Source organism: Pseudomonas sp. FW215-R2 (genome assembly GCF_058789255.1).
Genome location: NZ_JBYTBO010000031.1, coordinates 1 through 57,671, shown reverse-complemented (window position 1 = coordinate 57,671; position 57,671 = coordinate 1). Strand labels below are relative to the sequence as shown.

Sequence of the window (57,671 nt, the reverse complement as noted above, 5' to 3'; positions counted from 1 at the left end):
GCTCGCCACTGACCGGGTCGAGGTAGAACACCTGATTACGCTCATCGAACGGTTTGCCCGTCGCCGGATCATTACGTGGAACCGCCGCCAGCAAGGCTGTGTGACCTGCCTCATTCGGATACTCCATGTACCAGACCAGCAGCCTCGGATGTGCAGATTGCACCGCATCGACCAGCTCACCTGGCGGTAGACGCTGCCCCTCGGCCGACGCCGTGTAAAACCCAGGATTCAGCCACTCATCCAGCTCATGGTTGAACGCCAGAATGCTCCCGGTGATTCCCGCCAGCAGCAGAAACACAGCCGTGGCCAACCCGATGTACCGGTGCAGTAAAACCAGAAACGAACGCATGAAATTTTCCCCACGAATACGACAAAGCCAGTCCCTGAATCTCAGGGACTGGCTTTTTTATGCACAAGACAAAGGCTTAGAACTGGTAGCTGACCGTGGCGGCGACGTTGCGCTCCTCGCCCATGTAGCAAAAGTTCAGACTGGCGCAGGAGGCCACGTAGGATTCGTTGGTCAGGTTGTTCGCATTCAGGCGTACGTCCACACCCTTCAAGCCAACTTTGCCCAGGTCATAACCGATCGACGCGTCGAACAACGTGTAGGACGGCACCTTCATGGTGTTCTCTGCATCCGCCCAGCTGTAGCCGACGTAACGCACACCGCCGCCCACTCGCACGCCATCAAGCGCCGCACTGTCGAACTTGTAGTCCGCCCACAGCGATGCCATGTGACGCGGTGCCTGGGTTGGCGAGTTGCCTTTGTTCTCGATCACGTTTGTCGGGGTGCTCAGGGTGCTGACCATCGACTTCGAGTACTCGATGTCAGTGAAGGTGTAGCTACCGAGCACTTTCAGGTTATCGGTCAACTGCATGTGCGCTTCCAGTTCCAGACCCTGAGAGCGGACAGCGCCTACAGCGCGATAGAAGTTTTCCTGTGGCAGTTTGGTCGCCAGATTTTCCTGGTCGATGCGGAACAGCGAGGCCGTGAACAGATTGTCGGTGCCGGGTGGCTGGTATTTCAGACCCGCTTCCCACTGCGTGCCATCCGTTGGAGCCAGCGGATTACCGGCGCTGTCGGCATAGGAGTTCGGGTTGAACGACTCCGAGTAGCTGATGTACGGCGCCAGGCCGTTATCGAACAGGTACAGCGCCCCGACACGGCCCGTCAGTTTGGTGCGCTTGTCGCTGATCTCGGTGCCGACCGGACGGCCCGCCTCGGCAATCCGGTTCTCCTCGGACGTCTCTACCCAGTCCTGCCGCAGACCGAGGGAGAAGCGCCATTTGTCCATCTCAATCAGGTCTTGCAGGTAAACCCCGGTCTGCTCCAGGCGCCGCAGGTAACTGGTCTCACCGTACGGCGTAATAGCGGAATTGCCGTACACCGGGTTGAACGCATTGATCGGCGCCAGGCCACCGCTGGTCCAGTCGACCACGGTTTTGCGTCGCTGGTAATCCGCTCCCATCAGCACCGTGTGCTTGGTCGCACCGGTGAAGAATTCGGCCTGGAGCATGTTGTCGACGATGAACGCATGCAGTCGCTCGTCACCGCCGGTGTAGTAGCGATTCAGCTCGTTGCTGGTCGGCGACGTCCAGCCATAGGCGTACACCTGATCCATGTTCACTTTGGAGTCGAGGTAGCGGAAGTTCTGCCGTGCGGTGAAGACGTCGTTGAAGCGATGTTCGAACTGATAGCCGAACGACTGCTGATCGCGGGAGTAACCATCGACTCCCGGTTCGCCTTCGAAGAAGTGCGGTGAGATCCGGTTGCCGTTGCGCTGATGAATCGTGCCGTCGGCCGGCACGCCACCGTGATAGCCGCCATCCGGGTCATGTTGCAGATACGCCTGCAGGGTCAGTGAAGTGTCTTCGTTGAAATCGATGCTGACCGTCGGCGCGAGGGCGAAGCGTTTTTCCTTGTTGTGGTCGAATTGCGTGTCGGACTGATCCGTCAAACCGATCAGACGATAGGCGATGCGCTTGTCGTCATCGACCGGGCCGCTGAAGTCAAAACCAACACCGCGCTGGCCCTGAGTGCCAACGGTGGCCTGAACCTGATGATAGGCCTCGTACAACGGTTTCTTGCTGGTCAACGCCACCAGCCCGCCCGGTGAACTGCGGCCGTACAACACCGACGACGGGCCTTTGAGAATGTCCACGCGCTCGAGGAAATAAGGATCGACCTGCATGGTGCTGTAGGTGCCGCTGTCGCCCATGGACTTGAGGCCGTCGAGGTAGATGTTATCCACCGAGCCATCGTTGAAGCCGCGCATCGCCACGTAGTCGTAACGGTGCGTGGCGCCATAGGGGTTGGTCAGCACACCGGGGGTGTAGCGCATGGCCTGGGACACGGTTTGCGAGCCCTGATCGTCCATTTGCTCGCGGGTGACCACGGACACGCTTTGCGAAGTTTCCAGCAGCGCGGTACTGGTTTTGGTGGCGATCTGACTGTGCGTTGCGTTGTAGCCGTCCATGCTGCCCAGTGCGTTGCCGAGGGCAAAACCTTTGATGTCAGTGGTCGGCAGGGCCAGGGCTTCGGTTTCTGCGACGGAGCGCAACACGTAGCTGCTGCTGTCCTGGCTGACCGCCTCCAGACCCGAGCCACCGAGCAGATGACTCAGTGCCTGATCGGTCGAATACTCGCCCTGTACGCCGGGTGATTGCCGGCCTTGAGTCTGTTGTGGGGTCATCGACAACGTGATGCCGGCCTGGCGCGCGAACTGATTCAGCGCCTCGCCCAGTGGCCCCGCGGCGATGTTGTAGCGATGGCTGCTGACCTCACTGCCGCTCGCCGCGACGCTCAGGTTCGGCAGCAGGCCGACGCCCAGTGCCGTGGAGAACAACGCGGCCCGAACGGCGTGGCGCAGAAGGCCCGATTCGGCAGTGAAATTCAGAGGGTTCTTACAGATAACGCGCGCAGTCATTGTAGGTTTCCGTGGCAAGTCGCGAAGGCTGAATTGAAGTGCTTACTGACTAAGCCGGCCTTGCCACGAAAACCCGCCAAAAAATTTCAGACTGCTCGTTCCAGCGTGACCCACCAGCGGGTGCGATAGCGCAATTGCACCGGCAGCGTCTGCGGCAAAATTGCCAGCAACTTGTCGGTGTCATCGAGGCGGAACACGCCGGACAAGCGCAGATCCGCCACCTGCGGGGCGCAATTCAGGAAGCCCTGGCGATAGCGACCAACCTCTTTGAGGAAGTCACCCAGGCGCATATTGCGCGTCACGATAAGCCCGTCGATCCAGGCGCCGGCATCCATGTCCAGCGGCGGAGCGGGACGCGCCTGATGGTGATCGATCAAGTAACTCTGACCGGCAAGCACCTCGGTGGAAGCGCCATCGCTCGTCCGCGGCGAATGAATCGCGACCCGGCCACTGGTGACGCTCAGGCGCGTGCAATCACCTTCCTGACGCAGGATGAACCGCGCGTTGAACGGCTCATAACTGCCATGACGATTTTGCACTCGCAGCGGTCGATCAATCCCCGAACCTTCGTCGGCGCCGCCGCAGGTCACGATGATCTCGCCCCGGGTCAGTTTGATCAGCCGCTGTTGCGCGGTGTAATCGAGGTCCACGGCGCTGGCCGTGTTCAGTTCGATCCGCGTACCGTCGGGCAACTGGAATCCGCGGCGCTCGCCGGTGGCGGTAGCGTAATCGGCGCTCCACTGCTGCCAGGCTGACGTGTCTTTGGCCAGCCACGCGGCGGAGCCCATCAACAACGCACCGGACAGCAGCTTCAATGCCTGACGGCGACCCAGGCTCTGCGCACTGTTTTCCAGTGTGTTGAATGCCACTTGCGCACCCGGAACGGCGCGCAGATTTTGGGTCAGCTCACTTTGCAACGACTGCACCCGCTGCCAGGCCAGTTCGTGATCGTGGTGCTCGGCGCGCCATTGTTCACATTGGTGGTTCAGGCGCGGATTTCCGTGGTTATTACGCAGGCGCAGCAGCCAGTGGATCGCCTGTTTGACCACTTGTTGCGGTGGCTCGGCGCGGCGGGCGAGTGACACATTATCCACCGGCATCAGCTTTCGTACCGCAGCACGTAGCAGTGATACAGCGCATCGGCGACGTAGCGCTCCACCGAGCGCAAGGACAGGCCCATCTGCTCGGCGATCTGCTTGTGGGTCAAACCTTCGCACTGCGCCAGCAGAAACGCCTGACGTACTTTTGGCTTCAGTCCTTCAAGCATGCGGGCAATGCTTTCCAACAGCTCGATCACCAGTGCGCGGGATTCGGCGCTGGGTGTTTCGGCTTCCGGCAAGTGGGCGATGGTTTTCAGATACGCGCGTTCGATTTCCTCACGACGCCAATGGTCGATCACCAATCCACGAGCGATGGTGCGCAGAAACGCGCGGGGCGCCTTGAGCTCGAGACGTTCGGTGCGTTGCAGCAGACGCACGAAGGTGTCCTGGGCCAGATCCGCCGCATCGGCCGCATTGCCCAGCCGCGCGCGCAACCAGCCGTTGAGCCAGCTGTGATGACGACTGTAAAGCGCCTGTACTGCAAACTCAGGTGAGGACATGAACGCGACAGCCCGAACGTCACAAATGATAATTAGTCGCATTGTCATCAAGGGTTACAGAATTTGCAACCGGCGCTGCAAAACAGTCATCAAAAAATGACAGGCGAACGCTCTGGCACGCCGTTCGGCGGGAATCTGGCAGAAATGCCGCCCATTTCCTACAAAACGCTAAGTTTTCTCCGAAGCGTGCCGACAGACTGGTGAGACATGCGTGCACCAAAGTAGAGCGGCCATCAGAACGCTGCCTGCGCTGTACATGGAATGTTGCATCCGGAACGCATCCCCACTTTTGGCATAAGAAGTCCCATGAAATGAATCTCAAGTTCAGCCATAAAATCCTGTTGGCCGCCTCGGGCGTCGTGGTCCTGGCGTTCGCGCTGTTCACTCTGTACAACGACTATCTGCAGCGAAACACCATTCGCCAGAACCTCCAGTCCTCCGTCCAGCAGGCCGGCGACCTGACCGCCAGCAGTGTGCAGAACTGGATGAGCGGGCGCATTCTGGTGCTGGAAAACCTCGCGCAGAACGTCGCCCATCAAGGCAAGAATGCCGACTTCCCTGGGCTGGTCGATCAACCGGCTTTCACCTCGAACTTCCAGTTCACCTACGTCGGCCAGGCTAACGGTGTGTTCACCCAGCGCCCTGACGCGAAGATGCCGGACGGTTACGACCCGCGTCAGCGCCCTTGGTACAAGCAGGCCGTGGCCGCTGACCAGACCATGCTGACCCCGCCATACATGGCCGCCGTCGGCGGTCTGGTGGTGACCATCGCCATGCCGGTGAAAAAGAACGGCGAGCTGCTCGGCGTAGTGGGCGGTGACCTGAGCCTGGAAACCCTGGTGAAGATCATCAACTCGGTGGACTTCGGTGGCCTGGGCCACGCGTTCCTGGTCAGCGGTGACGGTCAGGTGATCGTCAGCCCGGACAAAGACCAGGTGATGAAGAACCTCAAGGACATCTACCCGAACGCCGATGTGCGCATCCAGAAGGGCAACCAGAATGTGATGCTCAACGGCCAGGAACGCATCCTGTCGTTCACCCCGGTCACGGGTCTGCCGAATGCCGAGTGGTACATCGGTCTGTCGATCGACCGCGACAAGGCCTACGCCGCACTCAGCCAGTTCCGTACTTCGGCACTGATCGCGATGTTCGTCGCAGTGGGCGCGATTGCGGTCTTCCTGAGCCTGTTGATCACCGTGCTGATGCGTCCGCTGATCACCATGGGCCGTGCGATGCAGGACATCGCCCAGGGCGAAGGCGATCTGACCCGTCGTCTGGTAGTGGAAAGCAAAGACGAGTTCGGCGAGCTGGGCAGTTCGTTCAACCAGTTCGTGGAGCGGATTCACGCGTCCATTTCCGAAGTGTCTTCCGCGACTCGCCACGTACACGACCTGTCGCAACGGGTGATGGCATCGTCCAACGCCTCGATCATCGGTTCCGACGAGCAAAGCGCGCGCACCAACAGCGTGGCTGCGGCGATCAATCAATTGGGTGCCGCCACCCAGGAAATCGCCCGCAACGCCGCCGATGCTTCGCAACACGCCAGCGGCGCGAGCGAGCAGGCCGATGACGGTCGTCAGGTGGTCGAGCAGACGATTCAGGCGATGACTGAGCTGTCGCAAAAGATCAGCCTGTCGTGCACCCAGATCGAAACCCTGAATGCGAGCACCGACAACATCGGCCACATTCTCGATGTGATCAAAGGCATCTCCCAGCAGACCAACCTGCTGGCGCTCAACGCAGCCATCGAAGCGGCCCGTGCCGGTGAAGCCGGACGCGGTTTCGCGGTGGTGGCGGACGAGGTGCGCAACCTCGCTCACCGCACCCAGGAATCGGCGGAAGAGATCCACAAGATGATCACCTCGCTGCAGGTCGGCTCGCGCGAAGCGGTGACCACCATGAACGCCAGTCAGGCGTCCAGCGAAGAGAGCGTTGAAGTGGCGAACCAGGCCGGTCTGCGTCTGGTCAGCGTGACCCAGCGCATCGGCGAAATCGACGGCATGAACCAGTCGGTGGCAGCGGCTACCGAAGAACAGACTGCGGTGGTGGAAACCCTCAACGTCGACGTCAACCAGATCAACCTGCTGAACCAGCAGAGCGTGGCCAACCTCAATGAAACGTTGAAGGATTGCGATGCGTTGTCGCAGCAGGCCAACCGTTTGAAACAACTGGTCGACAGCTTCAAGATCTGATCGCTTGCGGTCAAAAAACAGCCCGCTGCGGAGTGATCCGCAGCGGGCTTTTTCATGCCTTACACAAACAGCTTCAGCACATTGCCCATCGCATCATCGGCGAACCCCTGCACGAAATCCTTGAACCCCGGCAGCGCCTCAGGGCCGCCGGAAGCCGGCTCGGCAATGATCGTCCAGGTCGCCCGCGACTTGCCCGCGCCCAGCGATTCCACATTCATCGCCGCCCACAGATTGGCCACGCCCAGGGTGTTGTAGATCGTGGTCCAGGTCATGTTCAGCGCCTGGTCATCCCGGGAGTTGAGTTGCTCGACCACCACGTTGCCATCCTTGAAGAACTTCTTGCGCAGCGAAGACACGCCTTCGCCGGTCATCTCGATGTGCGACAGCGCCGGAATGAAACGGTCGAAGCCGTCGAATTTGCCGACCACCGCCCACACTTGCTTGGCGTCCACCGGCACTTCCACCGAAGACACGACGTGGCAGCCGTGAGGGTTTTTGATCAGGGTGTCGGGTTGAAGATTGCTCATGGTGTTGCTCCTTGGTGGTTGATTCAGATGAAGTTGATTTCTTTCAGGTAATCGCAGCCGCGGCGCAGCAGCGCCGGGGATTTTTCCGGGTAGTGCGCGCCCATCTGCTGCACGCCGGCCTGGGCGTTGGCATGGCCGATCAGGGAGATGTCGCCGATGTCTTCCTCGAAGCCGTTGAGGTAGAAACCGAGCACGCCGAACAGCGCGTTGTCGGCATCGACCCGGCCCAGTTGCTGCTGCCAGTCGGCGACGCTGACCAGCGAAAACTCGCTGCCGGTTTCGCGGAATGACGCGACGTAGGCATCCCAGCTCAGAGGCTCTGGGTTATGCAGGTTGAACACCGCCCGTTCGGCCGAATAACGGCTGGCGTGGAAGGCGATGAAACGGGCGAGAAAGTCCACCGGCATCAGGTCGAAGTTCAGCGCGAAGGCCGGCACCTGCCCGAGCTGGATCGAGCCCTTGAGCATCAGCATCAAACGGTTCTTGTGCGGCTGGCAGACGCCGCTGAGGCTGTTGAAACTGATGTTGCCGGGCCGATACAGATTGACCCGCACCCCGCGTTCCCGCGCCCGTTCGAGGATGCGTTCACCGACCCATTTCGACAGGTTGTAGCCGTTGCGGATGTAGATCGGCGGCGTCGGTGCGGCGGGCAATTCCAGCACCCGGCCTGCGTCGTCGACAGTGCTGGAGGCCGACAGCGTCGAGACGAAGTTGAAGACCTTCTTGCTGCGCCCTTCGCACAGCCTGAGCAGTTCGAAAATCGGCTCGACGTTGTCCGCCGCCAGCGACTCGTAGTCGAGGACGTGATTGACGTTGGCGGCGTTGTGCACCAGCGCGCCGAACTCCCGATCCAGTCGTTCGAAATCGCTATCGGCCAGGCCCAGTTGCGGCCGGGTGATGTCGGCCGAATAGACCCGCACCCGGCTCAGGTCCAGATGTTCCAGCCGGTTCTCTCGCAACGAATGGGCAAAGCGCTGCGCCGCGGTTTGCCCGCCGCCGTCGCGCACCAGGCACGCCACCTCGCTGGCGCCCCAACCCAACAACGCCTCGACGATGTGCACGCCGACAAAACTGTTGGCGCCGGTGACGATCACCTTGTGCACATCGCCCATGCGGCTGATCGGCAACGGCTCGATTGCCAGCGGTCGCTCGGCGTCGGCCATCGCCTGGGCGCTGAGTACCGCGATGTCATCGGTGCCGCGCACCAGTGTGGCGAGCTTGGCGATGGTCGGCAGTTCGATGAAGCGGTTGATGGAGATGCTGCGGCCGAATTCTTCCCGCAGACGCAGGAGCATGCGCGACAGCAGAATCGAGTGACCACCGAGATTGAAGAAGCTTTCGTCGGTGGAAATGTCGCTGGTCGGCAGCTCCAGCAACTCGCCCCAGATCTCCAGCAGCAGCGCTTCGTCGGCGTTGGCCGGCAGGCATTTGGGGCCGCTGTCCTGCACGCTGACCGGCAGCTCCAGCAAGGCCTTACGGTCGACTTTACCGTTGGCGGCGAACGGCATGTTCGGCAGTTCCGTCCACGCTACCGGTTGCATGTAGTCGGGCAAAAACTGCTGGGCGTGTGCCTTCAGCGCATCACGGGCGGCGCCTGATTGCGGCTGGGCGAGGAATGCCAGAATTCGTCGCTGACTGTCGATCACCACGGCGATCTGCCGATACAGCTGGCTCTCGCGCAGGCACCGTTCGATCTCTTCCGGCTCGACCCGGAAGCCGCGGATCTTCACCTGATTGTCGCGGCGTCCGCACAGCTCGATGCCATCCTCGCCCCACTTGGCCATGTCGCCGCTGCGGTAAGCGCGCAGACGCTGACCGTCCGGCAACTCCAGGTCCAGATAGCGCTCCGCCGTCTGCTGTGGATTGTTCAGGTAACCCAGGCATACACCCGGGCCGACGATGAACAGTTCGCCTACCGTTTGCTCGGCCACCGGTTGTAGATCGTCATCGAGGATCAGCACCTGGCTGTTGGCAATCGGCCCGCCGAGGGTTCGATTGCTGTCGCCCGGTTGCAGTTGCCGCGCGGTGATCAACACCGTGGCTTCGGTGGGGCCGTAGAGGTTGTGCAGCTTGCCCTGGCGCGTCAGCTGTTCAATCACGAACGGCTCGCAGACATCGCCGCCGGTCATGATTTGCCCGACGCTTTGCAGTTGCTCCAGCGGCAGGATGCTCAACAGCGCCGGCGGAAGGAACGCATGGGTCAGCTGCCGGCGGCGAATCAGCGCCACCAGTTGCAGCGGATCGCGGCGCTGGTTGTCGTCGGGCACCACCAGTTCCGCGCCTTCGAGCAGGGTCGGGAAGATGTCGATCAGCGACGAGTCAAAACTCAGCGACGAGAACTGCAACACCCGACTCTCGGCGTGCAACTGCACGTAATCGGCGTACCACGCGGTGAAGTGCGCAAGGTTCGCCTGGCTGAGCAGCACACCCTTCGGATGCCCGGTGGTGCCAGAGGTGTAGAGCGCCATGCACGGCGCATCGAGCTCAGGCCGACGACGCATCAACGGCAATGACAGATCGGCGTCAGTGCTGTCGATGCGGCTGACATCCAGCCCCGGCATCGAAGCGCTCAGCGGATGTTCGCCGTCGTGCAGCAGCAACACCGCCCCGGCGTTTTCCAGAATGTACTGCTGGCGCTGAAGCGGATGGCTCGGCTCCAGCGGCAGGTACACCGCGCCGCTGCCGAGAACCGCCAGGATCGAAGCAAACAGCGCATCGCATTTCGGCAGGCAAATCCCCACCACCCACGGTTGCGGTTGTGTCTCCAGCATTGCCAGCAACCGTTGCTGGATCGCCCGGCTGTGATCATGCAACTGGCGATAGCTGATCGACTGCTCGGCGAGGTGCAGCGCCGGGCGCTCCGCATGCTCGATCAGACTCTGTTGCAGCCGCTCGATCACCGGAGTCTGTGCCTGTTGCAGCAACGGCGGGTTGGCCGTGGCGTTGAAGCGATGCACATAGGCCAGGCTGTCGAGAAACAGCAGGTTTTCCACCTGCTCGAAGTCCGGCGCACGGGCCGTCTCTGCGTGCTGGAAATACTCGGCATCGCGGGAGAAACGACTGACCAGCAGCGCCACTTCATCCACCACTAGCGCCAGTGTTCGCTGGCGCAGGGCCTGACCGTTGCCGGAGGACTCGTCGGCAATCGGCACGCGGCTCAGCAGTGTCGAGTTGCAGACGCAAAGGAGATCGAGCACCGGCAGTCCGCCGACGCCTGTTGCTCCAATTCCCAGACGCAAGGTCAGGTGCGGTGTCGCGCCGTGATCCTGTGGCGCAAGGCTACCGTCATCGATTACCAGATCCACCGACGGAACAGCGTCTGTCAGCAATGCATGACCGTGTTGTTCGAGCTCCTGCGCCAGGTCGGTCAAGGCCTGGCTGCGGCCCATCAGCAAAATGTCGAGACGTCTCATGTCAGCCTCCTTGTCAAACCAGGTAGTCGCGCAGGGCGTGCTGTACGCACGGTGTATCGAGCAGTGAACTGTTGTGGAAAAACCGCACGATGTTGCCCACCAGCGGGTGGTGGCGATTGATCGGGAAGGCCAGCCCGGCCATCTCGTCTTTCAGTGCGCGGCGGGTTGCGTCGTTGACCGGCAAGGCATCGATCAGGCGCAGGTCGAATGCCTTCTGGATGTCGTTGGTCAGGTAGTGGCCGATGAACACCGGCAGGATCTGCGCGATGCATTCGCGATCCGCGTCGCTTGCGGTGTGCCAGTAGATGCGCACCATCCGCGCCCAGAAACTCGAATGGCGACCCTCGTCGAGCAAGTGGTCGGCCATCAGCCCCTTGATCGACGGCTTGACCGTGTCGTCCCGGGCGAACGCCGCGACATCGCCAGTCACAGTGTTCTCGGCGATGGCCACGCAGATCAGCTCCACGGCGCTGCGCAGATGCTCCGGGGCCAGTTCGACGGCGGCCGGAATCGCCCGGCTCAGTTCGATTTCATTCGGCAACTCGATGGGCTCGATGCCGGTCATGGCCACGGTCTGCTGCATGAAATCCATCGCCACCAGCGCGTGGTAATCCTCGTCCACCACCACGGTCATGGCGTCGTAGCGACAGGCGAACGGGAAGGCCACGGCGAAGCGGTTCTTGGCGATGCTGCGGGCGGTCTTGTCGACGATCTCAGTCTCGAAAATCACCACGTCGTTGATGAATTTGTACAGCGTCTGCACCAGCGCAAAGTCCCGTTGCTCGGGGCATTCGCGCAGGAAGGTTTCACTGAGCACCAACGGCTGGCGACTGAGCGGGTAGATCAGCCGCGCGTCGTCCTCCAGCACGCGGCGCGGCCGGGTGCGGATGGTGGCGCGGCTTTCCCAGGCGTCGGCGAAGGATTGGTAGTCGGCGGCGTTCATTCAGCCACCTCCGCCAACGGCTCGCGCATGCTCAGGCGCAGGCCGTCCCACAGGGCGATGCGGCTTTCCACGGCGGCGACGGCGCTGGCGTAGACCTCGGCTTCACGCTGCGGATCGCCATCGACCAGTCGCTCCAACAGTTGCTCCGCTGCCGGGCCGTGGTCTTCGGAGTCGACCTCGATGTGTCGTTCCAGGTAGTAACGGAAGGTCGGCGCCTGTTCGACACCGATGCCCCAGGCATCGAGCATGCGCTGGAACATGGTCGGGATCACGCTCTCGCGGCCATGCAGGAAGGCGGCGGCGACGCTGTGCCCTGGCGCATGCAGCGCGGTGTGCAAGGTGTCGCGGACGAACTGCGCGGCGGCCGGGTCGACGTCGACGCTTTGCAACGCGACGTCATAGCTCACGCCTTCCTGTTGCAGCGCGACGAAACGCTCCACCGCCGAGGTGCTCGCACCGACTTCGCGCATCGCATCCAGGTACAACTCGAAGTGACTGTAATGCCCGTGTGACAGCCGATCGTCCGACTCTTCGCCGAGCACGATTTCATTGATCAGTCGCGCGGCGTGCGGATCGCGCGGCGGCAGCCACGGCAGGCGGGTGCACGTCAGTTCCTGTTGCAGTCGTTTGGTCAGCGACATGAAGTCCCACACGGCAAATACGTGGGACTCCATGAAGCGTCGCAACACCGACAGCGAATCGATTTCGGAGAAGATCGGGTGAACGCTGAGTTCGGCTTTCTTTTGGGCGAGTTGTTCTTTAGTTGGCATGATGCGAGCCTCTGGCTTATAGGGATATAGGGACTTCTCAATCAATGGCTAACAACGTTGGATATAGTTTCCAGGCGAGCGATAGCCTCATTCGTTTCGATGAAAGTTAAAGTTTCATTGAAAGCCCAGGTACAACGGCATATCGCTGAAGGCGGCTGTGAACTGGGCCATATTGTTGGGTCTCGCCGGTTTGTCGGTTCGCTACAAAACCCGGCGTAGAAAAACTAATACATCGCAAAACAACTTAACAAGTATATTTTCAATTAATTTAAGTTGGCCATTTTTCAAGTATGAGCGAGGCTGATAAAACTTTTAAGTTGAGTTTTATTTGGGCGTAGTTGCTCCTTTCGGCGTTTAAAGGCCAAAATTGAATAACAAGAGTGAATGCCTCACTCGAAGCAACTTTCTAATGAAGTAATTGAAATGATCTGAGGGGATGAAGTTGGCCTGATACGGCGGCGAATCTTCCTTTTCCCGTGACAAGGCTCCTTCCGTAGGTTCCTGGTGCGGAGACTGCTGCCGGGGCGGCGCGTCCCCGTTCTATAGTGGGTTGGCGATTCAAGGGTGCGCGTAAATCGGCGCCGCGGCTATCGTCGAAAATGACTTCCTTGCGGTGCAAATTCCGGGCTGTTCGAAGCAGGGGGGAGGTTAGAGCGCAGGCGCCGAAGTGCCACGGCAATTGAGCGTGACCGGCGTGGGGATTTGTAAGCGGGTTATTCGCCGGGGGAGCGGGGGCTCACCCGGGAGGGGACTTTCAGAGTGCCGCCTGGCGGCTTTTGGAGGCGGAGCTGGCCAGATAGCGAGTGATCACCTCGACACCCCGATTGAGGTGCTGCTCCAGAAGCATCACCGCCTGTTGGGTGTCGCGTTCTTTAACGGCCTGCAGCAGCGCCCGGTGATCGTCCTGGGACAGTTTGCCCAGGCCCATGGCCTCGAGGTTGAAACGCAGGAAGCGCTCCTCTTCATTCAAGCCATCCTCGACCAGCCGCAGCAGTCGGCCGTTCGGGGATTTGCAGTAAAGCGCCATGTGGAACAGACGGTTGAGCCGGCCGATCTCGGTGTAGTCGTGCTCGGTTTCCAGCTCTTCGATGTAGCCGGCGGCGCGATCGTGATCGGCAGGGGTCAGCAGCGGGATCGACTGGCGCAGCGCTTCGGATTCCAGCAGGATGCGCAGCTCATAGGTTTCGGTCGCGTCACCCTGAATCAGCGGCGCTACGACGGCCCCTTTGTGCGCAACCACATTCAGCAGGCCCTGGGCTTCCAGCTGACGCAAGGCTTCGCGCACCGGCATGCGGCTGACGCCGAACAGATCCGCCAGGTCTTGCTGGCGCACGGCGGTGCCGCACGGCAGGCGACCATCGAGGATCGCCGAGCGCAGGGTTTCTTCGATGACCGAACGCGCCAGGTGCGCGGGAATCGGGCCTTCGACTTTGATGCTGTGGAGTGGCTTGGGCTTCTGGGTCACAACTGCACACCCTGTTGACGGCTGAATTTGGATCCAAAGGACACTAGTGATTGCTCTACAGGTTGTCAAACCGTGTAGAAGAACCCTGTCATATCTGAAGTTTAGCGCGCCAGCGATGATCTCAGGGTGCCATTGTTTTTTGCTGGACTAACCTTCACCATCAAACGCCTTTCTTCCCTGCCCTGGATGCCTTGCATTGGCGGTACGTTTCGCGATCCCTCGGATTGTGCGCTGGCTTGCCTGCGCGCTGCTGCTGGCCGGCGCCATGCTGGGCGGTCTGCATGCCGATTGGGATTTTTCTGCGATCAGTCGCAAGGCTACGGCGTTGTACGGCCCTCTGGGCGCCGGACAGCAACGGATCGATGCCTGGCAGAATCTGCTGGCCACGCAGAAGCAGGTCAGCGAAATGGAAAAGCTCAAAGTGGTGAACCTGTTTTTCAACAAACAGATGCGCTACGTCGAAGATATCGACCTGTGGGGTGAAGTCGATTATTGGGAAACCCCCATCGAAGCCTTGTGGAAAGGTGCCGGCGATTGCGAAGACTATGCGATCGCCAAGTATTTCAGCCTGCGCCATCTGGGGGTGGCCAGTGACAAGTTACGCATCACCTACGTCAAGGCCTTGCGCCAGAACCGCGCGCACATGGTCCTGACTTACTATTCCAGCCCTGACGCCATGCCACTGGTGCTCGACAGCCTGATCGACCCGATCAAGCCGGCGTCCGAGCGAACCGATTTGCTGCCGGTCTACTCTTTCAATGCCGAAGGTCTGTACCTGCCGGGAGCGAAGGGCAACAAGAAGGTCGGCGACACCAAACGTCTGTCACGCTGGCAGGATGTGTTGAAGAAAATGCAGGCCGAAGGATTCCCGGTCGAGACGACTAACTAGGAGCACGCGCTCAGATGTCCTTGTTCAAACAGCTGTTGATCGCTATCTGTCTGTTCCTGGTGGTCGCCTTCACCGGCAGCTTCATGGTCAGTCTGGAAAGCTCGCGCACCCAGTACGTCAATCAGTTGCGCTCCCACGCCCAGGACGCCGCCACGGCGCTGGCGCTGTCGCTGACGCCGAATATCGACGACCCGGCGATGGTCGAGCTGCTGGTCAGTTCGATCTTCGACAGCGGTTACTACTCGAGCATCCGCGTGGTCGATCTGAAGACCGACCAGACCATCGTCGAGCGCAACGGCATTCCGGCGGTCACCAACGTGCCGGACTGGTTCGTCAAACTGATCGGTCTGGAGCCGGCCGGTGGCGATGCGCTGGTCAGCCGTGGCTGGGAGCAGGCGGCGCGGGTCGAGGTGGTCAGCCACCCGATGTTCGCCCTGGCCAAACTCTGGCAGAGCGCTTTGGGCAGTCTTGGCTGGCTGCTGGTCTGCGGCGCGGTGAGTGCGGTGCTCGGTGCGCTGTTGCTGCGTCGGCAACTGAGGCCGCTGGATTACATGGTCAAGCAATCCCACGCCATCGCCCGTCGCGAGTTCCTCAGCCTGCCGGACCTGCCGCGCACACCTGAACTGCGTCGCGTAGTGCTGGCCATGAACCAGATGGTCGAGAAGCTCAAGGCGCTGTTCCAGGAGCAGGCCGAACGCAGTGAAAAACTGCGCACCGAGTCCTATCAGGACAACCTCACGGGGCTGGCCAACCGGCGCTATTTCGAGATGCAACTGAACGCCCGGGTGAGCAACCCGGAGCAGGCCAGCTCCGGTTATCTGCTGCTGTTGCGGGTCAAGGATCTGGCCGGGCTGAACCAGCGCCTCGGCGGTCAACGCACCGATGAATTGCTCAAGGCAGTCGGCGAGCAGCTTTCCCGCGAGTGCGCCAAATACCCGGAAACCCAGAATCTCGTCACACGTATTCGCGGCGGTGAATTCGCCGTGCTGGCGCCGGGCCTGACGCGGGAAGAAGCGCTGCAACTGGCGCAAAGCCTCGACAGTGCGCTGAGCAGCCTGCATGCGACAGGCGCCACCGACGTGGCCGCCGTGGCCTCCATCGGCCTCGCACCGTTCGCCCACGGCGATTCGCCGCAAGCGGTGCTCAGCCTCGGTGATCAGGCACTGGCCCAGGCCGAAGGGCAAGGCGAGCAGAACTGGGCGTGTCTCGATCAGAGCCTGGTGGCGGACGTCGGTGACGATCACCACGCCTGGCATCGCCTGCTCGATCAGGCCCTGAGCCAGCGGCGTTTCGAGCTGTTCTTCCAGCCGGTAGTGGCGGCGCAGGACACGCAACTGGTGCTGCATTACAAGGTGCTGTCACGCTTGCTCGACGAGCAGGGCCAGACCATTCCCGCCGGACGCTTCCTGCCGTGGCTGGAGCGCTTTGGCTGGACCGCGCGGCTGGACCGACTGATGCTCGAGCGGGTGCTGGAGCAAATGGCCGGGCATGAAAAATCCCTGGCGCTGAACCTGTCGTCGGCGACCTTGGCCGATCCACAGGCGCTGAACAAAGTCTTCGAGATTCTGCGCTCGCACTCCAATCTGGGGCCGCGTCTGACCCTGGAAATCGGCGAGGAGCAATTGCCGGAACAAGCGGTGCTGGAACAGTTGACCCGGCGCCTGCGCGAACTCGGTTTCTCCCTGAGCCTGCAGCGCTTCGGCGGGCGCTTCAGCATGATCGGCAACCTGGCGCGATTGGGGCTGGCGTACTTGAAGATCGATGGCAGCTACATTCGGGCGATCGATCAGGAAAGTGACAAACGTCTGTTCATCGAGGCGATCCAGCGTGCGGCGCACAGCATCGATCTGCCGTTGATTGCCGAGCGGGTCGAGACGGAAGGGGAATTGTCGGTGATTCGCGAGATGGGCTTGTACGGGGTTCAGGGACAGCTCTTCGGTGAGCCAAAACCCTGGTGATGAATTGTCCGTTCCCACGCATAGCGTGGGCACGGACAGTACAAAAAGATCAGATCAACCCGGTCTCTTCATCATCGATCAACTGACTCAACCCGCCCAGCGCTTCCCGGGCCTGGGTACGGTCCATCAACTTGGCCTGGGCCGCCGGCGGCAGGTCGGTGACGCGGATCACGCCTTTGCTGGTCAGCACCTGAATCAGGTCGTCGAGTACCCGGATCATTTCCAGGTCGCTCTGCTTGAGCTGCTTGAGGCTGTTTTCCACCGCGGCGTTGGCAAACCAGGCCTGGATTTCATGGTGGTCGGCCGGCAGCGTTTCCGTGGCCTCGGCCCAGGCGGCAGCTTCCACGCGAACCAACTGACCCTGCGCATCGCGTTGCACGTAAAACATTGAGCATCCCTCAGAAATGAACCCGCGTCATGCTGTCAGCAGCATAGCCAACTGCGCGCGAGTATGCGGTGCGCCGACGAAATCGTCACCGGGGTGATGGGCGCAAACGTGACGGCCGCCCCATTGGGGCGGCCGTTTTGTTCACGCATCAGCTGTTGTTGTGGTCGACCTTGATGGTCGGATCGCTGCCGGCAATCAGGTTGTGAATGTTGGCAGTGGACCAGTTGTTGCCTTCCAGTTTGATCGTCACGTCCGGTGTGGCGGCTGCGGCATCACCCGAGTTGAACTTGCCGCCAGAGCTGACTTGCAGCGACGACACACCGTCGACCGTGGTGATCTTCAGGAAGTTGTCGATGGTGCTGCCGGTCTCGCCCTGCAACAGATCACGCAGGTCGATGCGGTCGCCTTCGCTGGCCTTGAAGTCCTTGATCACGTCGTTGCCGGTGTCGCCTGCCTTCCAGACGAAGGTGTCGGCACCGGAACCACCGATCAGGATGTCGTTGCCCGGGCCACCGATCAGCGTGTCGTTGCCGGTGCCGCCGAGCAGGATGTCATTGCCCTTGCCGCCGTCGAGCAGGTCGTTGCCGCCCGAGCCGAACAGGATGTCATTACCCGCGCCGCCCAGCAGCGTGTCGTTGCCGTCATGGGCACCGGACACATCGAACGCCTGATAGTGCTCGGTGATGTACTGGTGCACGTTGCTGGTGGTGACTTTGCTGACATCGACGCCGGTCTGCTGCGCGACGAACGCCTGCATCGCCTGGTAACCCTCGCCGGCAATGCCGTTGAAGCTCACCAGATCGCCGAACAGGATGTCGTTGCCGTCGCCGCCGCTGACGGTGTCGTTGCCCGGCATCGTCGCCTCGGTGTGGCCGATGATCGAGTTCGCCAGATCCTTGGGATCGATGTTGGTCTGCGGGTTGTGATCGCTGTCGTAAGGTTTCAGATCGTTGAGGCTGACGCCGCTGTTGATACCGATGGCCTCGACGTTCGACAGCCCGCTGAGCAGCGCGAAGCCGCTGTTGGCGTTGTCGGTGGTGGCCGACGTGGTGCTGTTGCCGCTACCCGCCAGGCTCGACAGCTCATAGGTGCCGTCGCCCTGGGCGTGGATGGTGCCGAGGCTGTTCCAGCTCCAGTTGCCGTTCTTCAGCGTTTGCAATACCACGGCGCCAGCAGTGTTGATGCTCAGGTAGTGGGTGCTGTCGATGTAGGTGCTGAAGCTGTCGCCCAGTTTGTAGTTGCTGGTCTTCACCACATCGTCGAGCTTCACGTTGCCGTACAGCGTCGGGTTGGTCTGCTCGCCGCTCTGGTAGTAGGTCGGCTGGCCGTCGGTGATGAAGTACGTGAGGTTCTTCGCCCCGGTGTTGGCCAGCGCTTCAGTGCTCTGAAAGAAGTTGGCCGTGGCTTTGAACACGTCTTCATAGTTGGTGCCGCCGCCGGAGGTCATCGAGTCCAGCACGGCTTTGAGCAAGGTCAGCGCATTCGGGTCGTTGAGGTTCACCGACACCGACTTGTTGACCTGGGTATCGAAGTCCACCAGGAAGATGTTCACCGTGCCCGAGTTGTTGCCCATGCTCTGCTTGAGGGTGTTGAACACCGACGTCAGCGAGTCCTTGGCGGCGTTGATCGACGAGGCGCTCATGCTGCCGGAGCTGTCGACCATGAACGCGATGTTGTAGTTGGTGCCCGGCACCACGGTCAGGCCGCCGATGTCGGCGACCATGATGTCGTTGCCGTCGGTGCCGGTGAAGGTGTCGTCACCCGAGGTGGCGACCACTGCGTTGTAGACCGCCGGCACCACGGTGACCGGAATGGTCGCGGTGGTGCTGGCCGAGCCGCCCACGGCCTCGGTGGAGGTCGAGGTCACGGTCAGGTTGAACTGGCCGTTGTAGTAGGTCGGCGGAGTCACGGTCAGGGTGCCGAGGTTCCAGCCGGTGACGTTGGCGTCGCCGCTGGTGGCGGTCACGGTGAAGCTGTGGCCTGCGCCGTCGCTGAGGACCGATCCGACCGGTGCGCCGCTGATCTTGATGCTCAGGGTTTCCGAGCCGTCGGTGTCGGTCAGCGCGGTGCTGATCGACGACAGTTTCACGGTGGTGCCTTCGGCGCCGGTGTTGAGTTTGTAGCCGTCGTAATAGCCTTCGCCGTTGCTGCCGTGCAGGTCGGAGACGGTCACGCCTGCGTTCACCAGATCCGTCACGCCGGTGTAGATCGGCACGCCGGCACTGCTCAGATCGATCGGCGTGCTGCCGTTGACCGACAGGTTGACGTCGTAGCTGCCCGGACCGCTCTGGTTGTGGTGGTAGATGTCCAGGGTGTAGTAGCCGCTGGTGGTCGGGGTGAACGAACCGTTGAGGTTGCCGCCCGCGCCCCACGTCGTGGACGCCACGCTCTTGCCGCCGATGGTCACCAGCAGGCTGTCATCGCCAGTACCGGTGAAGGTGTAGGTCTTGCCGGCTTCCAGATAGATCAGGCCCGAAGTCTTCGATGCGGTGCCGGCGGTCACGCTGCCGTCGGATTGCACGTTGGTCACGGTGCCGCTGGAGTTCGGTGTGCCGGCGCCGTCGATCACGTTTTTCAGCGTGGTCGAATTCGCGCCGCTGCCGTCGGTGCCCAGGCCCGACAGGCCGGTCCAGACTTCCTTGATCAACCCGGTGGACTTCACGCTGTTATCGGCAACCGACAGGGTCGGTGCATCCGCCACTGGCGTGATGTCGATCTTGATGGTGCCGGTGTTGCCCAGCAATTGGCCGTCGGTTGGCTGGAACTTGATCTGTGCGTAGTCAGCCTGGTTGTTGCCCAGGCCGGTGCCGCCGTAACCGTTCACGCCCGACTCGTTGGCATCCGGCATGAAGCGCAGCTTGCCGGCGTCGATGTCGGCCTTGCTGAAGGTCTGGTTGGTGGCGACGTCTTTCCAGGTCGAACCGTCCAGATACTGCAGTTTGCCTTCGCCCGGCAGCTGGGTGATTTTCACACCCAGGCTCGAGGCCGGGCTGTCCACGTCGCTGACGCCGAAGGTCGACCAGCCGAGAATCAGCGGGGTGTCTTCGGTACCGGTGACATTGACCGGAGCGGCGACCGGCGCGTCGTTGACCGCCACCACATTGACCGTGGTGGTGGCGACGTTGGAGTAGTTGCCGCCATCGGTCACGGTCACGGTGATGATCCGTGGCACGGTGCTCGGGTCTTCACTGCTGTTGGTGAAGCTGATGTTCTTGATCTGCTGCATGTAGTCGGCCAGCGTCGCATTGCCCGACAGGGTCAGCGTGATCGTGCCGTTGGTGCTGTTGGCATTGATGGTGATGCCGTTGACGCTGTTGCCCAGATTCAGCGCATCGCCGTCCTGACGGTTGGTCAGCACGATGGTGGCGCCGGTCAGCATGGTGCTGTCCGGGTCGGTGATCTTGATATCGGTGTCGGCAATCGACACACCCGCGCCCGGGGTGTTCTCGGTGAAGGTCACCTTGTAGTCGGCCCCGGTGGCGCCGCTGGAGTTGTTGGCGTCGAGGTCGATGACCGGTGGCGCATCGTTGTCGATGATCGAGGTGCTGACGCTGCCGTTAGTGCTGCTGACGGCGAGGTTCTCGAAGTTACCGCCGGTGGCCGAGTCGATCTTGACCACGAAGTTCTCGGTGCCTTCGGTGATCTTGTCGTCGATGGTCGCAACGTTGAAGGTCGCGGTGCTTGCACCGGCCGGGATCTTCACGGTGTACACGCCGGTGAAGTCCGAACCGTCGGCGGCGGTGCCGCTGTAGACGATTTTCAGGGTCACTTCGGTTTGCGCCGGGTGGGTCAGGCTGACGGTGTAGCTGGCGGTCTGGCCTTCGGTCACCGAGGTGCTGCCGGTGATGCTGACGGTAGTGGTGTCGATGGTGTCGGTGACGCTGGTCACCGCTGGTGTATTGCTGGTCACCAGGCTCTCGAAGTTGCCACCGGTGGCGTTGGTGATCGAGGCCTGCACGTTGCCGGCGTCCTTGTAGACGTCATCGGCTGGCGCAGGAACGGTCACGGTGCCGGTGGTCTTGCCGGCGTCGATGGTGATCACGGCGCCGTTCGACAGGGTCACGGTCACTGGCGAGCCAGCGGCGTTGGTCAGTGTTGCGGTGTAAGTGATCGAGCCACCCTCGGCCACGGTGCCGGTCGCGGTGAGCGACAGGTTGGTGGTGTCGATGGTGTCGGTGACCGTAGTCGAAACCGGCGTCTTGTCGGCCACGAGGTTTTCGTAGTTGCCGCCAGAAACGTTGGTGATCGAGTTGGTCAGCGGTGCATGACCGGTCAACGCGTCGTTCGGCGCGGTGGTGGTCACGGTGCCGGTGGTCTTGCCGATGTCGATCGTGATCGACTGGCCGTTGGACAGGGTCACGGTCACTGGCGAACCGGTTACAGGCGCACCCACGGTCGCGGTGTAGACAACGTTGCCACCTTCGGCCGCCGTTGTGGTCGCAGTCAGCTTCACGGTGGTGGTGTCGATGGTGTCGGTGACGCTGGTCACCGCTGGCGTGGTGCTGGTTACCAGGTTCTCGAAGTTGCCACCGCTGGCGTTGGTGATCGTGGCCTGCACGTTGCCGGCATCTTTGTAGACGTCATCGGCTGGCGCAGGAACGGTCACGGTGCCCGTGGTTTTACCGGCGTCGATGGTGATCACGGCGCCGTTCGACAGGGTCACGGTCACTGGCGAGCCAGCGGCGTTGGTCAGTGTTGCGGTGTAGGTGATCGAGCCACCCTCGGCCACGGTGCCGGTCGCGGTGAGCGACAGGTTGGTGGTGTCGATGGTGTCGGTGACGGTGGTCGAAACCGGGGTTTTATCGGCCACGAGGTTTTCGTAGTTGCCGCCAGAAACGTTGGTGATCGCGTTGGTCAGCGGTGCATGACCGGTCAACGCATCGTTAGGCGCGGTGGTGGTCACGGTGCCAGTGGTTTTACCGATGTCGATCGTGATGGTCTGGCCATTGGACAGGGTCACAGTCACTGGCGAGCCGGTCACCGGTGCGCCGACAGTCGCGGTGTAGACAACGTTGCCACCCTCGGCCGCGGTTGCGGTCGCGGTCAGCTTCACGGTGGTGGTGTCGATGGTATCGGTGACGCTGGTCACCGCTGGTGTGTTGCTGGTCACCAGGTTTTCGAAGTTGCCGCCCGTGGCGTTGGTGATCGTGGCCTGGACAGTGCCGGCGTCTTTGTAGACGTCATCTGCCGGGGCTGGAACGGTCACGGTGCCGGTAGTTTTACCCGCCTCGATGGTGATCACGGCGCCATTGCTCAACGTTACGGTCACCGGAGTGCCGGCAGCGTTGGTCAGTGTGGCGGTGTAGATGATCGAGCCGCCCTCGGCAACCGAGTTGGTGGCGCTCAAGGACAGGTTGGTCGTGTCGACGGTATCGGTGACGGTGGTGCTGACCGGTGTCTTGTCGGCCACCAGATTTTCGTAGTTGCCACCGGTTACGCCGGTGATCGCATTGGTCAGCGGTGCATGACCATTCAACACGTCGTTAGGCGCAGTGGTGGTGACAGTGCCGGTGGTCTTGCCGACTTCGATGGTGATCGACTGACCGTTCGACAGGGTCACAGTCACTGGCGAGCCAGTCACCGGGGCGCCCACGGTCGCGGTATAGGTGACAGTGCCACCTTCGGCTGCCGTCGTGGTCGCGGTCAGTTTCACGGTCGTGGTGTCGATGGTGTCGATGACGCTGGTCACCGCTGGCGTGGTGCTGGTTACCAGGTTCTCGAAGCTGCCACCGCTGGCGTTGGTGATCGTGGCCTGCACGTTGCCGGCGTCTTTGTAGACGTCATCGGCTGGCGCAGGAACGGTCACGGTGCCGGTGGTTTTGCCGGCTTCGATAGTGATCACCGCGCCGTTGCTCAGGGTCACGGTCACTGGCGAGCCCGCGGCGTTGGTCAGGGTCGCGGTGTAGGTGATCGAGCCGCCCTCGGCCACGGTGCCGGTCGCGCTGAGCGACAGGTTGGTGGTGTCGATGGTGTCGGTGACGGTGGTCGAAACCGGGGTTTTATCGGCGACCAGGTTCTCGTAGTTGCCACCGGTCACATTGGTGATCGCGTTGGTCAGCGGCGCGTGGCCGGTCAACACATCGTTCGGTGCGGTGGTGGTCACGGTGCCGGTGGTCTTGCCGACTTCGATGGTGATGCTCTGTCCATTCGACAGGGTCACCGTGACGGGTGAACCGGTCACAGGGGCGCCGACAGTCGCGGTGTAAGTGACCGTGCCGCCTTCAGCCACGCTGGTGGTGGCGGTCAGTTTCACGTTCGTGGTGTCGATGGTGTCAGTGACGCTGGTCACCGCTGGCGTGGTGCTGGTCACCAGGTTTTCGAAGTTGCCGCCGGTGGCGTTGCTGATCGTGGCCTGAACGGTGCCGGCATCTTTGTAGACGTCGTCGGCCGGTGCAGGAACGGCCACGGTGCCGGTGGTTTTGCCGGCTTCGATGGTGATCACGGCGCCGTTGCTCAAGGTCACGGTCACCGGAGTGCCCGCAGCGTTGGTCAATGTGGCGGTGTAGATAATCGAACCGCCCTCGGCGACCGAATTGGTGGCGCTCAAGGACAGATTGGTGGTGTCGACGGTGTCGGTCACAGTGGTGTTGACCGGTGTCTTGTCGGCTACCAGATTTTCGTAGTTGCCACCGGTCACGTTGGTGATCGCGTTGGTCAGCGGCGCGTGGCCGTTGAGCGCATCGTTCGGCGCAGTAGTGGTCACGGTGCCGGTGGTCTTGCCGACTTCGATGGTGATGCTCTGGCCATTCGACAGGGTCACCGTGACGGGTGAACCGGTCACAGGTGCGCCAACAGTCGCGGTGTAAGTAACGGTTCCGCCTTCAGCCGCCGACTCGGTCGCGGTGAGTTTCACCGTGGTGGTGTCGATGGTGTCGGTGACCTGGGTCACGGCCGGTACGGTGCTTGGCACCAGGTTTTCGAAATTGCCACCGGTGGCGGTCGAAATGGTTGCCTCGACTTTGCCGGCGTCTTTGTAGACGTCGTCCGCCGGAGCCGCAACGGTCACGGTGCCGGTGGTCTTGCCCGCTTCGATGGTGATGACTGCACCGTTCGACAAGGTCACGGTGACTGGCGAGCCAGCAGCGTTGGTCAGGGTCGCGGTGTAGATGATCGAACCACCCTCGGCGACCGAATTGGTGGCGCTGAGGGTCAGGTTGGTGGTGTCGACGGTGTCGGTGACCGTGGTCGAAACCGGGGTCTTGTCGGCTACGAGGTTTTCGTAGTTGCCGCCGGTTACGCCGGTGATCGCGTTGGTCAACGGCGCGTGACCGGTCAACGCATCGTTCGGTGCGGTGGTGGTCACGGTGCCGGTGGTCTTGCCGACTTCGATGGTGATCGACTGACCGTTCGACAGAGTTACGGTCACTGGCGAGCCAGTCACAGGCGCACCCACAGTCGCGGTGTAAGTGACAGTGCCGCCTTCAGCCGCCGACTCGGTCGCGGTGAGTTTCACCGTGGTGGTGTCGATGGTGTCGGTGACCTGGGTCACGGCCGGAACGGTGCTTGGCACCAGGTTCTCGAAGTTGCCGCCGGTGGCTGTCGAAATGGTCGCTTCGACTTTGCCGGCGTCCTTGTAGACGTCATCGGCCGGAGCCGCAACGGTCACGGTGCCGGTGGTCTTGCCGGCTTCGATGGTGATCACGGCGCCATTCGACAGGGTCACGGTCACCGGAGTGCCGGCCGGGTTGGTCAGCGTGGCGGTGTAGACGATCGAGCCGCCTTCGGCCACGGAGCCAGTGGCGCTCAGGGTCAGGTTGGTGGTGTCGACGGTATCGGTGACGGTGGTCGAAACCGGTGTTTTGTCGGCCACCAGATTCTCGTAGTTACCACCCGTCACGCCAGTGATCGCGTTGCTCAGTGGCGCATGGCCGTTGAGCGCATCGTTCGGCGCAGTGGTGGTCACGGTACCGGTGGTTTTACCCACTTCAATCGTGATGCTCTGACCGTTGGCCAAAGTGACAACCACAGGCGAGCCGGTGACTGGCGCGCCAACCGTCGCGGTGTAAGTGACGGTGCCGCCTTCAGCGGCCGTTTCGGAAGCGGTCAGCTTCACCGTCGTCGTATCGATGGTGTCGGTGACTTCCGTTACGGCTGGAACGGTACTCGGAACGAGGTTCTCGAAGTTGCCACCGGTTGCATCCTTGATGGTGACTTCGACCTTGCCGGCGTCTTTGTAGACGTCGTCGGCTGGAGCGGCAACGGTCACGGTGCCCGTGGTCTTGCCGGCTTCGATGGTGATGACGGCGCCGTTCGACAGGGTCACGGTCAGCGGCGTGCCGGCCGGGTTGGTCAAGGTGGCGGTGTAAACGATCGAGCCACCCTCGGCCACGGTGCCGGTCGCGGTCAGCGACAGGTTGGTGGTGTCGACGGTGTCAGTCACGGTGGTGTTGACCGGGGTTTTGTCAGCTACGAGGTTTTCGTAGTTGCCGCCCGTCACGTCGGTGATCGCATTGGTCAGCGGTGCATGACCGTTCAACGCATCGTTCGGTGCGGTGGTGGTGACGGTGCCGGTGGTCTTGCCGACTTCGATGGTGATCGACTGACCGTTAGACAGGGTCACGGTCACTGGCGAGCCAGTCACAGGCGCGCCAACAGTCGCGGTGTAAGTGACAGTGCCACCTTCAGCCGCCGACTCGGTCGCGGTGAGTTTCACCGTGGTGGTGTCGATGGTGTCGGTGACCTGGGTTACGGCCGGAACGGTGCTTGGCACCAGGTTCTCGAAGTTGCCGCCCGTGGCCGTCGAAATGGTTGCTTCGACTTTACCCGCATCTTTGTAGACGTCATCGGCCGGAGCCGGAACGCTTACGGTGCCGGTGGTTTTACCGGCTTCGATGGTAATCACCGCGCCGTTGCTCAGGGTCACGGTGACCGGCGTACCGGCTGGGTTGGTCAGGGTCGCGGTGTAGACGATCGAACCACCCTCGGCCACGGAGCCAGTGGCGCTCAGGGTCAGGTTGGTAGTGTCGACGGTGTCAGTCACGGTGGTGCTGACTGGCGTCTTGTCGGCCACGAGGTTCTCGTAATTGCCGCCCGTCACGCCAGTGATCGCGTTGGTCAGCGGCGCGTGGCCGTTGAGTGCATCGTTCGGCGCGGTGGTGGTGACGGTGCCGGTGGTCTTGCCGACTTCGATGGTGATCGACTGGCCGTTGGCCAGGGTCACGGTTACAGGCGAACCGGTCACAGGTGCGCCAACAGTTGCGGTGTAGGTGACAGTGCCGCCTTCAGCCGCCGACTCGGTCGCGGTGAGTTTCACCGTGGTGGTGTCGATGGTGTCGGTGACGTTGGTCACGGCTGGAACGGTGCTCGGCACCAGGTTCTCGAAACCGCCACCGGTGGCGGTCGAAATGGTCGCCTCGACTTTACCCGCATCTTTGTAGACGTCATCGGCTGGCGCAGGAACGGTCACGGTGCCAGTGGTCTTGCCGGCTTCGATGGTGATCACCGCGCCGTTCGACAGGGTAACGGTCACCGGAGTACCAGCCGGGTTGGTCAGGGTGGCGGTGTAGACAATCGAGCCACCCTCGGCGACCGAATCGGTGGCCGTCAGGTTCAGGTTGGTCGTGTCGACGGTGTCCGACACCGAGGTGTTTGCCGGTTTGCTGTCGACCGCCAGGTTTTCGTAGTTGCCGCCGGTGGCCTTGTCGATGGTCACGCTCAGCGAGCTGCCGCCAGCCAGCGGGCTGTTCGGTGCGACGAAGTTCACGGTGCCGGTGGTTTCGCCGACGGCGATGGTGATGGTCTGGCCGTTGGACAGGGTCACGACGACCGGCGAGCCGGTCACGGGCGCCGTCACGGTCGCGGTGTAGACCACGGTTTCGCCTTCGGCGACGTTGGCGGTAGCGGTCAGCGACACGGTGGACGTGTCGATGGTGTCATTGACGGTGGTGACCGCCGGGGCGGTGCTGGTGACCAGGTGTTCGAAGTCGCCACCGGTGGCGCCCTTGATGGTCGTTTCGACGGTGCCGGCGTCCTTGTAGACGTCGTCCTTCGGTGCATCGACGGTCACGGTGCCGGTGGTTTTGCCGGCCTCGATGGTGATCACGGCGCCGTTGCTCAACGTCACGGTCACCGGGGTGCCGGCGGCGTTGGTCAGGGTCGCGGTGTAGGTGATCTGGCCACCTTCGTTGACTGCCGGCGTCGCGCTCAGGGTCAGGTTGGTGGTGTCGACGGTGTCGGTCACGGTGGTGCTGACCGGTGTCTTGTCGGCTACGAGGTTCTCGTAGTTGCCGCCGCTCACGCCAGTGATCGAGTTGGTCAGCGGTTCGTGACCGTTGAGTGCGTCGTTCGGCGCGGTGGTGGTCACGGTGCCGGTGGTTTTGCCGACTTCGATGGTGATCGACTGACCGTTGGCCAAGGTCACGGTGACCGGCGAGCCAGTCACAGGTGCGCCAACAGTCGCGGTGTAAGTGACGGTGCCGCCTTCAGCCGCCGACTCGGTCGCGGTCAGTTTGACGGTCGAGGTGTCGATGGTATCGGTCACTTCGGTGACGGCCGGAACGGTGCTTGGCACCAGGTTCTCGAAGTTGCCGCCAGTGACCGTCGAAATGGTTGCTTCGACTTTACCCGCATCTTTGTAGACGTCATCGGCCGGAGCCGGAACGCTGACGGTGCCGGTAGTTTTGCCGGCCTCGATGGTGATCACGGCACCGTTCGACAGGGTCACGGTCACCGGGGTGCCGGCCGGATTGGTCAGGGTCGCGGTGTAAATGATCGAACCACCCTCGGCCACAGAACCGGTGGCGCTCAGGGTCAAGTTGGTGGTGTCGACGGTGTCGGTGACGGTGGTGCTGACCGGCGTCTTGTCGGCCACGAGGTTCTCGTAGTTGCCGCCGGTTACGCCGGTGATCGAGTTGGTCAGTGGCTCATGACCGTTCAGCGCGTCGTTAGGTGCTGTGGTGGTGACGGTGCCGGTGGTTTTACCGACTTCGATGGTGATCGACTGGCCGTTGGACAGGGTCACAGTCACAGGCGAACCGGTGACAGGCGCGCCGACGGTGGCGGTGTAAGTGACGGTGCCGCCTTCAGCTGCCGATTCAGTCGCGGTCAGTTTGACCGTGGTGGTGTCGATGGTGTCGGTGACTTCGGTGACGGCCGGAACGGTGCTTGGTACCAGGTTCTCGAAGTTGCCGCCGGACGCGTCCTTGATGGTGACTTCGACTTTGCCCGCGTCTTTGTAGACGTCATCGGCCGGCGCCGGAACGCTGACGGTGCCGGTGGTTTTACCGGCCTCGATGGTGATGACAGCGCCGTTGCTCAACGTCACGGTCACCGGCGTGCCGGCCGGGTTGGTCAGGGTCGCGGTGTAGACGATCGAACCGCCTTCAGCCACAGAACCGGTAGCACTGAGGGTCAAATTGGTAGTGTCGACGGTGTCGGTGACAGTAGTCGAAACAGGGGTTTTGTCAGCAACCAGATTCTCGTAATTGCCGCCGCTGACGCCAGTGATCGAGTTGCTCAGTGGCTCGTGACCGTTCAACGCATCGTTCGGCGCGGTGGTGGTGACGGTGCCAGTGGTCTTGCCCACTTCGATGGTGATCGACTGACCGTTGGCCAAGGTCACGGTGACCGGCGAACCAGTCACGGGTGCACCCACAGTCGCGGTGTAAGTGACTGTGCCACCTTCAGCTGCCGACTCGGTCGCGGTCAGTTTGACCGTGGTGGTGTCGATGGTGTCAGTGACTTCAGTCACGGCAGGAACAGTGCTCGGAACCAGGTTCTCGAAGTTACCGCCGGTTGCATCCTTGATGGTCACTTCGACTTTACCGGCGTCTTTGTAGACGTCATCGGCAGGGGCTGGAACGGTCACGGTGCCGGTGGTTTTGCCCGCTTCGATGGTGATGACGGAGCCGTTGCTCAACGTCACGGTCACCGGCGTGCCGGCCGGGTTGGTCAGGGTCGCGGTGTAAACGATCGAACCGCCTTCGGCCACGGAGCCAGTCGCGGTCAGCGACAGATTAGTGGTGTCGACAGTGTCGGTGACCGTAGTCGAAACCGGGGTTTTGTCAGCCACGAGGTTTTCGTAGTTGCCACCGGAAACGCCAGTGATCGAGTTGCTCAGTGGTTCATGGCCGTTCAACGCATCGTTCGGCGCGGTGGTGGTCACGGTACCGGTGGTTTTGCCGACTTCGATGGTGATGGTCTGGCCGTTGGCCAGGGTCACGGTCACAGGCGAACCGGTGACGGGGGCGCCAACGGTCGCGGTATAGGTGACGGTGCCACCTTCGGCTACGGACGTATCGGCGCTCAACTTCACGGTCGAGGTGTCGATGGTATCGGTCACTTCAGTGACGGCCGGAACGGTGCTTGGCACCAGGTTCTCGAAGTTGCCGCCGGAAGCGTCCTTGATGGTCACTTCGACTTTGCCGGCGTCCTTGTAGACGTCATCGGCCGGAGCCGGAACGGTCACGGTGCCCGTGGTCTTGCCAGCTTCGATGGTGATGACGGAGCCATTGCTCAACGTCACGGTTACCGGGGTGCCGGCCGGATTGGTCAGGGTCGCGGTGTAGACGATTGAACCGCCCTCGGCCACGGAGCCAGTCGCGGTCAGCGAGAGATTGGTGGTGTCGACGGTATCGGTGACGGTGGTGCTGACCGGCGTCTTGTCGGCCACGAGGTTTTCGTAGTTGCCGCCGCTCACGCCAGTGATCGAGTTGCTCAGTGGCTCATGACCGTTCAGTGCATCGTTCGGCGCGGTGGTGGTCACGGTACCGGTGGTTTTGCCGACTTCGATGGTGATGGTCTGGCCGTTGGCCAAAGTGACGGTGACCGGCGAACCGGTCACTGGCGCGCCCACCGTGGCGGTGTAGGTGACGGTGCCGCCTTCAGCAGCGGACTCGGTCGCGGTGAGTTTCACCGTGGTGGTGTCGATGGTATCGGTGACGTCGGTGACGGCTGGAACGGTGCTCGGCACCAGGTTCTCGAAGTTGCCGCCGGACGCATCCTTGATGGTCACTTCGACTTTGCCGGCGTCTTTATAGACGTCATCGGCTGGCGCCGGAACGGTCACGGTGCCAGTGGTTTTACCCGCTTCGATAGTGATGACGGAGCCGTTGCTCAACGTCACGGTCACTGGCGTGCCTGCCGGGTTGGTCAGGGTCGCGGTGTAGACGATCGAACCGCCCTCGGCCACGGAGCCAGTCGCGGTCAGCGACAGATTGGTGGTGTCGACGGTATCGGTGACGGTGGTGCTGACCGGCGTCTTGTCAGCCACGAGGTTTTCGTAGTTGCCGCCAGTCACGCCAGTGATCGAGTTGCTCAGTGGCTCATGACCGTTCAATGCATCGTTCGGTGCCGTGGTGGTCACGGTGCCGGTGGTCTTGCCGACTTCGATGGTGATGGTCTGGCCATTGGCCAAAGTGACAGTCACTGGCGAGCCGGTCACAGGCGCGCCCACGGTCGCGGTGTAGGTGACAGTGCCACCTTCAGCAGCGGTTTCGGAAGCGGTCAGCTTCACGGTCGTCGTGTCGATGGTGTCAGTGACTTCAGTGACGGCCGGAACGGTGCTTGGCACCAGGTTCTCGAAGTTGCCGCCGGAAGTGTCCTTGATGGTCACTTCGACTTTGCCGGCATCTTTGTAGACGTCATCGGCAGGGGCTGGAACTGTCACGGTACCGGTGGTTTTACCCGCTTCGATGGTAATGACGGAGCCGTTGCTCAACGTCACAGTCACCGGCGTACCGGCCGGGTTGGTCAATGTAGCGGTGTAAACGATCGAACCACCTTCGGCCACGGAGCCAGTGGCGCTCAAGGTCAGGTTGGTGGTGTCGACGGTATCGGTCACGGTGGTGCTGACCGGCGTTTTGTCGGCCACGAGGTTTTCGTAGTTGCCGCCGGAAACGCCGGTGATCGAGTTGCTCAGCGGCGCCTGGCCGGTCAGCACATCGTTTGGCGCCGTGGTGGTCACGGTACCGGTAGTCTTGCCGACTTCGATGGTGATCGACTGACCGTTGGCCAAAGTGACAGTCACTGGCGAGCCGGTGACCGGTGCACTCACCGTGGCGGTGTAGGTGACAGTGCCGCCTTCCGCGACCGACGTATCAGCCGTCAGTTTGACGGTCGAAGTGTCGATGGTATCGGTGACTTCCGTGACGGCCGGAACGGTGCTTGGTACCAGATTCTCGAAGTTGCCACCGGAAGCGTCCTTGATGGTGACTTCGACCTTGCCGGCATCTTTGTAGACGTCATCGGCTGGCGCAGGAACCGTTACGGTGCCAGTTGTTTTACCGGCCTCGATGGTGATGACGGAGCCGTTGCTCAACGTCACGGTCACCGGCGTGCCTGCGGGGTTGGTCAGGGTTGCGGTGTAAACAATCGAGCCGCCTTCGGCCACGGAGCCGGTAGCGCTCAGGGTCAGGTTGGTAGTGTCGACGGTATCGGTCACGGTGGTGCTGACCGGGGTCTTGTCGGCTACGAGGTTCTCGTAGTTGCCGCCCGTTACGCCAGTGATCGAGTTGCTCAGTGGCTCATGACCGTTCAACGCATCGTTTGGCGCGGTAGTGGTGACGGTGCCGGTGGTTTTGCCGACGTCGATGGTGATGGTCTGGCCGTTGGCCAAAGTGACGGTGACCGGCGAACCGGTCACTGGCGCGCCCACCGTAGCGCTATAAGTGACAGTACCGCCTTCAGCCGCCGACTCGGTCGCGGTCAGTTTGACCGTAGTGGTATCGATGGTGTCGGTGACTTCGGTGACGGCCGGAACGGTGCTCGGCACCAGGTTCTCGAAATTGCCGCCAGTGGTGCCGGTAATGCTGACTTCGACCTTGCCGGCGTCTTTATAGACGTCATCGGCTGGCGCCGGAACGGTCACAGTGCCAGTGGTTTTGCCAGCCTCGATGGTGATGACGGAGCCGTTGCTCAACGTCACGGTCACCGGGGTGCCGGCCGGATTGGTCAGGGTCGCGGTGTAGACGATCGAACCGCCTTCAGCCACGGAACCGGTGGCGCTCAGCGACAGGTTGGTGGTGTCGATAGAGTCGGTGACCGTGGTGGTCGCCGGCGTCGTGTTCGGTACCAGGTTTTCGAAGTTGCCGCCGGTAGCGCCGGTAATCGTGGTGCTGACGGTGCCACCGTTGTTGTAGACGTCATTCGGTGCGGTCGGCACGTTGACGCTGCCGCTGGTCTTGCCGGCTTCGATGGTGATGGTCGAGCCGTTCGACAGGGTGACGGTCACCGGCGTCTGTGCCGGGTTGGTCAAGGTCGCGGTGTAGGTGATCTGGCCGCCTTCGACCACGGTGCCGGTGGCTGTCAGGGTCAAACCGGTGGTGTCGATCGAGTCCACAATCGTGGTGACGGCCGGCGTCGGGTTCGGCACCAGGTTTTCGAAGTTGCCGCCGGTTGCGCCCGTAATCGTGGTAGTGACGGTGCTGCCGTTGTTATAGACGTCATTCGGCGCGGTCGGCACGTTGACGGTGCCGGTGGTCTGGCCGGCGCCGATGGTGATGGTCGAGCCGTTGGACAGGGTGACGGTGACCGGTGTCTGCGCCGGGTTGGTCAGGGTCGCGGTGTAGGTGATCTGGCCACCTTCGGTGACGCTGTTGCCCGCCGTCAGGGTGACGGTGGTGGTGTCGATGGTGTCGGTGACCTGGGTCACGGCCGGGGTGGTCGGCACGGTGACGGTAATGCCGTTGCCACCGGTGGTGCCGGTGACGGTCACGTTGATCTGGGTCGGGTCGTTGTAGACCGTATCGTTCGGTGCCAATGGCACGTTGACGGTGCCGGTGGTGGAGCCTGCCGGAATCACGATCACCGAGCCGTTGGACAGGGTGATGGTCAGGTCGGTCAGCGGCGCCTGGGTCAGGGTCGCGGTGTATACAAGCACGCCGCCGGCTTCAGTGATGGTCGGCGTGGCGCTGAGGCTCAGGGTCGAGTCGCGCAGGGCGTTGGTGGTGGTATCGGTGGTCTGGCCACCGGTGATGTTCTGGGCGGCCTGGCCACCGGAGTTGATGCCTGCGGTCGGGAAGCCGATGGTCGGGTCGACACGGCCTGCGGTCGCGTCGAGCATCACGAAACTGTGGCCGCCACCGGCAGCACCGCCCGTGCCTGCGGCGCTTGGGCCGGCAGCGGTGGCTTCAAGGGCGGTGGTCGGGTCAGCGCCGGCGGCGATGGCTTGTTGCAGTTCTGCAACGGACGGCGCGGCTTGCGCAGAGGCCTCGGCCAGATCGGTGCTGGAGTCCGGAGTGCTGGCGCTCCACTGCGTGTCGCGGCCCAGGTCCAGGGTGCGACCATCGGCCAGTTCCAGGGACACCGCGCCGGAAACGCCGGTATCGACCTGATCACCGACGAACAAGCGGTCGCCTTCAACGAGTACGCGACGGACGCCCTCTGGGGACACCACGAAAACCTGACCGACAATGCTTTTGACGATGGCAACAACACTGCTCATTGAAGACTCTCCGGGTGTCACGTTCAGTTGACTTCCATAGACCTGATGGCTTTCTGCGCCGATTCAGTCTGGACGTACTTTTAAAAAAATGTGAATCAAGTTTGACGCTGATCTTCGTCAATATTTTGGCTAGATTCTTTCGCTATTAAGTTTATGCCAAACTATTGACCTTCTGGGAGCCATCCTAAACAATCGCCCCAGTAATGTCACATTGATATTTATGCGGCGACCTGCCTTCAGCGTGTGATCCAGTTCCGGTTTTAAACTTTCCGACATACGGTCATTCCGGTTGCCATCTTCCGACGCAGCTCGCCATTTTGCTGTGATTCAAGACAAGAAGTTCTGGGAAATCTTTACCATGCGTTCGCACCTGCTCAAGGCTCTACCCTTCGCTCTCGCCGCCTCTTTTGCACAAGCACAATCCTTACCGGAAGCCATGCAACAGGCACTGGATGTCCATCCGGAAATCCAGGCAGGGGTCAACAGTCGATTGGCTGCGGATTATCAGTTAAAGGCTGCCAAAGGTGGATACCTGCCCAAGGTCGATCTGCTCGGCGGTTATGGCCGTGAAGGCACCGACAGCGTCACCACCCGTGCCAACGGTGGCGGCAATCACTGGGAAACCCTGAATCGCGGCGAGTCGAGTGTGCGCCTGTCGCAAATGGTTTTTGACGGTTTTGCGACGTCCAGCGAAGTCGGGCGTCAACAAGCCACCGTCAACTCCCGCGCCTACTCCTTGCTGGGCACCTCCGAACGCACCGCGCTGACCGTGGCCCAGGTTTACCTGGACGTGTTGACCCGTCGCGAATTCGTGCGCCTGGCCGAGGAAAACCTCAAGAGCCACCAGCGTATCTACGACCAGATCCAGTTGCGCACCCAGCGCGGCGTCGGCAGCGGTGCCGACCTCGACCAGGCCGAAGCGCGGATGGCCCAGGCCCGCAACAATCTGCTGACCGAGCAGACCAACCTCGCCGACTCGGAAACCAACTTCCTCAGCGCTGTCGGCCAGATGCCCGATCAACTGGAGCGTCCGGCGCCGTTCATGGCGATGATGCCGGCCAACCTCAATGAAGCGCGCCAGCAGATGCTGGAAAACAGCCCGATCCTGCGCTCGGCCGAGTCCGACATCGCTGCTGCCGAGAAGCAGTACGAAACCGCCAAGTCGACCTTCTACCCACGTTTCGACGCCGAACTGGGCCGCACCGCCGACAACGACCTCGACGGTCAGAACGGTCACAACAATGAATGGCAGGCGATGCTGCGCATGCGCTTCAACCTGTACTCCGGTGGCAGCAACAAGGCTGACCTGGAATCCAAGTCCTACCTGTCGAATCAGGCGCTGGACATCCGCAACAACGCCCTGCGTCAGTTGAACGAAGAACTGGGCCTGGCCTGGAACGCCTTGAACAACGCCAACGCCCAGGTGCCGATCGCTCAGCAGTACGTTGATCACAGCACCTCGGTGCGTACCGCTTACCAGCGTCAGTTCAGCCTCGGCGAACGAACCCTGCTGGATTTGCTCGACAGTGAAAACGAACTGTTCACCGCTTCGCGCCGTCTGGCCGAGATCAAAAACATTCAGTTATTTACTCAGTACCGAATCAAGGCGACCATGGGCGAGTTGCTCAAGAGCCAGGGAGTGGTCGCACCGATGGCATCCGTTGTGCAGAACGACGTGAAGCCCAAGGTCCAACTGCCCGGGATGAATTGAGTTGTCCCTTTTCAACTGTTAAAGAGTGTCGAGCGTGGAATCAGAAGTCAGTCGAGTTCATCTCAGTCATGATCCACGCGCGTTGCACGACGATCCGTTACTGGATGGTCTGCTCGCCCTTTGCATGCTGCACCAGAAACCCGCCAGCGCGGCGATGCTGACCACCGGTCTGCCGCTGCCCAAGCAACGCCTGAGTGTCGAGCTGCTGCCCCGTGCGGCGGCGCGCGCCGGACTGCAGGGGCGGGTGCTGCAACGCAAGCTGGAAGAGATTCCGGCCATCGCCATGCCGGCGCTGTTGCTGCTCAAGGATGGTCGCAGCGCTGTCCTGCTCGGCTGGCAGGGTGAGAACGAAGCCCGGGTGTTGCTCAGCGAAACCGACGGCGGCGAGTCCCTCGTCAACCGTGAGCTGCTGGCCGACGACTACCTCGGCAAAGTGTTCTTCGCCCAACCCCAGCACAAATTCGACGTCAACCATGGCACGCTGATCCCGCGTGCACGCTCGTGGTTCCGCGACACCCTCAAGCGCTCGCGCTGGCTGTACGTCGACGCCATCGCCGCCAGTTTCCTGATCAACATCATCGCCATGGCCGCGCCGCTGTTCGTGATGAACGTCTACGACCGCGTAGTGCCGAACCAGGCTGAAGCGACCCTGTGGGTCCTCGCACTGGGCATCACTGGCGCCTACATTTTCGACCTGATCCTCAAGAGCCTGCGCAGCCTGTGCCTGGATCTGGCCGGCAAGAAAACCGACCTGATCATCTCCGCCACGCTGTTCGAACGCATTGTCGGCATGGCCATGAAATACCGCCCGGCGCGGGTCGGCAGCTTTGCCCAGAACATCCATGAGTTCCAGAGCCTGCGCGATTTCCTCGCCTCGCTGACCCTGACCAGCCTGATCGACCTGCCGTTCACCCTCCTGATCTTCATCGTCATCGCGATTCTCGGCGGGCATCTGGTGTGGATTCCGGTGCTGGCCTTCCCGATTGCGCTGCTGATCGGCTACGCACTGCAGAAGCCGCTGGTGGCAACCATGGAACGCACCATGGCGCTGGGGGCCGAGCGTCAGTCGAGCCTGATCGAAACCCTCGCCGGCCTCGACGCGGTGAAGGTCAACAACGCCGAAAGCGAACGCCAGTATCAGTGGGAACAAACCATTGGCACTCTCAGCCGCCTCGAGCTGCGGGTGAAAATGCTCTCCGGCCTGGCGATGAACATCACCCTGCTGATCCAGCAACTGGCCGGGGTGATCATGATCGTCTTCGGCGTGTACCAGATCATCGCCGGCAACCTGAGCATGGGCGGTCTGATTGCCTGCTACATGCTCAGCGGTCGCGCACTGAGCCCGCTGGCATCGCTGTCCGGTTTGCTGACTCGTTATCAGCAGGCGCGGGTGACCATGACCTCGGTCGACCAGATGATGGAGCTGCCGCAGGAGCGCAATTTCGAAGAGCGCCCGCTGAGCCGCAAGGTGCTGCAAGGCGCCATTGAATGCCGTCAGCTCAACTTCACCTACCCGGATCAACAGAACCCGGCGCTGAAAAACATCAACCTGGTGATCCGTCCCGGCGAGAAGATCGGCATCATCGGCCGCAGCGGTTCGGGCAAGAGCTCGCTGGCCAAACTGCTGGTCGGCCTGTATCAGCCGGACGATGGCGCGTTGCTGGTGGATGGCGTCGATATCCGCCAGATCGACGTCAGCGAGTTGCGCTACAACATCGGCTACGTGCCGCAGGACATCCAGCTGCTGGCCGGCACCCTGCGTGACAACCTGATTTCCGGCGCCCGTTACGTCGAGGACGAGCTGGTGCTGCAAGCCGCCGAACTGGCCGGCGTGCATGAATTCGCCCGCCTGCACCCGCAGGGTTATGAACTGCAAGTCGGCGAGCGCGGGCAGAACCTGTCCGGCGGCCAGCGGCAGAACGTCGCCCTGGCCCGGGCGCTGTTGCTCAATCCGCCGATCCTGCTGCTCGACGAACCGACCAGCGCCATGGACAACACCGGCGAAGAGCGCCTCAAGCAACGCCTGGCTGCAGTCGTTGAAAACAAGACCGTGGTGCTGGTGACGCACCGGGCGTCACTGCTGTCGCTGGTGGATCGTCTGCTGGTGATCGACCGCGGGCAGATTCTCGCCGATGGCCCGAAAGCCGCCGTGATGGAAGCGTTGAAGAAGGGGCAGATCAGTGTTGCTTAAGTCGGGTTTCAAGGATTCGATCCGTCGCTACTTCAAGGGCTCTGCCTCGCTGCAGGGCCAGCCGCTGCCGGAGGTCAACAAGGCCTTGATCGAGGACGCGCCGCGTGTGGTGCGGCTGACGATCTGGGCGATCATCGGTTTCTTCGTGTTCCTGATGCTGTGGGCCAACTTCGCCGTCATCGACGAAGTGACCAAAGGCGACGGCAAGGCGATTCCATCGTCGAAGATCCAGAAAATCCAGAACCTTGAGGGCGGTATCGTCTCCGAGCTGTTCGTCAAGGAAGGCCAGATTGTCGAAGCCGGCGCCCCGCTGGTTCGCCTGGACGACACGCGATTCGCTTCCAACGTCGGCGAAACCGAAGCTGATCGCTTGTCGATGCTGCTGCGGGTCGAGCGCCTGAGCGCCGAAGTCGATGACCGTCCGCTGAATTTCCCGGAGGACGTGCTCAAAGCCGTGCCGGGTCAGGCCAAGAGCGAAGAATCGCTGTACGTCAGCCGTCGTCAGCAATTGCACGATGAAGTCGGCGGCTTGCAGGAGCAGTTGATCCAGCGTCAGCAAGAGTTGCGCGAGTTCACCTCGAAGCAGGCGCAGTACCGCCAGCAACTCGGCCTGCAACGCCAGGAAATCAACATGTCCGAGCCGCTCGTGGCCCAGGGCGCGGTGTCGCCGGTGGAAGTGCTGCGACTCAAGCGTGCAGAAGTGGAAACCCGTGGTCAGCTCGACGCCACCACACTGGCGATCCCGCGTGCCGAATCGGCGATCAAGGAAGTGCAGCGCAAGATCGACGAAACTCGCGGCAAATTCCGCAGCGAAGCCCTGACTCAGCTCAACGAAGCCCGCACCGACCTGAACAAGGCCCAGGCCACCGGCAAGGCGCTGGAAGACCGGGTCAGCCGGACGCTCGTCACCTCGCCGGTGCGCGGCATCGTCAACAAGATGCTGGTCAACACCATCGGCGGCGTGATCCAGCCGGGCAGCGATTTGCTGGAAATCGTGCCGCTGGACGACACCTTGCTGGTCGAAGCGAAGATCCGTCCGCAGGACATTGCGTTCCTGCATCCGGGCCAGGAAGCCACGGTGAAATTCACCGCGTATGACTACACCATCTACGGTGGTCTGAAGGCCAAGCTCGAGCAAATCGGTGCCGACACCATCACCGACGAAGACAAGAAAACCACCTACTACATCATCAAGCTGCGCACCGATCGCAGCCATCTCGGCACTGACGAGAAGCCGTTGCTGATCATCCCGGGGATGGTGGCGTCGGTGGATATCATCACCGGCAAGAAGACCGTGCTGAGCTACCTGCTCAAACCGATCATCCGGGCGCGGGCCGAGGCGCTGCACGAACGGTAAATCTTCACGGACGCCTTTGCGGTACTCGCGAAGGCGTCCGTCGCAACAACACATTCCGTCCAGAAGTGACACAAATGGTCACTCACCATCCAGTCCATTCCAAAGCAATCGCCATATCGTTATTCGCTAACGGTATTTAAATTCCGCTTCTTATAGCTATAAAGTCGACCTCCTGCGTACCTGCCGACCAATCGGCGCGCCGCACGACACGAACCAACACGCAATCCAGCGTGAGTTTCTGATCGACGCGCGCGCCCTTGAGCGTGCCGTGCGTGGGAGATTGATTGATGTCCGCAGCTACTGCTACCCCAAGCGCCGCGACTGTCGCGCCGCAAACCTTCGAGATCCGCCCGTTCAGCGGTGCCGTCGGCGCCGAAATCATCGGCCTCGACCTGACCCGTTCGGTCAACGATGAAGACTTCGCCCGCATCCACCGCGCGCACCTCGATCACCACGTCGTGGTGTTCCGCGACCAGCGCATCACCCCGCAACAGCAGATCGATTTCAGCCGCCGCTTCGGCGTGTTGCAGATCCACGTGCTCAAGCAGTTCCTGCTGGCCAATCACCCGGAAATCCTCATAGTTTCCAACATCGTCGAGAACGGCCAGAACATCGGCCTCGGTGATGCCGGCAAATTCTGGCACTCGGACCTCTCCTATAAAGAGCTGCCGAGCCTCGGCTCGATGCTGCACGCCCAGGAGCTGCCGTCCGAAGGCGGCGACACCCTGTTCGCCGACATGCACAAAGCCTGGGACAGCCTGCCCGACGCGCTGCGCAAAGCCGTCGAAGGCCGTTCGGCTGCGCATTCCTACACTGCGCGTTACAGCGAAACCAAATTCGAAGGCAACTGGCGCCCGACCCTGACCCCGGAGCAATTGGCCCAAGTCGCCGAGGTCGTGCACCCGGTGGTCCGCACCCACCCGGAAAACGGCCGCAAGGCGTTGTTCGTCAGCGAAGGCTTCACCACCCGCATCGTCGGCCTGCCGGAGGACGAGAGCAAACAACTGCTCGATGAGCTCTACGCCCACAGCGTGCTGCCGCAGAACATCTATCGCCATCAATGGCAGCCCCACGACCTGGTGTTCTGGGACAACCGTTCGCTGATCCACCTTGCCGCCGGTTGCCCTGCGCACCTGCGCCGCAAGTTGTATCGCACCACCATCCAGGGCGACGCGCCTTTCTGATTTGCCGGAGAACCGATCATGTCCAAACGTCTTCCATTCGCGCCGCTGGCGGCGGCCATCGGCCTCGGTTTCAGCCTGATCGCCGGCAGCCTGGTGGCGCCGACCGTGGCCCACGCCGAAGGTGAAATCCGCATCGCCGAACAGTTCGGCATTGTCTATTTATTGCTCAATGTGGTGCGCGATCAGGGACTGATCGAGAAGTACGGCAAGCAGGAAGGGCTCGACATCAAGGTCGACTGGACTCAGTTGTCGGGTGGCGCGGCGGTCAATGATGCGCTGCTTTCCGGTTCCATCGACATTGCCGGCGCTGGCGTCGGGCCGTTGCTGACCATCTGGGATCGCACCCATGGCAAGCAGAACGTCAAGGCCGTGGCCTCGCTGGGCAACTTCCCGTATTACCTCGTCAGCAACAATCCAAAGGTCAAGACCATCGCCGACTTCACCGAGAAGGATCGCATCGCGGTGCCGGCGGTCGGGGTGTCGGTGCAGTCGCGTTTCCTGCAATACGCGGCCGCCAAGCAGTGGGGCGACAAGGAATTCAATCGCCTCGACAAGTACACCATCGCCGTCCCGCACCCGGACGCCACCGCTGCGTTGATCGCCGGCGGCACCGAGCTGACCGGGCATTTCTCTAATCCGCCATTCCAGGATCAGGCGCTGCAGAACCCGAACGTGCACGTGGTGCTCAACTCCTATGACGTGCTCGGGCCGAACTCGCCGACCGTGCTGTTTGCCACCGAGAAATTCCGCAACGACAACCCGAAGACCTACAAGGCGTTCGTTGAAGCCCTGACTGAAGCCGCGCAATTTGCGCAGAACGATAAAGGTGCGGCGGCGGACACTTACATCCGCGTGACCAAGGCCAAGATCGACCGTGCCGAGCTGCTGAAAATCATCGACAACCCGCAGTTCGAGTTCAGCGTCACGCCGAAAAACACCTACCCGCTCGCCGAGTTCCTCTACCGCGTTGGCGCGATCAAGAACAAACCTGAATCGTGGAAGGACTACTTCTTCCAGGACGCCAAACCGCTGCAAGGGAGCTGATCGACATGAACGCCCCCTTGCAAGGCCACGCGGCCAGCAACCCGATCGCCACAGCGCAGGCGCTGTTGGCGGTCGACCAGGTCAGCCTCGAATACCGCACGCCGCAGCGCGTCGTGCGCGCCACACACCAGGTCAGTTTCGAAGTCGACCAGCAGGATCGCTTCGTGCTGCTCGGCCCGTCCGGTTGCGGTAAATCGACGTTGCTCAAAGCCGTCGCCGGGTTCATTGCGCCGTGCGAGGGCGAGATCCGTCTGCAAGGCCAGCGCGTCGACGCGCCGGGGCCGGACCGGATCGTGGTGTTTCAGGAGTTCGATCAACTGCCACCGTGGAAAACCGTCAAACAGAACGTGATGTTTCCGCTGCTGGCCTCGCGCACCCTGAAGAAAAAAGAAGCCGAAGAGCGTGCTCTGCATTATCTGGAAAAAGTCGGCCTGGCAGCGTTCGCCGATGCCTATCCGCACACCTTGTCCGGCGGCATGAAGGCGCGGGTGGCGATTGCCCGGGCGCTGGCGATGCAGCCGAAAATCCTGCTGATGGACGAGCCATTCGCCGCGCTGGATGCCCTGACCCGCCGCAAGATGCAGGAGGAATTGCTGCTGCTCTGGGAGGAGGTGCGTTTCACGTTGTTGTTCGTCACCCACTCGATTGAAGAAGCGCTGGTGGTCGGCAATCGCATCCTGCTGCTGTCGCCGCATCCGGGGCGGGTGAGGGCGGAAGTGCACAGTCATCAATACGATCTGCAAAGCCTCGGCGGCGTGGCGTTCCAGGAGTCGGCGCGGCGCATTCATCGGCTGCTGTTCGATGAAGGGCAGTCGCCGGAAACCGAGCGCGAGCACGATTTCAACGACATTCGCATCGCTTATTGAGCCACCCGGAGGATCGCCCGATGAGCCATTCATCATCCGTACGTCAAGAATTCGAAATTGATTTGCAGCCGCTGACCAGCGTGCCGGTGGAGCGCGAACTACCGCTGGGCCAGCGCCTGTGGCAGCAGGGCTGGCTGCGCAAAAGCGTGATCCTGATTCTGCTCGCGGTGCTCTGGGAAGTGGTGGCCCGCGTGCAGAACAATGATCTGTTGCTGCCGAGCTTTTTGCAGACCAGTCATGCGCTGTACGACGGCTTGCTCAGTGGTGAACTGCTGGGCAAGGTGTGGATCTCGCTGGTGGTGCTGCTCAAGGGTTACCTGATTGGCATCGTCCTGGCCTTCGCCCTGACCACGCTGGCGGTTTCGACCCAATTCGGCCGGGACCTGCTGAGTACCCTGACCTCGATGTTCAACCCGTTGCCGGCGATTGCGCTGTTGCCGCTGGCGTTGCTGTGGTTCGGCCTGGGCCAGAACAGCCTGATTTTCGTGCTGGTGCATTCGGTGTTGTGGGCGCTGGCGCTGAACACTTACGCCGGGTTTCTCGGCGTCTCGGAAACCCTGCGCATGGCTGGGCGCAACTACGGTTTGAAGGGCATGCGCTTCGTGCTGTTCATCCTGATTCCGGCGGCGCTGCCGTCGATCCTCGCCGGGCTGAAAATCGGCTGGGCTTTCGCCTGGCGTACCCTGATCGCCGCCGAACTGGTGTTCGGTGCCACCAGCGGCAAGGGTGGCCTGGGCTGGTACATCTTCCAGAACCGCAACGAGCTGTATACCGACAAGGTGTTTGCCGGTCTGGCCGTGGTGATCCTCATCGGTCTGCTGGTGGAGAACCTGGTGTTCGACACGCTGGAGCGGGTGACGGTGAAACGCTGGGGAATGCAGCGCTGATTGTTTGATCTGCTAGCATTGCGTTCGAATCAATTCTGATCGGTCACGAGTGCTCAGCATGCAACTCCCGGACATGAACCTGTTGGTCGCCCTCGACGCCTTGCTCGACGAGGGCAGCGTGGTCGGCGCCGCGCGGCGGATGAACCTCAGCCCGGCAGCCATGAGCCGTACGCTGACGCGAATCCGCGAAGCCATTGGTGATCCGATTCTGGTGCGTGCCGGCCGGGGTCTGGTGCCGACGCCCAAGGCGCTGGAACTGCGCGAACAGGTGCGCGATGTGGTCGAGCAGGCGGCGCTGCTGTTTCGCTCGGCCGATGCGGTGGAACTAGGCACCCTGCGTCGGCGCTTCAGTATTCGCGCCAACGATTTTTTCGTCGGCGTGTACGGCGGCAAGCTGTTCGACACCTTGGATCAACTGGCGCCGCACTGTGAATTGCGCTTCGTTCCCGAGGGTGACGGCGACGATGAAGCCTTGCGCGAAGGGCGAATCGACCTGAGTGTCAGCAACACCCGTCCGGTGACCCCGGAAGTCAAAGTGCAGAACCTGTTTTCCACCCACTTCGTCGGCCTGGTACGCGAGGATCATCCGCTGCTGGATGGCGAGATCACGGCCGAACGCTATGCCGGGTTTTCCCATATCAGCATGTCCCGCCGGGGCATCGCCCGTGGGCCTATCGACACCGCGTTGAATGCCTTGGGGCTGGAGCGGCGAGTCGCGGTGATCGCGCCAAGTTTCCACGCGGCGATGTTCGCCCTGCCGGACTCCGACCTGATCCTGCCGGTGCCCAAGGAAGCGCTGCTCAGCGTGCGGCGACTGGGATTGAAGCTGCGCTCGTTCGACCTGCCGATCCCGTTGCCGACGCTGATGCTGACCCAGGCCTGGCACCCGCGTTTCGACAAGGATCCGGCCCACCGCTGGCTGCGGGAAACCCTCAAGACCTGCTGCGACGAAACCTGGCTGGCGGCGCAGCCCTGACGATTGCGTCTGACGCACTTATAAGCTGCCAACAAGTCAATTTTCGTCAGCTCTAAGCCTTACTAAGATGCTCCGGTATTTTTCCCTCCGGAGTTTGCCTGCATGACATCCCTGACGGTTACGGCGCCGATTGCCGCTGCCGCTCCGATGGCCGCCGCGCCCCCGGTGTTCGGGGCCCGGATCATCATTGGCCTGGTCGGCGTACTGCTGGCGGTGCTGGTGTCGGGCCTCAACGAGATGGTGACCAAGGTCGCCCTGGCCGACATTCGCGGCGCCCTGAGCATCGGCTACGACGAAGGCACCTGGCTGGTCGCCAGCTATACCGCGACTTCGGTGGCGGCCATGGCGTTCGCGCCGTGGTGCTCGGTGACCTTTTCTCTGCGTCGCTTCACCCTGTGCGCCATCGGCGTGTTCACCCTGCTCGGGGTGCTCTGTCCGTTCGCTCCGAACTACGAAAGCCTGCTGCTGATGCGCATCCTGCAAGGCCTGGCCGGCGGCGCGTTGCCGCCGATGCTGATGACGGTGGCCCTGCGGTTTCTGCCGGCCAATATCAAACTGTACGGCCTTGCCGGTTACGCCCTGACCGCCACGTTTGGCCCCGGTCTCGGTACGCCGCTGGCCGGGTTGTGGACCGAGTACGCCGGTTGGCAGTGGACGTTCTGGCAAATCATCGTGCCGTGCCTGATCGCTATGGCCGCTGTCGCGTACGGCCTGCCGCAGGATCCGCTGCGTCTGGAGCGCTTCAAGTCGTTCAACTGGAAAGGCCTGCTGCTGGGGTTTCCGGCGATCTGCATGTTGGTGATCGGTCTGTTGCAGGGTAATCGTCTGGACTGGTTCGAGTCGAACCTGATCTGCGGTTTGCTCGGCGCCGGTTCGCTGTTGCTGGTGGCGTTTCTGATCAATGAATGGTCGCAGCCGATCCCGTTTTTCAAGTTGCAGATGCTCGGCATTCGCAACCTGTCGTTCGCCCTGATGACCTTGGCTGGCGTGCTGGTGGTGCTGCTGGCAGTGGTGCTGATTCCATCGAGTTACCTGGCTCAGGTGCAGGGTTACCGGCCGGTGCAGACCGCACCGATCATGTTGCTCGCGGCGTTGCCGCAACTGATTGCGCTGCCGCTGGTGGCGGCGTTGTGCAACCTGCGTTGGGTTGATTGTCGCTGGGTGCTCGGCATCGGCTTGAGCATGTTGACGCTGTCGTGCCTGGGTGGCTCGCAGCTGACCTCGGAATGGATTCGCGACGATTTCTACGTCCTGCAATGGCTGCAGATTTTCGGCCAGCCGATGGCGGTGCTGCCGTTGCTGATGCTGTCGACCGGCAGCATCCAGCCGCAGGACGGGCCGTTCGCGTCGGCGTGGTTCAACACCGTTAAAGGCCTGGCGGCGGTGGTCGCCACCGGGGCCATCGAGGCGCTGACCACGGCTCGCCTGCATTTTCACTCGACGATGCTGGTGGATCGCCTCGGCAACTCGCCGCTGGCCGCGAGCAACGACCCGGGCCTCGCTCATCGCCTGCACGAACAGGCCGTGGTGCTGACTTCTTCGGATCTTTATCTGTGCATGGCTGGCGTCGCAGTGACGCTGATCCTGCTGATTTTCTGGCTGCCGACGCGGATCTTTCCGCCGCGCGCGCCGACTTGACTGGAACAGAAGGTTTTTATGACGACTCAAGCAAAGCAAAAACTCGCGGTGGCCGTGGCCGCCGCTCTGGCGGTCGGTGTGCTGGTGTATCTGGCGATGCCCGGCCTGTTCGGCAAACGCACCCAGCAGAACACCAACGACGCGTTCGTCTCCGCCGATTTCACTTTGGTGGTGCCGCGTGTGGCGGGGTTCATCAAGGAAGTGCTGGTGGAAGACAACCAGCAGGTCAAGGCCGGGCAGTTGCTGGCGCTGATCGATGACCGCGACCTGCGCGCCGCCGCCGAAGCCGCCGATGCGCACACCGTGGTCGCCCGCGCTCAATTGCAAAACGCCAAGGCCACGCTGGAGCGGCAGACCTCGGTGATCGCTCAGGCGCAGGCGTCGGTGGTTTCGGCCAAGGCTGAAATGGCCTTCGCCCAGCAGGAACTGAACCGCTACAACCACTTGGCCGGCGTCGGTGCCGGCACCGTGCAGAACGCGCAACAGGCGCGCACCCGGATTGATCAGGCTTCTGCGCGGCTGGACACGGCCACGGCAAAACTGGCCGCGGAACGCAAACAGGTCGAGATTCTGACGGCGCAGCGCGATGCCGCCGAAGGCAGTCTGAAACAGGCACAGGCGGCACTGGAAATCGCCAGTTTCGAGCTGTCCTATACGCGCATCACCGCGCCTCAGGACGGCATGATCGGCGAACGCGCCGTGCGGGTGGGCGCCTATGTGACGCCGGGCAGCAAACTGCTGGCGGTGGTGCCGTTAAAGCAGGCTTATGTGGTCGCCAACTTCCAGGAAACCCAGCTCACCGACGTGCAGCCGGGGCAGGACGTGCAAGTGCGGGTCGACAGTCTCGGCGGCGAAGCCCTGAGCGGTCGCGTCGAAAGCATAGCCCCGGCCACCGGCGTGACCTTCGCCGCCGTGAAACCGGACAACGCCACCGGCAACTTCACCAAAGTCGTGCAGCGGATTCCGGTGAAAATCCTGCTGGAACCGGGCCAGCCATTGGCCGAGCGCCTGCGCGTGGGCATGTCGGTGGAGGCGAGCATTGATACCAAAAGCTCGGCGACGTCGGTGCGTGAGGTGACGCAGCGATGAAGCGCTTTCAATCTCTGACGGTTGTTCTCAGTCTGTCGGCGTTGGCGGCGTGCACCGTCGGCCCCGACTTTCAGAAGCCCGAAGCCACGCAGATTGCCGACTGGGCCAAGCCCGCCAAATCCGCACCAAGCCAGGCTGTCAGCGAACCCCTGAACGAGCGTTGGTGGGAGGTTTTTCACGACGCGCAACTCTCAGCCCTGACCCAGCGCGCCGTGAGCAGCAACCTCGACCTGCAACTGGCCAGCAGTCGCCTGCAACAAAGCCGCGCCGCACGTCAGGTGGTCAGCGCCGACCGCTATCCAACGACCGCCGCCACTGGCAGCTACGCACGCAAACGCAACAGCGGCGAAGGCCTGAGCGACCCGTCCGGGCACAACGGCGATTCCGCCTTCAACCTGTGGGACGCCGGTTTCTTCGCCTCTTGGGAACTGGACTTCTGGGGCCGTGTGCGTCGGGAAGCCGAAGCGGCGGATGCCAATCTCGAAGTCGCGGAAAACGACCGTCGCGGCGTGTTGCTGGCGGTGCTCGCGGACACCGCGCAGAACTACATTCAGTTGCGCGGCGTGCAGAACACCCGCGCCGTCACCGAGCAGAACCTCGATGTCGCGCGGCACAGCCTGAAACTCTCGCAACTGCGCCTCAACGACGGCGTGGCCACCGATCTAGACGTGGCCGAAGCGGCCGCGCAAGTGGCGGCCATCGAATCGCGGCTGCCGGCGCTGGAGCAGCGTCAGGCGCAACTGATCAACGCCATCAGCCTGTTGATGGGCGAACCACCGCAAGCCCTGAGTAAAGAGTTATCCACAGACGCGCCGGTGCCACAGTCTCCGCTGGAAGTCGCCATCGGCCTGCCGTCGCAACTGGCCGAACGCCGTCCGGACATCCGCCAGGCCGAAGCCCGGTTGCACGCCGCCACCGCCAATATCGGCGTGGCCAAGGGGGATTTCTATCCGCGCATCACTCTGTCCGGCAATCTCGGCTCGCAGGCCATGCAACTCAGCGATTTCGGCTCCTGGGGCTCACGCGCCTTCGGCATCGGTCCGCAATTCAGCTTGCCGCTGTTCGACGGCGGCCGCTTGCGCGGCGTGCTGCAACTGCGCGAAGCCCAGCAGCAGGAAGCCGCCATCGGTTATCAACAGACCGTTTTGCGCGCCTGGCACGAAATCGACGACCAGTTGACCGCCTACAACGCCAGCCAGCGCCGCCGCGACAGCCTCGCCGAAGCCGTGCGCCAGAACCAGATCGCCCTGCGCACCGCGCAACAGCAATACGTCGAAGGCGTGGTCGACTTCGTCAACGTCCTCACCGTACAAGGCGCACTGCTCGCGACCCAGGAACAATGGGTGGAAAGCTCCACCGGCGTTTCACTGGCGATGGTCGGGTTGTACCGGGCGTTGGGCGGGGGATGGGAGTCGGTGTATCCGGTGGGGGAGATGGCGCAGCGTTGATTCTCGCACTTGAATGATGGCCTTTCGCTTGACGCTAACCCCCGCTGTCGTAGACTCCGAGCATCCGTCAGGGAGTAACGGTTATGCGGCGTTTTCGTGGTTGGGTTGTCGGATTGACCTTAGTAACGTGTGCAGTTCAGGCTCAAACGCCCGCGCCAGACGATCCGCTGCAGGATAGTGGCGGGGCGGCCAATGCGTCGGCCAGCAGCGAAGCACGGGGTGTTTTGCGGGCTCGGGATCAGGCGACGCTCGCCAGCGAGTTGTCCGGGCGGATTGTCGAGTTGCCGTTCAGCGAGGGCGAGTCGTTCAAGAAGGGCGATACCCTGGCGAAGTTCGACTGTTCGGCCTATCAGGCCCAGTTGAATGCCGCGCAAGCCGCCAGCCGTGGCGCCGGTGAAGAACTGGCGCACAACCGGCAACTGGCGGCGCTCAATTCCGTCGGGCGTTTCGAGGTGGCCCGGGCCGAGGCCAAGGTCAGCGAGACTCAGGCGCAATCTCAGGTTTATCAAGTCCAGGTCAAACGCTGCAGCGTGGTCGCGCCGTTCGACGGGCAAGTGGTTGAGCGCAAGGTGCAACGCTACGAAAGCGTGTCGGCCGGGGCGCCGCTGCTTGATGTGGTCGACAACCGCACGCTGGAAATCCATCTGCTGGTGCCCTCGCGCTGGATGGCCAGGTTAAAGCCCGGCCAGACGTTCAGCTTCGTCCCCGATGAGACCGGCCAGCCAATCGACGCCACGGTCAAACGCCTTGGCGCGCGGATCGATGAAGGCAGTCAGACCCTGTTGCTGGTCGCCACGCTCCCCGAAGCCAAAGGCCTGCTCGCCGGCATGAGCGGCACCGCGCGTTTTCCGGAGCTTAAGTGAACGCCCCGGTGAGCGGCGCCGCCGAGCAGGTGTTCGCGCGGTTTCTCGATCTCGAACGGCAGACCCGCGCCGCCCGCGATGCGTCGCAACTGGCCTATAGCCTGGTCAATGACGGGCAGTCTCTGTTCGGTTATCGCCATGCGGCATTGCTGATCGCCGGCAAGGTGCAGGCTGTGACCGGCGTCAGCGCGGTGGAACCGAATGCGCCGTTCGTGGCGTTCGTCGAGCAGGCGGTGGCGCAGTTGTTCAAGCAGGATGTGTTGAAGGTTGCGCGGGTGATCGCGCCTGAGCTGGTGGGCGAATCGATCCAGGCCGACTGGCGCAGCCTGTCCGCCGCTCAGGTGTTCTGGCTGCCGTTGATCGACCGCGAGGGCGAGGTGTTCGGCGGTTTGTGGCTGGCCCGCGACGTGCCGTGGAACCCTTCCGAACAAGTGTTGCTGTCGCAATTGGGCGACACCTACAGCCACGCCTGGCTGGCGTTGCAACCGCGCAAGCCGTGGCGGCTGCGCTGGACTCGCAAGCGCCAGGTGGCGCTGGTCGCGGTGTTGTTGCTTGGCTTGTTGATCCCGGTGCGCCAGTCGGTGCTGGCCCCGGCCGAAGTGGTGCCGCAGGGCGGTCGTGTGGTCGCGGCGCCGGTGGACGGGGTGATCGCCGAGTTTCTGGTCAAACCCAATCAAACCGTGAAAACCGGCGACCTGTTACTGCGCTTCGAAAGCACCACCCTCAAGGCCCAGGCCGATGTTGCCGAACGGGCGCTTGGGGTAGCCGAAGCTGAACTCAAAGCCAACTCCCAACGCTCGTTCGCCGACGCTGAATCCAGTTCACGGGTGGATCTGCTGGCCGCCCGCGTCGAGCAAAAACGCGCCGAGCGTGACTACGCTCGCGAACTGCTCAACCGCAGCGAAGTGCGTGCCGAGCGCGACGGTATTGCGGTGTTCGCCGACGCCGAGCGCTGGACCGGCAAACCGGTGCAGACCGGCGAGCGCTTGATGGAAATCGCCGACCCGAACCAGGCCGAACTGCGCATCGAACTGGCGGTAGGCGACGCGATTTCACTGGAACCGGGCGCCGACATCGCGCTGTTCCTCGACAGCGATCCGCTGCAACGCCATGTCGCCAGACTTGAGCGTTCGGCTTATGAGGCGCAGCCCACCGCCGGCGGCCAACTGGCCTATCGGCTGGATGCGAATTTCACCGACGCACCACCGCGTATCGGCCTGCGCGGCACGGCAAAGATATTCGGCGACCGCGCGCCGCTGGTGCTGTACCTGCTGCGCCGCCCGCTGGCCGGTCTACGCCAGAGCGTAGGCCTGTAAATGAACCTGCCGAGCCTGCGTGCCGACCTGCAACTGTCGCCCGCGGCGCCGGCACTGGATGGCTCGCCGCGCTGGACCCTGGCCGACCCGGTGCGCGGGCGCTATTTCAAACTCGGCACCGCGGCGATGCGCCTGTTGCGTCACTGGTCGCTGGGCGATCCCGAGCAAGTGCTGCGCGCCGCCAACCGCGAACCCGGCTTGCCGCTGGACGGCGTCGAGCTGGAGCAATTGCTGACGTTTCTGCGCGGGCATGACCTGATCAGCGCCCTCGACGATCAGCAACGCGCCAGTTACCAGCTCAAGGCCCTCGCGCAACGCCAGAGCCTGTGGAAAATCCTGCTGCATCAATACCTGTTTTTCCGCATTCCACTGTGGCGACCGGATGCGTTTCTCAATCGGGCGTGGCCGTGGCTGGAGCGCTTCGGGCCAAGGGTGCTGCGCTTCGGCTTGCCGGCGACGCTGGCGCTCGGGGTGTTTCTGGTCTCGCGGGACTGGCAGCGATTTGTCGGCACCTTTCCGCACCTGTTCAGCCTCGGCGGGGCGATTTCATTCGGTGTGGCGCTGTTCTTCGCCAAGCTCTGCCATGAGTTCGGCCACGCGTTCATGGCCAAGCGCGCCGGGTGTCGGGTGCAGAGCATGGGCGTGGCGTTCATGGTCTTGCTGCCGATGTTCTACACCGACGTCAGCGATGCCTGGCGGGTCAATGACCGACGTGCGCGGCTGCTGATCGGCGCTGGCGGGGTGATGGCGGAATTGCTGCTGGCGTGCATCGCGTTGCTGGTCTGGTCGTTGCTGCCCGACGGCCCGGCGCGCACGGCGGCGTTCATGCTCGCCAGTGCAACCTGGATCACCACGCTGGTGGTCAATCTCAACCCGTTCATGCGTTTCGATGGCTACTTTCTGCTCAGCGATTTGTGGGAAGTCGACAACCTTCAGGGCCGGGCCTTTGCCTTTTGCCGCTGGCGCCTGCGTGAATTCTTGTTCGGCTATGGCGCACCGGCGCCAGAGCCTTGGTCGCCGGCGATGCAACGGCGTTTGCTGATCTGGGGGTATGGCTCATGGTTATGGCGTGCGGCGTTGTTTTTCGGGATCGCGCTGGCGGTCTATCACCTGTTCTTCAAGGTGTTGGGGATCTTCCTGATGCTGGTGGAACTGGTGTGGTTCATCTTTCTGCCGATCATGAGTGAGTGGCGCCAGTGGTGGAGCCGCCGCGAACAGGCGCATGGTCCCCGTGTGCTGCTCAGCAGCCTGGCGGTGCTCGGCCTGTTGCTGGTGCTGATCGTGCCGTGGCGCAGCGCCGTCGAGTTGCCGACGATGCTCGAGGGCGGTCGGGCCAGTGCGTTGCACGCGCCGGTGGCGGCGCGGGTCAAAACGGTGAAGGTCACGGACGGCCAGAAGGTCGCACAGGGCGACGTGCTGATCGAACTGGAGTCGCCGGACCTCGATTCGCGGCAGGCCATCGTCCGCCGGGAAATCCAGATTCAGCAGTTGCTGATGCGCCGTCAGGCCGGTCGCAGCGAAACGGCTGCCGACGCCGGCATCGTCGAGCAACGCCTCGCCGAAGCCGTGGCGGAATACCGTGGCCTGAGCGCCCGCCGCGAACGCCTGCTGCTGCGTGCGCCCCATGCCGGCACCGTGCGTGATTTGCTACCGAACCTGACACCGGGCCGCTGGCTGTCGAGCAAGGATGCGCTGGCGCGGGTGGTCGAGGACGGTTCGCGCCTGCGTGGTTATGTGGCCGAAGCCGAACTGTGGCGGGTCAAACCGGGCGCGACCGGACGGTTTATCGCCGATGATCCGATGCACCCGGCGATCACCGTGAAGCTCGATGAAATCGATACCAATGGCGTGGCCTATGTCGATCAGGAAGCGCTGACGTCCGATCACCACGGGCCGATTGCCGTACGCCGTGATCAACAGCAACGGGCGGAACCGGTGCAGGCGCAATATGGCGCGCGATTGACTACGCTGGATCAGCCACCGACGCCGGTGCAACCGTTGCGCGGCGTGGTCGTGCTGCAGGGCAGCGGCGAGTCGGTGCTCGGCGTGGCCTGGCGTCGGTTGGCGGCGCTGGGGGTCAGGGAAAGCGGTTTCTAGGGAGCGTGAACATGGCGGACAACGCAGCAGTGGCGGCAGACGGATTGGTGGTGCGGCCTTCACGAGCCACCGACGGGCCGTTTTTGCAAAGCCTCTATCAGTCGGCGCGCCCGGATCTGCAATGGATTGATGGCGAGCAGGAAGTGGTGCAGCAAGTGGTCGCGCAGCAATTTCAGGTGCAGGAGCAGGGCGTCGGCGAAAACCATCCCAATGCCATGCACTACGTCGTGGAAAAGCTCGGCACGGCCATCGGCGCACTGAGCACCGACTTCGGCCCCAACGAAATCCGCGTGTTGTACATCGCCTTCATCCCCCAGGCCCGGGGCAAGGGTTACGGCCGTGCGGTGTTGCAAGGCGTGCAAAAGGCCGCGCAACAAGTCCGCTGCCCGGTGACGACGGTGGTCTGGGCCAACAATCCTCATGCACGCCAGCATTACCTGGCGCTGGGGTTCGCGGTGGAAGAACGCAATCCGGCGGCGGAGCGGTTGGTGTGGTACCCGCACTGAGTCCGGAATTTCAGTTAAAGGAAATACAGAAGTAGCCCAATTGCGGATCTCGCCCCATCGCCGGCACCCGTGACACGAAGATGTCCTCTACCCGTCCGAGTTCCGGCAGTTCCAATGCGCACAAACCGTCGACAAACTCGGTCGGCACCAGGCTGTTGAATTCGAGGCAGAAGGGCATGCGTTCGCTGAAGCGGGTTTTCGCCGCAGGGACTTCTTCGAGGTATTCGATCTGAATCGGCAGCGCTGTGCCGTCCGGCAGGTGCAGCGTGTGTTGTTGTCCCAGCAATGCCTGGGCGTGTTGGATCTGAACCGCTTGCAGCATGGTCTGACTCCAGTGACGAGAGAAACGGCCGGGGGCCCGAAGCCCCCGGCAGTTGTTCAGTTGCGCGAAGGGAAGAGGCCGTTCAGGGCAACGCTGAAGTTGAGGACCAGGAAGGGGTTCATGATGCCCAGCGGCTGACTGCCGCCAGTGGAGGAAATGTCCCCGGTGACGGTTGTGGTCAGGCCCTGGATTGGAACCGGCGTGGCGCCTTGGGCGTCGGAGTAGATATTCGCCGAGCCTGGGCCGCCACCGGAGGCGCCGATGTAGGAGTTGGTGGCGGTTGGCGTGGTCGCCGGATTGCTCGCGGGTACGGCCAGTTTCAAGGCCGTATTGGCGGTGAGACCGGTCATGGCGTGCGTATGATTGGGCATGTTGGCAATGGTGGCGGTGACACTCTCGGTGCCGGACACTTCACCGATGACACGCGGCGTCAGCCCCAGCCCGGCCCCCTGAGCGACCATCGTGCGCCCTTGCAGGTTGGGCAACTGAAAGTTGGTCGTGCCATTACCGCCGTAGTAGGTACCCAGCAAGGCAAACAACGCCTGGTATTGCGAGATGCCCAGGATTTGTCCATTACACAAGGCCCAGCCGCTGGGAGCGAAGTTGAAGGCGAACGGTTGAATCGTACCCATAAAGACTTCCATGGTTCCTCATCCTTCTGTTATGTGGTCGGCGCGCCGCGCGGTAGCCTCTACTGCCGGGCAGGTCGAAACGCTTTACTGACTCCTTCCATTTGCGCGGGCAGGTCACGCCAAGCCGTAGCGTAGACCCGGATCGACGGACTTGCCGGACGTCGTCGTGGCCGCGCGTCGGCTTCAGCTCTGGCCTACAGTGTGCGCAATGAATGGCGCTGTTTTTTTACTCGGAATACCGTAAGGGAAGGTTGATGGAAGCGCGTCGCGAGACTCCGCTGGGGGATACCCAGGACCCGTTTGCCGCACCGAATGCCGGTGTCCGGCGTTTGCTGCGCTGGGCTCGCCAGCAGTGGCTGATACCGATTTTGCTGTTGGCGACGGTCGTGCGTTTTTATGACCTGACCGCTGCCGCGATCTGGGGCGACGAAGGCTCCAGCCTGCTGCTGGCGAACTATTCGCTGGGCGGCATCTGGGAGCATGCGGCGTTCGATGTGCATCCGCCGTTTTACTTCATACTGCTGCATGGCTGGATCGGGTTGTTCGGCGACGGCATCCTGTCGATCCGCAGCCTCAGCGCCCTGGCCGGCATCGCCACGGTCGGGCTGGGTGTTTGCCTGGTCGACCGTCTGGCCACCCGCCGCGCCGCGATCATCGCCGGGGTGCTGCTGGCGCTGCTGCCGACGGCGGTGCGCTACAGCCAGGAAGTGCGCATGTACTCACTGCTCGGCCTGCTGCTGATCGGCACCACCCTGGCGTTGATCTGCTGGATCAGGCGCCCGCAGCGTCGCCGGTATCTGGTGATCTATGCGCTGCTGATGACCGCCGCGCTGTACACCCATTATTTCGCCGTGCTGGCGGCGCTGAGCCATTGGCTGTATCTGGGGCTGATCCGCTTGCTGCCGGGTTATCGCCTGCGGCATCTCCAGCGCAAGGACTGGTGGCTGGCCAACCTGGCCATTGTCGTGCTCTACCTGCCGTGGCTGCCGAACCTGCTCGGTCTGATGCAACACATGGAAGAGCTCAAGGCCGGTGGCGATGTCGGCTGGGAAGATCCGGTGACCCTGTCTTCCCTGCCGTCGATGATCTGGCTGTGGTTGATCCAGAACGATGGTGACCATCTTCCGCTGTTGCTGTTCGGCGGTGTGCCGCTGGCCTTGCTGGTGCTGGCGGGCGTGGCCGTTGCCCGCGACCGCAGTGTGAATCATGGCAGTGTGCTGCTGGCGCTCTACACCGGTGTGCCGTTGTTGCTGGTGTTCGCGGTGTCTTTCATCAGCCCGGTGTTTATCGAACGTTATCTGACAGCCTATGCGCTGGGATTGCCGATGTTGGCGGGGCTGGCCATCGATCGTTTGTACAGCCATGTTCGTGTGCTCGCGATAGCGGTGCTGGTATCGCTGATCGGGGTCGAGATGATCGGGGTGAACACCAACGCCACGGTCGATCCGAACGACCAGTTCAATGTCATGGTCGATCACATCAACCGCCACTTCGTCAGCGGCGACCGGATCGTCACCAGCGACATGCTCTGGTACTTGAGCTACGTCTACTACAACCGCACGGATGCCCAGATCCGCTTGTATACACCGCCCGCCGCCGATGGCCGTTCGACGCGTCCGAACCACTATGGTTTCGGCACGCTGGTGTCCGATGAGGTCTATCTGGATCGGCTGGGGGATCTGCCGAAGGACAGCGCTCGAGTCTGGCTGATCGGTGATCTGGACGTGGATGTACCCGATCCATTCGTACCCTTGCCGCCGACCTGGGAATTGCGTGATCAGACCCACGCCGGTGGAGCGAAAGCGCGACTTTTTTCGTTGAAAACAGCGCAAGGAACAGAAGCCAGATGACTTAAACGCTTCACCTTTTTATTCGCGATAAAAACGGATTTTAATAATCCGTTTTGCTCTATTTTGATATCAAAACACTACTAGTCGAAAGGGTATTGTTGGACTACGCTCGTCGGACAAAGGGACTTACAAATACGGTGAAGGGATGCAGCTGTTCCACTTTATCTCCGGCTTGCCGCGCTCGGGCTCGACCCTGCTTTCTGCGATCCTTCTGCAGAACCCGCGCTTTCATGCTGGCATGACCAGCCCGGTCGGCGCACTGTTCTCCGGTGTCCTTGAACAATGCAGCGCCGGCAGCGAATTCGGCGCGGTGATCGGCACCGAGATGCGCCGTCGCCTGCTGCGCGGGCTCTTCGACTCCTACTACGCCGACAAGGCCGACAAACCGGTGGTGTTCGACACCAATCGGCAGTGGAGCTCACGCCTGCCGGCCATCAGCGACCTGTTTCCCCAAGCCAAAGTCATTGCCTGCGTGCGCAACGTCGCCTGGGTGATGGACAGCCTGGAACGGCTGTACCGCGCCAATCCCTATGAAAACACCAAGCTGTTCGGCGATGCCGTCGAGCGCAACACGGTCTACAGCCGCTGCGAAACCCTGGCCCAGCGCAACCGCCTGGTGGGATTCGCCTGGGCGGCGCTCAAGGAAGCCTATTACGGCGAGCACGCCGATTCGCTGCTGATCGTCGATTACGACTTGTTGACCCAGGCCCCGGAGCGCGTGCTGCGGCTGGTCTACGACTTCATTGGCGAACCCTGGTTCGAACACGATTTCGAACACCTGGCCTATGACGCGCCAGAGTTCGACCAGGCCCTTGGCGTGGCCGGCCTGCACAAGGTCAAACCCAAGGTCGCCCTGCAGTCCCGGCGCACGATTCTGCCGCCGGACCTGTTCAAGCAATACGCCGATTTGTCCTTTTGGCTCGATGGCTCAGCCAGCGCTGCCAATGTCATTCGTATGAAGTCCGACGCCGCGATCAGCTGATCGCGGCGTTTTTCATTGATGCGTTACAACTGTTCGAGTCCGGGTGAGCAACATGTGGTGGAGCAAGCAAAAGTCGCGGGTAACCGAAGGCCAACGGACGCTGGCTGCGCCGCTGATCATGTCGCTGGAACCGCGCATGCTGTTCGACGGTGCCGTCGCGGCCACTGTCGCTGATACAGCCGCCCAGGCCGACAGCCACCCCACCGCCGATGCAGCCAAGGCGCCGACGGCCGATCATCCGGTGGCCAGCAAGGACACCCACGGCCAGGCCGATGCCACGCCTGCCGCCAGCCCTGTCGCGGTACCGGGCCAAAGCGTGGTGTTCGTCGATGCCCGGGTCAAGGATGCCGACAGCCTGCTCAAAGGCGTCGCCCCCGGCACGCAAGTGGTCAAGCTCGATGCCAGCAAGGATGGTTTGCAGCAGATCGCCGATTATCTCGACCAGCACTCGGGCGTCAGCTCGGTGCAGATCATCGCCCACGGCAACGCCGGTGACTTGTGGCTCGGCAACAGTTACCTGTCGGCGGACAACGTCGCGCAGCGCAGCGCGGTATTGGCGGAAATCGGCAAGGACATGAACGTCGGCGGCGACATCCTCATTTACGGCTGCTACACCGCGGAGGGTGACCGAGGCCTGAGCTTCGTCGACTCGCTGGCGCAATTGACCGGCCGCGACGTGGCGGCATCGAACAACCGCACCGGTGTGGGCGGCGACTGGGATCTGGAAATCGCCACGGGCAAGATCGAGAGCGCCAATGTGCTGTCGACCCTGTCGATGAGCGAATACCAGTGGGGCCTCGCCACCTGGACCGCCACCAACAACGCGAACACCGGGGTCGGCTCGCTGCGAGCAGCTTTGGCCTCGGCGCAGAACGGCGACATCGTGACCTTCGGCACCAGCATGACGGTGCAGCTCACTTCGGAGTTGTTGATCAACAAGAACATCACGGTCGATGGCGACCTGAACAACGACGGTGTCGCCGACGTCACGCTCGATGGCCAGTACAAGACCCGGGTGGTGGAAATCACCTCCGGCAGTACGGTAACGCTCGATGGCCTGGTCATCACCCGGGGCCTGGTCTCGGGCAACGGTGGTAATGGCGGCTATGGCGCAACCGGCGCCATGGGCGGCGGGATTTTCAACGCCGGCATCCTGACCCTGAACAACGTTTCGGTCACGGGTAACGCGGCGGCCGGCGGTGGCGGCGGCGGCGGTGTCACGGGCGCCAACTACGGCGGCGGTGGCGGCGGTGGCGGTG

34 protein-coding genes (1 of these 34 running past the window's edge) are annotated in these 57,671 nt (G+C 62.3%); 21 read left to right on the top strand and 13 right to left on the bottom strand.

Going from position 1 to position 57,671, the window contains the following annotated elements:
• The 4 genes from AC3WRD_RS28200 to AC3WRD_RS28185 form a co-directional block, all read right to left on the bottom strand.
• Nucleotides 1-349 carry the start of a PepSY-associated TM helix domain-containing protein gene (locus AC3WRD_RS28200; RefSeq protein ID WP_102620523.1) on the bottom strand. The gene continues 830 nt to the left of window position 1, outside the view, so only the first 349 of its 1,179 coding nucleotides appear in the window; its start codon is at nucleotides 347-349; its stop codon lies off the left edge, out of view.
• A 76-nt stretch (nucleotides 350-425) separates the two neighbouring features.
• Nucleotides 426-2,927: a TonB-dependent siderophore receptor gene (locus AC3WRD_RS28195; protein WP_102620524.1), complete on the bottom strand. Its 2,502-nt coding sequence runs from the start codon at nucleotides 2,925-2,927 to the stop codon at nucleotides 426-428.
• A gap of 86 nt (nucleotides 2,928-3,013) precedes the next feature.
• Complete coding sequence (locus tag AC3WRD_RS28190) at nucleotides 3,014-4,027, bottom strand: FecR domain-containing protein (RefSeq protein ID WP_102620525.1); 1,014 nt, start codon at nucleotides 4,025-4,027, stop codon at nucleotides 3,014-3,016.
• The gene (locus AC3WRD_RS28185; RefSeq protein ID WP_102620526.1) at nucleotides 4,027-4,527 is read right to left on the bottom strand and encodes a sigma-70 family RNA polymerase sigma factor; all 501 of its coding nucleotides are present in this window, start codon (nucleotides 4,525-4,527) and stop codon (nucleotides 4,027-4,029) included. The genes AC3WRD_RS28190 and AC3WRD_RS28185 overlap by 1 nt, the downstream gene beginning before the upstream one ends.
• Before the next feature lie 311 nt (nucleotides 4,528-4,838).
• Here AC3WRD_RS28185 and AC3WRD_RS28180 point away from each other — a divergent pair, with 311 nt between their 5' ends.
• Entirely contained in the window at nucleotides 4,839-6,719 is a 1,881-nt protein-coding gene (locus AC3WRD_RS28180; RefSeq protein ID WP_102620527.1) for a methyl-accepting chemotaxis protein, read from the top strand.
• Nucleotides 6,720-6,778: 59 nt separating this feature from the next.
• Here AC3WRD_RS28180 and AC3WRD_RS28175 read toward each other — a convergent pair whose 3' ends face one another.
• The 5 genes from AC3WRD_RS28175 to AC3WRD_RS28155 form a co-directional block, all read right to left on the bottom strand.
• Nucleotides 6,779-7,246, bottom strand: a complete 468-nt coding sequence (locus AC3WRD_RS28175) for an SRPBCC family protein (protein WP_102620528.1) — start codon at nucleotides 7,244-7,246, stop codon at nucleotides 6,779-6,781.
• A 23-nt stretch (nucleotides 7,247-7,269) separates the two neighbouring features.
• Complete coding sequence (locus tag AC3WRD_RS28170) at nucleotides 7,270-10,659, bottom strand: amino acid adenylation domain-containing protein (RefSeq protein ID WP_102620529.1); 3,390 nt, start codon at nucleotides 10,657-10,659, stop codon at nucleotides 7,270-7,272.
• A gap of 13 nt (nucleotides 10,660-10,672) precedes the next feature.
• Nucleotides 10,673-11,602, bottom strand: coding sequence for a diiron oxygenase (locus AC3WRD_RS28165; protein WP_102620530.1), 930 nt, complete (start codon nucleotides 11,600-11,602; stop codon nucleotides 10,673-10,675).
• Nucleotides 11,599-12,372 (bottom strand): DUF3050 domain-containing protein, encoded by a 774-nt coding sequence (locus AC3WRD_RS28160; RefSeq protein WP_096823044.1) that lies wholly within the window; start codon nucleotides 12,370-12,372, stop codon nucleotides 11,599-11,601. Before AC3WRD_RS28160 ends, AC3WRD_RS28165 begins: the two co-directional genes overlap by 4 nt.
• A 754-nt stretch (nucleotides 12,373-13,126) precedes the next feature.
• On the bottom strand, nucleotides 13,127-13,837 hold the full coding sequence (locus AC3WRD_RS28155; protein ID WP_102620531.1) for a GntR family transcriptional regulator: 711 nt from the start codon (nucleotides 13,835-13,837) through the stop codon (nucleotides 13,127-13,129).
• A gap of 196 nt (nucleotides 13,838-14,033) precedes the next feature.
• On the opposite strand from AC3WRD_RS28155, the gene lapG reads away from it, so the two are divergent.
• Together lapG and lapD are read left to right on the top strand one after the other, a co-directional pair.
• Entirely contained in the window at nucleotides 14,034-14,726 is a 693-nt protein-coding gene (gene lapG / locus AC3WRD_RS28150) for a cysteine protease LapG (RefSeq protein WP_096823042.1), read from the top strand.
• A gap of 14 nt (nucleotides 14,727-14,740) precedes the next feature.
• The gene (lapD, locus tag AC3WRD_RS28145; RefSeq protein ID WP_096823041.1) at nucleotides 14,741-16,684 is read left to right on the top strand and encodes a cyclic di-GMP receptor LapD; all 1,944 of its coding nucleotides are present in this window, start codon (nucleotides 14,741-14,743) and stop codon (nucleotides 16,682-16,684) included.
• 49 nt (nucleotides 16,685-16,733) lie between these two features.
• On the opposite strand, the gene AC3WRD_RS28140 is transcribed toward lapD, so the two are convergent.
• Both AC3WRD_RS28140 and AC3WRD_RS28135 read right to left on the bottom strand, forming a co-directional pair.
• Complete coding sequence (locus tag AC3WRD_RS28140) at nucleotides 16,734-17,072, bottom strand: tryptophan synthase subunit beta (RefSeq protein ID WP_096823040.1); 339 nt, start codon at nucleotides 17,070-17,072, stop codon at nucleotides 16,734-16,736.
• A 148-nt stretch (nucleotides 17,073-17,220) separates the two neighbouring features.
• On the bottom strand, nucleotides 17,221-33,453 hold the full coding sequence (locus tag AC3WRD_RS28135) for a LapA family giant adhesin (protein ID WP_102620532.1): 16,233 nt from the start codon (nucleotides 33,451-33,453) through the stop codon (nucleotides 17,221-17,223).
• A gap of 358 nt (nucleotides 33,454-33,811) precedes the next feature.
• Between AC3WRD_RS28135 and AC3WRD_RS28130 the strand changes: the two genes are divergently transcribed.
• From AC3WRD_RS28130 to AC3WRD_RS28060, 15 genes are all read left to right on the top strand, one after another.
• Nucleotides 33,812-35,164 (top strand): TolC family outer membrane protein, encoded by a 1,353-nt coding sequence (locus AC3WRD_RS28130; RefSeq protein ID WP_096823038.1) that lies wholly within the window; start codon nucleotides 33,812-33,814, stop codon nucleotides 35,162-35,164.
• Between the two features lie 34 nt (nucleotides 35,165-35,198).
• A complete protein-coding gene (locus tag AC3WRD_RS28125; protein WP_096823037.1) occupies nucleotides 35,199-37,355 on the top strand; it encodes a type I secretion system permease/ATPase in 2,157 nt (718 codons plus the stop codon).
• Nucleotides 37,345-38,712: an HlyD family type I secretion periplasmic adaptor subunit gene (locus AC3WRD_RS28120; protein ID WP_096823036.1), complete on the top strand. Its 1,368-nt coding sequence runs from the start codon at nucleotides 37,345-37,347 to the stop codon at nucleotides 38,710-38,712. Before AC3WRD_RS28125 ends, AC3WRD_RS28120 begins: the two co-directional genes overlap by 11 nt.
• 287 nt (nucleotides 38,713-38,999) lie before the next feature.
• Nucleotides 39,000-39,896 carry a TauD/TfdA dioxygenase family protein gene (locus AC3WRD_RS28115; RefSeq protein WP_096823035.1) on the top strand — a complete coding sequence of 299 codons (897 nt, stop codon included), beginning with the start codon at nucleotides 39,000-39,002 and terminating at the stop codon, nucleotides 39,894-39,896.
• An 18-nt stretch (nucleotides 39,897-39,914) separates the two neighbouring features.
• Entirely contained in the window at nucleotides 39,915-40,940 is a 1,026-nt protein-coding gene (locus tag AC3WRD_RS28110; protein ID WP_096823034.1) for an ABC transporter substrate-binding protein, read from the top strand.
• A gap of 5 nt (nucleotides 40,941-40,945) precedes the next feature.
• A complete protein-coding gene (locus tag AC3WRD_RS28105) occupies nucleotides 40,946-41,806 on the top strand; it encodes an ABC transporter ATP-binding protein (RefSeq protein WP_085712610.1) in 861 nt (286 codons plus the stop codon).
• A gap of 20 nt (nucleotides 41,807-41,826) precedes the next feature.
• Nucleotides 41,827-42,693, top strand: a complete 867-nt coding sequence (locus AC3WRD_RS28100; RefSeq protein WP_096823033.1) for an ABC transporter permease — start codon at nucleotides 41,827-41,829, stop codon at nucleotides 42,691-42,693.
• 58 nt (nucleotides 42,694-42,751) lie between these two features.
• Entirely contained in the window at nucleotides 42,752-43,669 is a 918-nt protein-coding gene (locus AC3WRD_RS28095; protein WP_011331856.1) for a LysR family transcriptional regulator, read from the top strand.
• Nucleotides 43,670-43,771: 102 nt separating this feature from the next.
• Nucleotides 43,772-45,307: an MFS transporter gene (locus AC3WRD_RS28090; protein WP_096823032.1), complete on the top strand. Its 1,536-nt coding sequence runs from the start codon at nucleotides 43,772-43,774 to the stop codon at nucleotides 45,305-45,307.
• Between the two features lie 18 nt (nucleotides 45,308-45,325).
• Nucleotides 45,326-46,396 (top strand): HlyD family secretion protein, encoded by a 1,071-nt coding sequence (locus AC3WRD_RS28085; RefSeq protein WP_102620533.1) that lies wholly within the window; start codon nucleotides 45,326-45,328, stop codon nucleotides 46,394-46,396.
• Nucleotides 46,393-47,844 (top strand): efflux transporter outer membrane subunit, encoded by a 1,452-nt coding sequence (locus AC3WRD_RS28080; protein WP_102620534.1) that lies wholly within the window; start codon nucleotides 46,393-46,395, stop codon nucleotides 47,842-47,844. Before AC3WRD_RS28085 ends, AC3WRD_RS28080 begins: the two co-directional genes overlap by 4 nt.
• An 83-nt stretch (nucleotides 47,845-47,927) precedes the next feature.
• Entirely contained in the window at nucleotides 47,928-48,707 is a 780-nt protein-coding gene (locus AC3WRD_RS28075) for an efflux RND transporter periplasmic adaptor subunit (protein ID WP_102620535.1), read from the top strand.
• The gene (locus AC3WRD_RS28070) at nucleotides 48,704-50,023 is read left to right on the top strand and encodes an efflux RND transporter periplasmic adaptor subunit (RefSeq protein ID WP_102620536.1); all 1,320 of its coding nucleotides are present in this window, start codon (nucleotides 48,704-48,706) and stop codon (nucleotides 50,021-50,023) included. The genes AC3WRD_RS28075 and AC3WRD_RS28070 overlap by 4 nt, the downstream gene beginning before the upstream one ends.
• A complete protein-coding gene (locus AC3WRD_RS28065; RefSeq protein ID WP_102620537.1) occupies nucleotides 50,024-52,120 on the top strand; it encodes a site-2 protease family protein in 2,097 nt (698 codons plus the stop codon).
• Between the two features lie 11 nt (nucleotides 52,121-52,131).
• Nucleotides 52,132-52,626: a GNAT family N-acetyltransferase gene (locus tag AC3WRD_RS28060; protein ID WP_102620538.1), complete on the top strand. Its 495-nt coding sequence runs from the start codon at nucleotides 52,132-52,134 to the stop codon at nucleotides 52,624-52,626.
• A gap of 10 nt (nucleotides 52,627-52,636) precedes the next feature.
• Here AC3WRD_RS28060 and AC3WRD_RS28055 read toward each other — a convergent pair whose 3' ends face one another.
• Both AC3WRD_RS28055 and AC3WRD_RS28050 read right to left on the bottom strand, forming a co-directional pair.
• A complete protein-coding gene (locus AC3WRD_RS28055; protein ID WP_096823021.1) occupies nucleotides 52,637-52,948 on the bottom strand; it encodes a DUF6916 family protein in 312 nt (103 codons plus the stop codon).
• A gap of 56 nt (nucleotides 52,949-53,004) precedes the next feature.
• Nucleotides 53,005-53,592: a phage tail protein gene (locus AC3WRD_RS28050; protein WP_102620539.1), complete on the bottom strand. Its 588-nt coding sequence runs from the start codon at nucleotides 53,590-53,592 to the stop codon at nucleotides 53,005-53,007.
• A 242-nt stretch (nucleotides 53,593-53,834) separates the two neighbouring features.
• Here AC3WRD_RS28050 and AC3WRD_RS28045 point away from each other — a divergent pair, with 242 nt between their 5' ends.
• The 3 genes from AC3WRD_RS28045 to AC3WRD_RS28035 form a co-directional block, all read left to right on the top strand.
• Nucleotides 53,835-55,430, top strand: coding sequence for a glycosyltransferase family 39 protein (locus AC3WRD_RS28045; RefSeq protein WP_102620540.1), 1,596 nt, complete (start codon nucleotides 53,835-53,837; stop codon nucleotides 55,428-55,430).
• A gap of 145 nt (nucleotides 55,431-55,575) precedes the next feature.
• The gene (locus AC3WRD_RS28040) at nucleotides 55,576-56,412 is read left to right on the top strand and encodes a sulfotransferase family protein (protein ID WP_102620541.1); all 837 of its coding nucleotides are present in this window, start codon (nucleotides 55,576-55,578) and stop codon (nucleotides 56,410-56,412) included.
• 52 nt (nucleotides 56,413-56,464) lie between these two features.
• A partial coding sequence (locus AC3WRD_RS28035; protein ID WP_146013106.1) for a DUF4347 domain-containing protein occupies nucleotides 56,465-57,671 on the top strand: 1,207 nt, incomplete at its 3' end.

What these genes read in the sequence shown, in the direction of transcription:
- AC3WRD_RS28085 (WP_102620533.1), top strand. Translation starts at nt 45,326, where the DNA reads ATGACGACTCAAGCAAAGCAAAAACTCGCGGTGGCCGTGGCCGCCGCT.
- AC3WRD_RS28175 (WP_102620528.1), bottom strand. Translation starts at nt 7,246, where the DNA reads ATGAGCAATCTTCAACCCGACACCCTGATCAAAAACCCTCACGGCTGC.
- lapD (WP_096823041.1), top strand. Translation starts at nt 14,741, where the DNA reads ATGTCCTTGTTCAAACAGCTGTTGATCGCTATCTGTCTGTTCCTGGTG.
- AC3WRD_RS28185 (WP_102620526.1), bottom strand. Translation starts at nt 4,527, where the DNA reads ATGTCCTCACCTGAGTTTGCAGTACAGGCGCTTTACAGTCGTCATCAC.
- AC3WRD_RS28065 (WP_102620537.1), top strand. Translation starts at nt 50,024, where the DNA reads ATGAACCTGCCGAGCCTGCGTGCCGACCTGCAACTGTCGCCCGCGGCG.
- AC3WRD_RS28170 (WP_102620529.1), bottom strand. Translation starts at nt 10,659, where the DNA reads ATGAGACGTCTCGACATTTTGCTGATGGGCCGCAGCCAGGCCTTGACC.
- AC3WRD_RS28100 (WP_096823033.1), top strand. Translation starts at nt 41,827, where the DNA reads ATGAGCCATTCATCATCCGTACGTCAAGAATTCGAAATTGATTTGCAG.
- AC3WRD_RS28105 (WP_085712610.1), top strand. Translation starts at nt 40,946, where the DNA reads ATGAACGCCCCCTTGCAAGGCCACGCGGCCAGCAACCCGATCGCCACA.
- AC3WRD_RS28140 (WP_096823040.1), bottom strand. Translation starts at nt 17,072, where the DNA reads ATGTTTTACGTGCAACGCGATGCGCAGGGTCAGTTGGTTCGCGTGGAA.
- AC3WRD_RS28115 (WP_096823035.1), top strand. Translation starts at nt 39,000, where the DNA reads ATGTCCGCAGCTACTGCTACCCCAAGCGCCGCGACTGTCGCGCCGCAA.
- AC3WRD_RS28130 (WP_096823038.1), top strand. Translation starts at nt 33,812, where the DNA reads ATGCGTTCGCACCTGCTCAAGGCTCTACCCTTCGCTCTCGCCGCCTCT.
- AC3WRD_RS28040 (WP_102620541.1), top strand. Translation starts at nt 55,576, where the DNA reads ATGCAGCTGTTCCACTTTATCTCCGGCTTGCCGCGCTCGGGCTCGACC.
- AC3WRD_RS28160 (WP_096823044.1), bottom strand. Translation starts at nt 12,372, where the DNA reads ATGCCAACTAAAGAACAACTCGCCCAAAAGAAAGCCGAACTCAGCGTT.
- AC3WRD_RS28180 (WP_102620527.1), top strand. Translation starts at nt 4,839, where the DNA reads ATGAATCTCAAGTTCAGCCATAAAATCCTGTTGGCCGCCTCGGGCGTC.
- AC3WRD_RS28190 (WP_102620525.1), bottom strand. Translation starts at nt 4,027, where the DNA reads ATGCCGGTGGATAATGTGTCACTCGCCCGCCGCGCCGAGCCACCGCAA.
- AC3WRD_RS28095 (WP_011331856.1), top strand. Translation starts at nt 42,752, where the DNA reads ATGCAACTCCCGGACATGAACCTGTTGGTCGCCCTCGACGCCTTGCTC.
- AC3WRD_RS28195 (WP_102620524.1), bottom strand. Translation starts at nt 2,927, where the DNA reads ATGACTGCGCGCGTTATCTGTAAGAACCCTCTGAATTTCACTGCCGAA.
- AC3WRD_RS28060 (WP_102620538.1), top strand. Translation starts at nt 52,132, where the DNA reads ATGGCGGACAACGCAGCAGTGGCGGCAGACGGATTGGTGGTGCGGCCT.
- AC3WRD_RS28165 (WP_102620530.1), bottom strand. Translation starts at nt 11,602, where the DNA reads ATGAACGCCGCCGACTACCAATCCTTCGCCGACGCCTGGGAAAGCCGC.
- AC3WRD_RS28135 (WP_102620532.1), bottom strand. Translation starts at nt 33,453, where the DNA reads ATGAGCAGTGTTGTTGCCATCGTCAAAAGCATTGTCGGTCAGGTTTTC.
- AC3WRD_RS28050 (WP_102620539.1), bottom strand. Translation starts at nt 53,592, where the DNA reads ATGGAAGTCTTTATGGGTACGATTCAACCGTTCGCCTTCAACTTCGCT.
- AC3WRD_RS28090 (WP_096823032.1), top strand. Translation starts at nt 43,772, where the DNA reads ATGACATCCCTGACGGTTACGGCGCCGATTGCCGCTGCCGCTCCGATG.
- AC3WRD_RS28055 (WP_096823021.1), bottom strand. Translation starts at nt 52,948, where the DNA reads ATGCTGCAAGCGGTTCAGATCCAACACGCCCAGGCATTGCTGGGACAA.
- AC3WRD_RS28075 (WP_102620535.1), top strand. Translation starts at nt 47,928, where the DNA reads ATGCGGCGTTTTCGTGGTTGGGTTGTCGGATTGACCTTAGTAACGTGT.
- AC3WRD_RS28110 (WP_096823034.1), top strand. Translation starts at nt 39,915, where the DNA reads ATGTCCAAACGTCTTCCATTCGCGCCGCTGGCGGCGGCCATCGGCCTC.
- AC3WRD_RS28080 (WP_102620534.1), top strand. Translation starts at nt 46,393, where the DNA reads ATGAAGCGCTTTCAATCTCTGACGGTTGTTCTCAGTCTGTCGGCGTTG.
- AC3WRD_RS28045 (WP_102620540.1), top strand. Translation starts at nt 53,835, where the DNA reads ATGGAAGCGCGTCGCGAGACTCCGCTGGGGGATACCCAGGACCCGTTT.